Below are 57,671 nucleotides of genomic sequence, written 5' to 3' on the forward strand. Positions count from 1 at the left end.
TATGAGGTTAGGAAGGGAAGCCGATGATTTTACCTTAATAAAGAGCTGCCAATTGGAATTTGAATTGTTCCAGTTTGTGCTATTCCATTCCTGTTCTGGAATCCGGATAAATTCTTTACCCAAAAAGCTGCTTGGATGCGCTAGATCTTTTACAATACCGGCGACATTGTACAATGTACTATCATAGGATAAGGTCTGTCCTATGATTTGGTCTATTGACGTGTTTGGGAAATACAATTTAGCCCGCGATTCTGTCAGGATGACTTCATGGCTATTTTTTAGTATATTCCTTTGGTCGCCAGCTAACCAAACATAAGGTGTCATTTTGAAATAGTCTCCCGTGGTACCGATGATTTCGGGCTGATCTTCAAACTCTATTTTCTGCGCTCCGCGATTATTACTGACACGCTCGAAGTATTGTTTAAAGATGGGTACTGTCAGTTCAACATTGACAAAGTTTTCCTTGATATATGCCGGTAATGGTGCGGGAACACCATCGAAATGATCCAATTTATCCCTTTCCTCATAGGAGGTATGGACCTTGTAAATCTGCTCACTTTCCGGATGATGCTGATCAAAACTAAATTCATAATTGACGATACGGAAAATTAGCCAACAGGCACTTATTCCGATGGCAAGCCCAAATACATTTAAAAATGTGAAAAGGCGGTTGCGCCATAATTGTCTGAAAATTAATTTAATCGTGCTCATCATCTATAGGTTATTAGGATTAATATCTTGGTTATATATGAGTTGTCTTATACCGAAGTTGTTTCCATAATCACTTGTCCGTCTAGCATGCGGATTACACGGTCAGAGAATTTTGCATCGTGCTCACTGTGTGTTACCATGACGATGGTTGTGCCGGCCTCGTTCAATTCAGTCAGGAGTTGCATAACTTCGTTGCCGTTATTGGAATCGAGGTTACCCGTAGGCTCATCGGCAAGGATCAGTTTGGGATTATTGACAACCGCACGAGCGACAGCCACACGTTGCTGTTGACCTCCGGAAAGCTGTTGTGGGAAGTGATTGCGACGGTGCATGATCTGCACTTTTTCCAAAACTTCTTCTACACGTTTTTTGCGTTCTGCTGCTGGAACATTGGTATAAACCAGTGGAAGTTCCACGTTTTCAAATACGGTCAGCTCATCGATCAAATTGAAGCTCTGGAACACAAAACCAATGTTATGTTTGCGAAGATCTGAGCGACCGCGTTCTTTGAATTTGGCAACTTCAATCTCGTTGAATAGATAGCTTCCTTCATCCAAATCATCCAATAGACCAATGATATTGAGTAAAGTCGATTTCCCACAGCCCGAAGGCCCCATTACAGCAACAAACTCTCCCTCTTTGACATGGATATTGAGGTTGTTTAATGCGACGGTTTCAACTTCTTCTGTGCGGTAATACTTTTGAAGATTTGTGATTTTGATCATATTTTTTGTGCTCATGGTTTTTATGTTTTGTATCCTTGGCGAAATTGCTTTGGACAGTTACTATTTCTGTTATTAAATTCTTTTTTAGTGTTTATTGATCTCTTAAAGTCTTTGTCGGATTGGCTATCGCTGCTTTAAATGCCTGTGAACTGATGGTCAATAGGGCAATGATAATAGCTGTCAGACCACTGATGATAAAAATGGTCCAGGAAATATCGATATGATGTGCATAATTAGTTAGCCATTTGCTCATGATCATCCACGCAATAGGAAAGGCAATGATACATGATATTGCTACAAGAATGACAAATTCACGGTTGAGCATTTGGATAAGTCCCGAAACAGAGGCGCCCAAGACTTTACGAATGCTGATCTCTTTTGCGCGTTGCTCTGTTGCAAAGGCGGCTAAACCAAATAGACCTAAGCAGGATATAATGATAGACATCAGTGCAAATACACTGGATAGTTGCTGTACAAAAAGCTCCGCTTTAAACTTATTATTGAAACTATCATCTAAAAATTTATAGTCAAAAGGGAAGCCTGGGTTATTTTTGACGATGACCTTCTCGATTTGTTGAATGGCATCTGGTAAATCTACTCCAGCCTTTGTCTTGATGGTCATAATCCCATTATCTCTATTCATTGGTAGAAACAGCATCGGCTCAGGATCGGCATACACATTGTTATAAACGAAGTTCTTGACGACACCGGCGATGGTAAACTTTGCCTCACCGTAGCTGATGATGTTACCGGCCACAAGGCCATCTTTTTTGATCAGTTTTGCAAATGCTTCGTTGATGACAACCGATGTGCTGTCGCCTACAAAATTTTGATGAAAATTTCTACCGTCAAAAAGTTTTAAGTCTAAAGCTGGAATAAGGCCCTCATCAGAACGTAACATACCAATCAAAATACTGGCATTTGGATCTTTTCCCTCCCAGCTAAAACCGGACGTATTGGAGTTGATATTGAGGATACTCATGTCACTGACACCGACTTCTTGCACAACTCCAGTTGCTAATAATTGATTTTTAATGAGTGGCAGATGTTTGGCCATATCGCCTTGTAGCGCTGTAGTCAACACCTGACTCTTATCAAAACCGAGATCTCTGTTCTTGTTGTGCTGAATCTGTTGGTAGATGATAATGGTACAGATAATTAAAACAACTGAGGCTGTATATTGCAGGATGACCAACCCTTTACGGACGAGACTTCCACTACCGGCCTTCTGTTTCGCCCCTTTGATCGTTGAAAGCGGCTTGAATGCCGAAAGGAAAAATGCGGGATAGCTACCTGCAAATAATCCACATGCTAATGTTATTGTCGTTAAAAATAGCAGGTGTGAGGGGGCTAAAAGATTAACCTGAAGATCCTGGCCTATCATGGTGTTGAACGGCCTGATGAAGATATAGATTAGTAATATAGCAACAAGAGAGGAAATAATTGCCAAAACAAGGGATTCTCCCAAGAATTGCACAATGAGCGATTTGCGACTTGCACCAACCACTTTGCGCATCCCAACTTCTTTTGCTCTTTTTTCAGATCTTGCAGTTGCAAGATTCATGAAATTGATACAGGCGATCAGCAAGACAACCCATGCAATGAAGGTAAATAAACGGATATTTTTAATGCCACCTTCTTTTTCAATACCACTGTTATCAAACTGATTGTAGGTAATCCAACGTTCCATTGGATAGAGGAAATTCTGTGAAAAAGTGACTTCACCATTGGTCTTGTGTTTGACGAAATCCATCATCTGCTTGTTAATCTGATCGACGTTGGCATTCTCTTCGACCTGAACTAGGGTTTGAACACTATTGTTCCCCCAATTTTTTAGAAAATCCTGACCTGCTTCAAATTTTTTGAAAGGGATGAGCCATTGAAAATCATAGCTGCTATTTTTGGGGAGGTCCTTGATTACCCCCGCAATAATAAATGGCTCACTATTGTTTGTTTTGACGGTTTTTCCCAAGGCAGGACGGTTGCCAAATAATTTCTTCGCTGCAGTTTCTGATAATACAATGTTATTGACCTGATCAAAGGCAGTCTTTCGATCCCCTTCAAGAAATGCAAGGGATAGCACATCAGCGATGCTTCCATCGGCATATACACCATTTTGAAATATATTATTGTCTCCGACGGAAAACAGCATTGGCGAATTCCAGCTTATGCGTACTGCATGCTTGATGCCTGGGATTTCTTTCGCTATGCTTTGGGCAAAGGGTCCTGGGGTAGATTCAAATACATAGGTGGCTCCATCGTATGTCTGTTTTGATTTGACAATGTAGATATCCTTTTTGTTGGCGAAATTATCGTTGAAGCTCAACTGATTTTCAACCCATAAAAAAATCAACGATGCCGCAGCAATCCCGACCGCCAGTCCAAAAATATTGAGAAAGCTGTAACCTTTGGTTTTCCAAAGGTTACGAAGTGCGGTTTTAATAAAGTTTTTAATCATCGTATATCTTGTATTATTTATTTTATTACTCTATTCGTCTCTTAAAATTTTTGTAGGGTTGACCATTGCCGCTTTGAGCGAAACTGAACCGGCTGTAAGAACAACCAATAAAATAGTTGTTATCGCCGCTAATAAGAAAACCCAAGGATCTATTGATGTGCGGTAAACATAATTGTCAAGCCACTTGGAAATAATCAGCCAGGAAATCGGAAAAGCAATAAGGAAGGACACGATCACTGGGATCATATAATCTCTACCGATCATCATAACAATATCCTGTTTCGATGCACCTAGGGTTTTACGGATTCCAATTTCTTTCAGTTTAGATTCTGTGCTGAACAATACAAGCCCGGATAATCCGATACATGAAAGTAAAATGGTTATAGCGGCAAATAACTGAACAAGTTTTCCATGGATAATATCCTTTTTATACATTTTATCAAAAGATTCATCCATAAAGGCATAATTGAAGGTTGATTGGGGGTTGTATTTGTTCCATAGCTTTTGGACGGCAGCAAGCGCTTGTTCTTCATGTCCTGGGCTGGTCTTGATATACATTCCGCCAAGTGCATAACCCATACCGGAAAAAAAGATGCAAGGTTTTATAGCTGTTTTTAGGTCATTAAAATTAAAATCCTTCATGACGCCCACAATGGTCAGTCTTTTTCCCTGAAAAGTAATGGTTTTACCAATGGGATTTTTTAAGCCCATTTGTTTAATTGCAGTTTCATTCAGTAGTGCATGACTGCTATCGGAAGGAGTTTTTGTAAAACCAGCTCCTTCGGCTAATTTAATGTCTAAAACAGAAGTGAAGTTTGGATCAATAGCAACGCGTCTAATGAAAAAATTAGACTGCAGTTGGTCTTTCCCATCCCAATTAATATCGGCGGTTTCAGATCCGATGTTACTGATGTCGTTGCTGGCGGCGGTAACTCCTAAAATACCCTGTTGACGCTGCAGTTCGTCTCGGATTGCTTCGTAATGCGTCAAGAAGTTTTTCTGTTCAAATAAAAAGATATTTTCTTTGTTGTATCCTAAATCCTTGTGGCGCATATAGCGCAACTGTTTCTCAAAAATAAAAGTAGTGATAATCAGTATGACCGTGCAGCAGAATTGTAGGACAACAAGTCCTTTTCGTAGATTATTTTTGTTGCCAAATAATGTGCTGTTATTTTTTAGCTGGCTCAACACCTTGTTGCTTGAGAAAAGTATAGCAGGGTAGATTCCTGCAATTAATACGGTTGTTATAAAGGTGAGTAGAAAGATAAACCACAGTTCGGACGAAAGAAGGCTGAATTGAATGTTTTTTTCAGCGAGCACATTAAAAAATGGAATGGCTAGATAAGCGAGTAGGGTAGCAATACCTAATGAAATCAAAAACAGCACCGCAGACTCGGTCAGATATTGAAGAAAAAGATGACTTCTCTTAGCGCCAATAATTTTACGAATACTGATTTCCCTTATTCTTTTTGTAACTCGGGCCGTAACCAAATTGACGTAATTAATACAGGCAACGAGTAAGATAACAAAGGCAATGACTGCAAATATATAAACGGACTGCATACCGCTATCCTCACCTTTAGGGGTATATAGATTTGTTTGTGTTATTTTCTGTAGGAAGAATGCAAATTTGGTATACAGCGGATTTCCTTGAAAATTGTCTTTTTGAATGGCGGTAAGCTGCTGTGCCACCTGATCCGGATCGGCCCCTGGCTTTAGCAAAAAATAAATGTAATATTGAAAATTGCCCCATTTTTCATCCAGAGGCTCTTTGGATAGACTGGCCAGTAGTTCAAATGGTAATAGATAATCAGCCTTAATGGAACTATTGCTAGGGAAGTCTTTGATGACTGCTGTAATTAGAAAAGGCTGTTTACCAGTTTTCAGAATAGGGTCAACTTCTAAAGAGAGCGTTTGTCCTAATGGGTTTTCATTTTTAAAATATTTATTGGCAATCTTTTCTGTAATAACGATCGATTGTTTTCCTTGGAATAACTTTTCGGGAGTCAATGATTCTGTACTAGCATCGAATACGCTGTTAAAGGTACTGTCAACATACACCCCATGTTCGCTGGCCATCAGTTCATCTTTATTGAACTGTATGTCCTGCCCAGCACTTATGCGGCAAGCCTCTTGTATTGCGGGAATTTTTAATTTTCCATATAGTGCAATTGGCGGTGGTGCAGCATGAACGAATTGGTCATTTTCCTTATCGAAGTTTGTTGACAGTTCATAGACTCGATTCGCATTATTGAAGACTTTATTAAAGGACAATTCGTCCGTAATCCAAAGGGCAATGACAATAACCACTGCTAGACTAATACTTAGTCCAGCAATATTCAGAAGTGTAAACTTCTTGTTTGTAAGCAAGGAACGAATTCCAGTTTTGATCACGTTCTTTATCATTGTCCTTCTGTTATTTGCATAGTGGCTATTGAAAGGACTGCATGCATTGTCTTTTCAATAGCCGCTATGCGATTTTTATTTTTTAATATTCAGCTCCTGTACCTTGTCATACGTTTCGTAGCTTGATACAATAACTTTATCTCCAGGTTGTAGACCTTTGATGACCTCATAATATTCCGGATTCTGTCTTCCTAGTTGGATATCCACACGATACGCTGTGCTTCCATTTTTATCCAATTTGAAGATCCAATTACCACCGGTCTGTTGATAGAATCCTCCTTTTGCCAGTAATAATGCTTTTGTCTCGTCACTTAACGCTAAACGTATCTGCAAAGTTTGTCCACGACGAATCCCTTTTGGAACATCATTGATAAATTCCATGTCAACCTGGAAGCGTCCATTGGTAACTTGTGTATAGACTTTCTTGATACGGAGTTTGTAGGTTTTTTCACCGATAGAAAATTCACCTTGTAGATCTGGGAAAATACGGTTGATATAATGTTCGTCAATATCAGCACGCACTTTGAATCCTGTCAAAACATCGATTTGTCCCAATCGTTCTCCTGCATTTTTGTTTTGTCCGATTTCTGCATCGAAAGCTGTCAATTGTCCGTCAACAGGCGCTCTAACGATCAGATCACCAATTTTTCTTTTCATCAGTTCCAATGCACTCTGTGTACGTTGATAAGTTTGCTTATCCTGATTAGTTTTTTGCGCATTGGAGATTTCGTCCTGTTTTAGGATCTGTTTGGTCAAGTTGACCCGCTCTTTTTGATAGTTGTATTCGTTCTTTGATTTTTCGAACTCTTGTGTGCCAATGGCTTTCTCAGCGAGTAATTTTTTATTGAGGTTATAGACACGTTCTGCTTCTCTATAGGCTTGTTCTACATCAGCCATTTGGTTGCGGTTGTTAATCGATGCTTGTTGTGCATTGGTCTGCGCTATTTGGGACTGTGTCAATAGATTCAGCACTTGTGTTTCTTGTTGTACCAAGGTAAGCTCCTGATCGGTATTGGAAAGACGCATGATTGCATCCCCTTTTTTTAAGATAGCGCCATCTTCTACAAACTTTTCTTCTACACGTCCACCGACAGAAGCGTCGAGGTATATGCTGCTAATAGGAAGCACAGTGCCATTTATAGGGATAAATTCCTGAAAGTTTCCATTTTTTATTTCGACGATAGAGATGCGGTCAGCTTCAACATTCAGTTTGCTTTTGCCGGAGGTAAAATAGAAACTGGCGCTGATCAATCCAACTAAGCCAGCAACCCCCACAATAGTCATGATACGTTTGCTATTCCACTTCTTCTTTTCTAAAGGTCTGTCCATAATTTAATATCAATTTTGTATGTAACTATGAAAGCTGTGCCAAGAATGTAAATTATTGATTGATAGGTTCTTGTTTTGTTTAGTTTTAAGCTTGGTGTTCGATAGCGGACACTTCTTGTACGAAGGCGTACAACTGGAAGTTTTTTGCTGTTTTGGGCGTCAACTGAAGCACTTTTAGCAAATATAAGCTAACTGCCGTGAAGCACATTAGTTCCGGTGGGGCAAAGGTTACTCTGTTGGGGTAACTTAGGTAAGAGGTAGGTCGCTATATTGACCGATCGGTCCTAAAGGTTGGTAAAAATGGTCTGTTAAAATTTAGGATTTAACTATATTACTTTCGTTATTTACTCGACCCTTGTTCGGTGCTTAGTCGGAGCTTGTTCGGTACTTCTTCGGTGCTTCTTCGGTTGTGACCGAAAAAAGTCCGAACAAGCTCCGACTGATATCCATTGAATGGAAGAATAACTATCGAACTTGATTTGAATTATTCTGCTATTTATACAGTTTGTCTTTGCTATTGTCCAACTACGCACACCGACTGTTCATTAATGAACATTTTTGAAAATATGTTTTTTGTATCTATTTGATAGTTAGTGTTTTTGTTGTTTGGCATGGCGATGGTCAGCAAGAAAATAAAAAATGGATATGAAGAGAGTCTATATATATAGTACATTATGCTTTTTATTGAGTTATGCCAAGGCAGGGGCGCAACAGACGGAGCAGCGACTAACGGAAAGAGTGGCTGGCACAGCAACAATTGCAGCGGTCGACGATAAACAAATTACCAAGCGGAGCTTAGCTGAGTGTATTCAGTTGGCAATAAAGGCCAATCCAACCTTATTGCAGAATGAACTCGATGTGAGACGTGCGGAGGTGAATTTAGCACAGGCTAAAGCGAATAGACTTCCCGATGTTGATGCAAGCCTACAACATAGCCTAACATCAGGAAGATCTCAGGATAATTCGACCCTTCAATATATTTCATCCAACAACTCAACAGGAAATTTTTCTTTGGGCGCAAGCCTTCCAATATTTAGAGGGTTCCGTTTATTTCACGATATCCGGATGCGTGCTGATGCAAAGACTGCCGGTAAATTGACTTTTGATACGCAGATTAATGCGTTAAAACTGGACGTTATTACCGCTTATATCCAAAGCTTAACTGCTCAGGATATATTGCGGCAATCAGAAATGCAGACTGAAGTAACCCGAGAACAGGTCAGACGTGCGGAGAGTATGCATAAGGAAGGTGCAATTAATCCTGGGGATTACTTTGATCTGAAAGGACAACTGGCAAATGATGTCAACACGATTGAAAATAATCGTCAGTTACTATACAGTAGCCGCGTGAAGCTTGCTGCCTTACTAAATATGGATGAAAATCAATTGGGCGAATTGGATAACCTCGGAATAAAAGAAAGCGGGCAACGACTGGATGCGAAACAGCTCTATGAAATGGCCGTTGATCAATTGCCCGATATACAGGCGCTGGATTATCGGATCAAAGTGGCGGAGCGGGATATTAAGATTGCAAAATCATACTATTATCCGTCATTGAGTCTGAGCGCTGGTTTAGGGTCAAATTATTCTAAATTGGGAATTCAGGGAACGTATTGGTCACAAATGCGTAATAACGTAGGAAAGTATATTTCTCTCAATCTTTCTGTTCCGATTTTTAATCATTTGCAAGTTTATAACAACGTCCGCTTGGCAAAATTAGATCTGCAGACGGCTAGATTTCAAAAAGAGATCCAACAAAATGTTTTGCGGTCGGCGACGTCCAATGCGGTTTTTAACTTGCAGAATGCAAGTAACATGATTACACAATTACGTAGTCAAAATGAAAACTACGCGGAATCTTTTCGTATTGCCAAGGTAGTTTTCGAATTGGGAAACAGTAATTCAGTGATTTTTTTGACCGCAAAAAATAAATTCGATAACAGCCAGATTCAATTGGTCGTCAAACAGTATGAATGGCTGCTGCAAAAATATATCAATGATTATTACGCAGGCTCGTTGAATTTATAGTTATCTTAGTATCTTCAATGAAGTCAGGAAGTATGAAAAAAGCATCTATTTTAGTCGTTGATGATGACCAGGACTTATTAACTGCGGCAAGAATCTTGCTTAAACCTAAAGTTAGTCATATTCAAGTTGAACCCAATCCGGAGAATCTAATAGCACATCTGGAGAAGACACCTTATGATCTGGTGCTTTTAGATATGAATTTTAAAAGTACGATTAATACCGGTAATGAGGGATTATATTGGTTGTCCCGGATCAAAGAAAAGTTTCCACAGGTACATGTCATTATGATTACCGCTTATGGAGCTGTTGATCTCGCTGTAAAATCGCTGAAACAGGGAGCATCGGATTTTGTCGTGAAACCTTGGGAAAATGAGCAATTATTGGCAACGATAGAAAGCGCTCTTGCCGAATCAAAAAATAAAGAAAAGAAAAGTAAAAGTTCCTTGCTCAGTAGTGGGAGCAGTCCTGATTTGATTGGTAATTCCATTGTTATGGACGAATTGCAATATAAATTGGAGAAAATTGCCCCCACAGATGCGAATATATTAATATTAGGTGAAAATGGGACCGGGAAAGACCTGATTGCTCAAGCCATTCAGCGAAGATCCTTACGTTCAGATCGGACTTATGTTAAGGTTGATGTCGGGGCGCTGACAGAAACGTTATTTGAAAGTGAGCTTTTCGGTTATAAGAAGGGCGCATTTACAGATGCACGTGAAGACCGCCAAGGTCGATTCGAAGCTGCAAATGGGGGAACATTGTTCCTCGATGAAATTGGTAATATCTCTTTGCAGCAACAAGCCAAACTGTTAACCGTACTGCAGAATAGACAGGTTACACCGTTGGGTTCCTATCAACCAATATCGGTGGATATACGCTTGATCTCAGCAACCAATGTGCCATTGAAACAGCTTGCAGATGAAAGCCGTTTTCGAAAAGACTTAATTTATCGGATCAATACCGTTGAAATTCAGGTACCGCCCTTACGTGAACGAGGAGAGGATATCAAGCTATTGGCTAATCATTTTCTCGATATTTATTCGAAGAAATACAATAAGCGGATTGAAGGCTTTGAACCAGATGCGGTAAAAAAAATGTGCGCATATCATTTTCCCGGCAACGTCCGAGAACTCCAATACAGCATCGAGCGTGCTGTTATTATGGCTGATCAGCTCAGTATAGCTGGAAATGATCTTTTTTTCTCGCCAATAGAACAACAAATAGATAACCGCGTTGTCGAATCCAGTCCCAGCAGTCAAAATCTGGAAGAATTGGAACGTAAAGCAATCAAATCGGCGATTGAACGTTATAACGGAAATATCAGTAAAGCTGCAAAAGAATTAGGGCTTACCAGGGCGGCACTTTATAGACGTTTGGAGAAATATGATATTTAGTCGATGAGGCACGGAAAAATCTTAAATGCAATCAAGGTTATCTTACTGCTGGTAGCAGCACTTGTGAGCGCTTATTTGCTACTTAAAAGAGAATATGTACAGGCGGCTTTGATCTTTTGTATGATGCTATACCTGGGTTTTAACCTATATGCACAGTATAATTTTTTGGCCAGGCAGCTGATTGAATTTTCCGAAGCGGTCAAATACCGCGACTTTACCAGACGTTTCTTGGTGAAAAATACAAAGTCAGTGGAAGGGCAGCTTTTTATGGCCTTTAATCAAATCAATGAGACTTATAAGGAGATCAGCATCAAGCAGGAGATTCAGCACCAATACCTGGATCGTGTGATCAATATGCTGAATTCGGCGATTATCTTTTATGAGATGGATAGTGGTAAGGTCATGTGGGTAAATGAGGCTTTCAAACAGCTATTTCATTTGCCCCATCTCGGAAACATCGCAGGGCTGAAGAAAAAGAACAACGATCTTTATGAAAAAACCATGTTGCTTGAAAATGGACAGCAGCAGATGGAGTCCGTTCAGTCAAGTAAAGGAAAAATAAAATTATTGATTCAGAGCTCAAGCTTTGAGACACAGGACGCTTTGTTTCGCATTGTGGTGTACCAAAATATCAACGAAGCAATTGATGAGACTGAGACAAAGGCATGGCATAAATTATTACGTGTACTGACACATGAAATCATGAATTCCATCGCTCCGATCAGCTCACTTGCTGAAACCTTAAACGGTCGTTTGGACCATTTTAAAGGAGCTGAAGATATTGATGATCTAAAAACAGGTATTTCCACCATCAAACGTCGTAGCGAAGGACTTTTACATTTTGCGAAGAGTTATCGTATGATCAATAAAGTCGATCAGCCTCAGCTAGCGCCGATCCAAATTTCGCAGTTATTTGAGCATATCTATCAGCTGCTTGAACCAACCTTGATCCAGAAAAATATTGATGTCGATATTATTCTGAAAAATACACGGCTAATCTTATCTGCCGATGTCAATTTGATCGAGCAGGTTATTATCAACTTAATGTTGAATGCAATAGATGCGGTTAAAAATAGGGAAGAAGCCTATATTAGTTTATCTGCTCTTGAAGTAGACGGAAAGGTGCAGATTCGGATTGAAGATAACGGGGCAGGAATTCCTGCTGATCTTCAGGAGCAGATCTTTACACCATTTTTTACAACGAAGAAGACGGGTACAGGGGTCGGCCTTACCCTGAGCAAACAGATTATGCTTTTGCACAAGGGAACTATTTTCCTCAATAGTACAGAAGGCGAGGGGAGTGTTTTTGTGCTTCAGTTTTAGGAGGGCATTCCTGCAAACTAAAACCTAATGTTCCATGTGAAAAATCATAAAATTTAGCGATGTTTGCAGCGAAATGAACTACATGCTTAAGTATTGGCGACATTATTTTGTATCCCATAGTCGCCATGGGACCCATTCTCCTTTTGTTTATAAATTGGTAGACGAAGTAATTTATCAAAAGACATCCAAAGCGAGCGTTTCAGAATTACCACAAACTATTCAAAACGAGAGCAAGGTAGAACAGAAAAAGTATGCATTAATCGATCGATTATTAAGGACATTTGCTTACGACAATTTTAGCTACTGGGCCGATCATCCGCGCGAAAGTTATAGGAGTCTTTTGCACGACCAATGTGGACGTTATGCGTACCGACATATTTATTATATTGACCAGGACGATCTTGACCTGAATTTTTTGGAAAATATTGGGGATCGAGATCTATTAATTATAAACGAGCCCCATTTATCAGTGAAAAGGGAAGTCTATTGGAATAAGCTGAAGGAGGATGATCATAGTGTAGTTACGATAGATCTATACCGAATTGGGTTGGTTTACTTTAGAAAAGGACAGCGAAAAGAGAATTTTCTGATTCGATTTTAGCCTTCTGTTCCGATCTAGCCTTCTGTTCCGACCTCTTTTTGAATGTCGATGGTCAGTCATCTACAGCGTTCCGTTGGGCATCAACTATTTTAGCTGAAGTTGAGGGAATTGGAGAGGAGGGGAAAAAGGAAAAGGTGGATGTCATTAGGCAAGAATAAACAAGAGCATCCATGCCTATATGGATGCTCTTGTTTATTAAAAAGCTTCACTTAGGGACAGATAGAAACCCGACTGTCGTTTTTCTCCGGGTCTTTGTTCACCAAAAGAATAATCAAAGCGTATGCTGCTATTGTGTTCGAGACTAAAGAAGTAGCGTAAACCACCACCATAACTTGCGACATATCGACTGCTATTTTCCTTGGAAAAGGTCGATCCGAGTCCTGAAAATCCAACGATGCCAAAGCGTGGATGAAAGCGATAACGCAGTTCAGCCTGTGAGGCAAGATAATTCTTGTCCCGGTAACGTCCGAGGTAATAACCGCGCATCATCATGTCTCCACCGAGCTCACGGTAGTTGTAAAATGGGACGGTTTTTCCAAATGTGGAACGAAAGATTCCTTGCAGGGCCAGCGTGACTTGGTTGTGCAGGGGAATAAAGCCACGGAGATCTACATCGAGGTTTGCCCCCGTAAAATCAGTACTTGTCCATAACTTTGGAGCATAGGCCAGCCGCAATTTAGCATAATACCCCTTTGTTGTATAAGAAACGTTGTCCCTATTGTCAAACAATTGCGAAAGACCTATGAGTAGCTGTTGTCCGCCATGCTTTCCAATAAGATCGGAATGATTGAAAATGCGATCGGCACTGTCGCTACGAATGGTGAAGTTATCGTATTGAATGTTGATACCCGAATACAGGTTGTTGCTGATTTTTTTCTCGGCTTCGAGTTTGACGCGAAATAATTTTTGATCAATGCGTTCTTCATCGGCTTTCCAAGTGTCCATACCGACGCCATAATAGTTAAAGGGCCAATTACGGTAGCGTATTTCACTAATCAGATGGTAGTCGTTGTTTTTAGTCCAAAGATCGGTCTGTAGTTTGAAGTTGGACTGACTATTGGATGTAAAGGTTCCCATGACCGTGACGGTGGAGGTGCGGATTTTGGGATCAGATTTGTCCAGATAAAAATTATACGCGCTCGCCAGGCCGTATTCAACTCCCGTTTCCTGCGCATAACCAACGGCCGGTAAAATCATAAAACTACCGGAACGTGTCGAATCTCTTTCAGCGGAAAGAAATTTTTTACTCAATTTTTGAATAATATTTTGAGCTTTCAATTCGGCCGATCCCATTAAAAGTACCGTAAATAGTACGGAGTATCGGGTAAGTTTTGAAAGTGATTGCGGTAAAATTTGCATGCCCAAAGATAGTATATTAGCCAAATAACCAAAACAGGTAAATATGGAACCAAAAATTATTGTGCTGCATATCAGTATAATTGCCAAAAACTGTCTTTTTTTTTTGACAAATATTTTTGTAAAGTGAGTTTTGTGTCTATCTTTGCATCAGCAAACAAGGGAACAACGGTTCAAAACAACAAAAGTTTGCTTAGTTCTTTAAATGAAAAAAAATAAAAAATAAACTTGCAGAAATCAAAAGTAAATTCGATATTTGCACTCGCTGAAAAGGTAGAAATGCTTGGTCAGACGTTGATAGATTGTAAGTTTAAATAAAGATATTAGAAGCCTCTTTAGCTCAGCTGGTAGAGCAACTGACTTGTAATCAGTAGGTCATTGGTTCGATTCCGATAAGAGGCTCTAAATGTAACGAAAGTTACAGGTCTGGAGGGGTTCCAGAGCGGTCAAATGGGACGGACTGTAAATCCGTTGCTTCGGCTTCGAAGGTTCGAATCCTTCTCCCTCCACACTTTATTTTAATTAGGGTGTTAGATTTACTCTAGTTTCTAATTATTAAGCGGAAGTAGCTCAGTTGGTAGAGCGATAGCCTTCCAAGCTATAGGTCGCGAGTTCGAACCTCGTCTTCCGCTCAAATTTTTCAAGTATTAAATTTAGTCTCTATCTTCTTTGATAATAATGTATCTAAAGGTGGGGGCATTAATACGTAAATAAGGTTTTTTAGTAAGCCGAAGTAGCTCAGGGGTAGAGCACTTCCTTGGTAAGGAAGAGGTCGTGGGTTCAAATCCCATCTTTGGCTCGTACTTGTGTAAAAGTTAAGCAAGAGTATATAACAAATAGAAATAATTTATAATTACTAATTCGCATAAACATGGCAAAAGAGAAATTTGACCGTAGTAAACCACACTTAAACATTGGTACTATCGGTCACGTTGACCACGGTAAAACTACAACTACAGCTGCTATCACTAAAGTATTGGCTGATAAAGGTTTGTCAGAAGCTCGTTCATTTGATTCAATTGACTCTGCTCCTGAAGAAAAAGAGCGTGGTATCACAATCAATACTGCACACGTAGAATATTCTACAGCTAACCGTCACTATGCACACGTTGACTGTCCAGGTCACGCTGACTACGTTAAGAACATGGTAACTGGTGCTGCTCAAATGGACGGTGCTATCATCGTAGTTGCTGCGACTGATGGTCCTATGCCTCAAACTCGTGAGCACATCTTGTTGGCTCGCCAAGTAGGTGTTCCTGCGTTAGTAGTATTCATGAACAAAACTGACTTAGTTGATGACCCTGAGTTGTTAGACTTAGTTGAAATGGAAGTTCGTGAGTTATTATCATTCTACGAATTCCCTGGTGATGATATCCCTGTAATCAAAGGTTCTGCTTTAGGTGCATTGAACGGTGAGCCTGAGTGGGTTGAGAAAATCATGGAATTAATGGATGCTGTAGATAACTACATTCCAATTCCTCCACGTTTGACTGACTTACCTTTCTTGATGCCAGTAGAAGACGTATTCTCGATCACAGGTCGTGGTACAGTTGCTACAGGTCGTATCGAAAGAGGTGTAATCAACTCTGGTGATCCAGTTGAGATCTTAGGTATGGGTGCTGAGAACTTGAAATCTACAGTAACAGGTGTTGAGATGTTCCGTAAAATCTTAGATTACGGTGAGGCTGGTGATAACGTAGGTTTATTGTTACGTGGTATTGAGAAAACTGATATCAAACGTGGTATGGTTATCTGTAAACCAGGTTCAGTAACTCCTCACGATCATTTCAAAGCTGAGGTTTACGTATTGTCAAAAGCTGAAGGTGGTCGTCACACTCCATTCTTCAACAAATACCGTCCTCAATTCTATTTCCGTACAACTGACGTAACTGGAGAGATCTCTTTACCAGAAGGTACTGAAATGGTTATGCCAGGTGATAACGTTACAATCAGCGTGAAATTAATTTCTGCTATTGCGATGGAAAAAGGTCTACGTTTCGCTATCCGTGAGGGTGGTCGTACAGTAGGTGCTGGTCAGGTAACTGAAATTATCTAGTCTTTAATAAAGATTTAGAATCACATAGAATAAGCTAATCGACTGAGGTTGATTAGCTTATTTTTTCGATAAGCGATTTATCGGATTAGAATAAAAAAAAGTGAAAAAAGATTTGCAGAAAGTGGTTTAAAACACTATATTTGCATCACAAAATAAGAAATACACGGGCATAGTTTAAAGGTAGAACGAAGGTCTCCAAAACCTTTGGTCTGGGTTCGAGTCCTGGTGCCCGTGCTTATAAAAACAGATAAACTAAAATGGCAAAAGTACTTGATTTTTTTAAAGACTCTTATGTAGAGATCACTGAGAAAGTGACTTGGCCTACATGGTCTCAGTTACAAAGTTCAGCTGTTATTGTGCTTGTTGCGTCTCTTCTTATTGCATTGGTTGTCTTTGTAATGGATAAAGCTTCAAGCGTAGGGTTAGAATTCTTGTACGGTATTGCTTCTTAATTTTTCAATCGTATTTATTTATGGCAGATCAAGGTTTAAAGTGGTACGTAGTTCGTGCTGTAAGTGGTAAAGAAAAGAAAGTAAAGCAATATATTGATGCCGAAGTTAGCCGTTTAGGTATTGAGCACTTGATTCCTCAGGTGTTGATTCCAATGGAAAAATACTACTTGATGCGCGATGGTAAGAAAGTTGCTAAAGAACGTAACTACTATCCTGGTTATGTTTTATTAGAAGCAGCTCTTGACGGTGAGTTAGAGCACATCATCAAAAATATCAATAGTGTAATTGGTTTCTTGGGCGATAAAGCTGGTAACGCGGTTCCTTTGCGCCAAGCAGAAGTAAATCGTATCCTAGGTAAAGTGGATGAAATGGCCGAGCAAGGTGAAACCATTAACGTTCCTTACTATGTGGGTGAAACAGTGAAAGTCAACGACGGTCCTTTCAACGGATTTACCGGAGAAATCGAAGAAGTCCACGAAGATAAAAAGAAATTAATCGTGATGGTGAAAGTCTTCGGTCGTAAGACGCCACTTGAACTAAACTACATGCAAGTAGAAAAAGAGTAAGATTAGTAATTAACGATAGAGAAAAGCTTTTCATGAAAATTGGAAGGCTTTTTTTGTATCTTACTACAAATGAAAAGGCCAACTATTTATCTATTCGTATTGGTGTATGTGCTGACATTGCTGAGCTGTGCAAATGTCGAGAAGTACAATCGATTTATTGAAACTCCCCTGGCGGTGGAAGCTATGCAGCAAGACATCAACTATGTTGAGCATAACTTATGGAAAATGCATCCAGACTTGTTTCTATATGTGCGAGAAGATCAGTTAAAGGGTAAGTTCGACAGCCTTCGTAGGGCGATCCGCCAGCCATTATTGCCCAATCAGTTTCAGTTGGCATTAGCATCTGTACTGGCTCAAGTTCGGCAGGGGCATATGACGCTGAGTCCCCTTATTTCCAAATTTGACCCGAAAGGTAAGGATAAAGTCCGTTATCAAAAAAGTAAGGGTCCCTTTTCACAACTGGGATTTCATTGGCAGGAAAATACACTCTATCTCTCAAAAAATGGAACGTTAGATTCAAGTTTGGTAGCAGGCTCTAAAATTCTTTCTATTGAGGGGATACAACCACAAAATCTGTACACAAAATATCGTCCAACCTTTACGTCGGACGGCTATAATACGACATTTATCGATCAGGCTTTTGAGCGTTTATTACCGCGGTATTACCAATTGGAACTGGGGTATAAAGATTCTATTTCGGTTTTGTTTTCTCGCGCCGATAGTACATATCAGCGGACTGTGGTCAGAAGGTTTGACAGTGTCGATACAAAGGCTAAATCAGGGATAAGGGCCTCGGTTGTGAAAAAAGTGAGCCAACCTGATCAGAAGAAAAGTGATCAAAAAAAGCAGCGTAAAATCTTTGGGTATAATGCCAACCTAAAAAGAATGAGTAAACAGCTCTCTTTCCCTGTTAAAGGCGATAGTAGTGTTGCTTTATTGAAAGTGGTTGACTTTTCGTATGGACGTCCAAAAGAAGCCTATAGAAGGATTTTTGATCGGCTGGAGCTTAATTCGGTCCAATACCTGATCTTGGATCTTCGTGGCAATTTGGGTGGACGTTTGTCCGATGTCCGTGAACTATACAGTTACTTAGTGGAAGAGGATAAATTCCAATTTGTTCAGCCGGCAGTTATCACCTCAAAATTCAACTTGCCGTTTTATCAGGTAAAAGGATTGCCGGGCTGGTCTTATCCCATTTTATCACCATTTATTATTCCAAGTGCTGTAGTATCCTGGACAAAGAGCTTCTCCAAAGATGGGATAAATTATACCCACCTTACAGGGAGCAAAGTCGAGAAATCAAAAGGCAGTCGCTATCGCGGTGATTTATTTGTATTGATTGATGGCGGTACTTTTTCTGCTGCGAGTTTAATTGCTACAAATCTAAAAGTTGGGAAGCGGGCTGTGTTTGTGGGCGAGGAGACAGGTGGGGCAGCTAGTGGCACAGTTGCGGGAGTTCTTCCAGTGCTGAAACTTCCAAACTCCCATCTGCGTTGGCGTTTTGGCCTAATGGATGTCAAACCTTATTATCAAGTAAACGAAGCGGGGCGGGGTGTCATGCCGGATATTCCTGTCGTGCGGAGTGTTGATGATGTTATCAAGGGGAAAGATCCAGTATTGGATAAGGTGTTGAAGTCTATTAAAAAATAAGGAGAAGTGTAAGCGGGGGATTAGGCTTTACTTTGAGATCGTTTCCCTTGAAATAAGGCAATTATTTTCTTTAGAACAAGTTTGCTATAATGATAGATTAAGCCAAATATATTCTCTCCTGTTATATCGCTAGCCAAAGCAGGTGGTAAAAGTTCATAGATCGTGATACCAAAATAATCCGCTATTTTGTATACCTGCTCTACCTTTAGCTTCGTCTCATTGCGTTCGATTTTTGAATAGGCAGCCTGTGATATCTCCAAAACGAATGCAACAGCTTCCTGTGATATCCTGAGACTTTCTCTTTTCTGCCTAATAATTGTTCCGATTTCTTCTCTTGCCATTCTTTAAAAACCCAAATTATCGAATGGCCTAATTTAATAAATATAACTTGAAGTTGTGAAGTTTTTCGATGTTAAAACTTCTAGTTATAGTCTATAACCCTAGGTTGTGGTAGCTCAGCCTCTTTTCCATGAATTTTGATAAAAATAAATATTGAGATATCATGGAAAAGAAATTAAAAGAAATTAATGTTAGCGAGTTGGATGCAAATGAAGTGTTGGAGATTGAAGGAGGATCGGAGCGGGAGGGTGAGAAAAATACAAATTGGTTAGAATCCATATGGAATTATCTTAAACCTTAAAATGCGTCTTTCAATTCGATAGCATAGGGGCTCATAATTAGTGCTAATATGGAGCCAAGAACAAATGCGACCAAGTGTAAGGATCTATTTATTTTGGATATTTTGATGAGGGAAAGTAGTACTGATGTTAGTAAAGCATATATCCAATAGTGCGTTGAATTATGAATCCATGGAATGAATAAATGATTCATTTTTTGCAAAGGGAAAAATAGTCCAGAAAAACCGAATAGTCCAAAGGAAAGGCCAGATGAACCCACAGCGGTAAATGTGAAGTCTTTCTTTTTAAAAAGTGTTTGGATGAGATTTGGTAGGATTATAAGAAGGAGAAAAATAAATATAGTAAAGACGTAAGCAATAGTAATTCCGTGTGCTTGATTTAAGACAGCACACATATCATACCCTAATCCAAAAATTACAATACAATTAAACAAGAGGTGAATCCAGTTGCGATGAATCAAAGCCGAGGTAAGCAAAGTATGAATACGCTTACCTCTTGCTATTTCGTAGGGGTGCAGGATCAGTGCATGGAAAAACGATTTATTATAAAATCCAATGATGCTGCATACCAATATAATCGGTACGACAATATAGGAATAGGGGGATTCGGCGAAAGTTGGGAATATATCAAAGAATTTCATTAAACACTATTAATTTGCGTTGTAAGTTAATTAATAAATTTTAAAATACAACCTCAGGTTGTGGTGGATGTAATGGGTAATGCCCAAATTTGTATCGTTGATCAACAGAAGCAGTTGCCGAAAAAGCTTTAAAATAGAGTAGGATTCAATAAATAATTTCTAATTTTATGAAAACAGTGAAAAAAAATTCTCTTGCCTTATTGGCGGTAATATTTACTCTTGTAGGTATTTCTAAGATTGATTTGGTGAAAGCATCAAATGCAGGCGTGAAAGTATGTCCTGGTGATGGCAAAGGTTGCGTTCTTTGGGGTGCAATTGAAAAAGGCGACGGTAGTGGCTTTATTGAAATTGGAAAGGACGACGAATCTCAGGATACACCAGCTGAACCAGGAGCCTAACTCTATTTTATAACAAGTCTTGTAGCTAAGGGCTACAAGGCTGTATTTAATTTAAGCTATTTTTTATGAAAATTATTTTAGTGAAAACTATAAGCACATTATGTGTTATGGTATGTGTATTTTTGTCTATGCATTCCTATGCGGGTACAAACGAGAAAGACCATGCTTCTACCTCCAATGGTGTTAGAATCTGTCCAGGAAGTGGCTCTTCTTGTATTCTGTGGGGTTTGGTTTATAAAGGTTCTGATAATTCTCATGTTGAACCAATGCCAGATGAGGAATCCCAACCAACACCCTCAGACAATCAGTAAAATTTAAGTATATAAATTCATCTAATGAAAATCCAATTGTTAATACCAAGTTTAGTGTTGTTGATTTCCTGTGGTTTAAAATCACCAAGCAGCTTCAATGCACTAGAAAAGCGAAATATTGTTGTTTGTGATGCACTTCAAATTGAAGGGAAGACCATCTACGGTGATTTGCAAAATGATTTGGAGGCTGTACCTTATACTAAATCATTAAAACCTGCAGATTTCGGTGATAAACTGTATCAAATAGCAAGTTCCAGTGTGGAACGGTATTATCTCAAAGAGAGTAATCAACAAGTTCATTATTGGGATGCTGCTAATCTTGAACATCATACAATGGACGTATCTAAAAAGTATCCTTTTGGATTGGTTATAGGACAAGATGAACATAGTATATATTTCTATAATTCATCTACAAAAGGAAAAAGTTTTGGTACGTATAACTTAGTTTCTGAAAAATTGAATATTGTCAATTTTGATGGATATACTGTAATTAGTACAGCCAAGCTCAGCAAGAAACCAGATATTTTGCTATCCACAGGAGTAAAGGATGAAAGATTGGGTTTTTACCTTATTGATACCTTGCAACAAACTCAAACATTGATAAAAGCAATTGAGACTAAAGATCCCGTTAATGGAGACCCTGGTGTCTATGGTGGTAAATTTTATGTATTCCAAGATCGTATACTGTATGTGTTCGATAATCGATCAAGCTTTTATGAATTTGATCAAGACGGAAGATTTGTTCGTGAAATTACCACTATAGATACCTTTGATTTTAAGGGGAAGTCCAATAAGGCATACAATATACAGCTGGAAGGGTTGTATAAAGGTCTAGAAATCTTTGACAATATTTTGTATGTACGGACAAATATTATCAGCACTAAAAATAGTTATATACTTTATGATCGGTATGATCTCGTGGAAGGAAAATATAAAGATAGCTTTAAGCTCAATTTTGATTTTGATATCAGTCAATATTCTTATCCCATCTTCACCAATCATTTAACGGCTGATAAGTTTAGCTTAATATTTGGGGATAAATATAGGTCTGGTCGTTATGCCAAGATTACGTTATTTTTCAAAAAATAACTTTATGAAAAGATATCTTTTATATTTTATTGTATCGGTTATACAATTTGGGCTTTTTGTGTTACTCATGATTTCTGTATATCAAAAGATTAAAAATTTTGAAACTTTCATGGATACATTAGTTGGAACTAATTTGTTTTATGTAAATTCCGTGAAGTATTTTGCGATAGCTGTGATCGTTGCGGAGTTGATTGTTGCTTTCTTCTTATTGGCCTATCGAAAAATAGGATTTTATTTGACTATTCTTCTTTTTGCAGTTTATACCCTCTATATTATTATATTAGAATTATACTATTTTTATCCTTCCTGCGGCTGTGGTGGTATTATGGCGCAATTACCATTCAAGGAACATTTAACTCTTAATCTTATTTATATAATTTTGGCTGCGATTAGTATTCTATTCGTGAAAAAATCAACATATGAAAAAAATATTGTTATCGTTTAGTTTTTGTATATATGCGTTACTTTGTGTTGCGCAAAATCAATATAAGATTACCTATAAAGGAACATTGCTTTCCTCTTCTCTCAATGCGAGATTGGAGCAAGAAGTAAATGATCCAGTGTTTTTGCAAGGATATAAAGATTTGATTGAGGGTTTCGAAGTACAATATGCATTGTATGTTGATGTATCCAAGGGGAGATCAATCCTCTTGGAACAGAAAGAAATTGGATTGGATGGTCCTCCCCCATTCAAACATTTATTCTCTTTTTATGATCAGGCCGGTAACCTATATTTTGAAGATCTATTCCGCGGTAAGCAATTTAAGGTGCGAGACTCGCCGGCAGTATTACAATGGGATGTAAAACAGGAAATAATGAAAGTTGGCAATTTTAATTGCCGTAAAGCAGTCCTTAAGAATGATCCTTTCAATACCGTAGTATGGTTTTGTGAAGATTATCCGATTAGTTTTGGACCCTATATCGGAGCTAAACTTCCGGGTTTGGCAGTTTTGTTGGAGAATGATTACTATGTTATCAAAATCGATAAAATAACAAAAGAGGCATTTTCCAAGAATATCGAAAATCAAATGAATGCAGCTCAGAAAAAGACTGGTATTTCTTACGCCAAGTATAGAGAACAGGTAGCCCCTTTGCTAAAAAAGATGAAAACTGAAAATATTATTGATTAGGACAACAAATGAGGTTTTGGTCGGGTATTTTCTTCATTTTATTCTTCATTTTTTCTTGTTATTGTGCTTCAGCTCAGCTGCTTGATGGTCGTGTAGTTTCCCGAACCAGTGGAGATCCGATTTCAGGAGCAATAATTAGTCTCTATAGTGTACAGGATTCTGATCGTATGCTGCACTATATGACGACGGACGACAAAGGCAGATACCGTTTGCGTGAACATGGATTTCCGTTCATACTAAAGGTGAGATCTATGTCTTTTCAAACTTTTCGAACTAAAGTGAGTAAAGCATCTGATTTTCCTGCAGTGATCATGCTAAGCGATGAGTCTATTCGCATGGATGAAGTATTGGTAAATATGAACAAAGGCTTTGCGTCCTTTAATAATGATACGACGGTCTATAATCTTAAGGCTTTGAATCTTCAAGATAGAGACAATCTGAAAGAGATTTTATTACGGATTCCTGGATTCAAAGTCGATGAAAATTACAAAATCGTGCATGGTGGGAAAGAGATTAATAAAATTCTGATCAATGGTAAAGAAGTCTTCGAGTTTCAAAATAAAATAGCTTTGGAGAACATGGAATCTGGAATGTTAGATCACATAAGAGTGATTGCCAATTATCAGGATCCATTTCGTGTCAATCTTGGCAATGAGCATGAAGAGAAAGTGTTGGATCTAAAGGTGAAAGATAGTTTTACGAATATATTGAAAGGAAATGTGGAAGCATTTCTAGGCTATAAGAATAAGTATAAATTTAAACCCTTTCTCTTTTATTTTGGCGACAATCTTTCTTTGTTTTCGTTGACGAATATCAATAATGTCTTTGATAAGGACTGGTCGAGTGAGGATTATGCAGGCGCAATACGTTCTAACAATGTCGCTTCAAGTTATTATTCCTCTCAGAATAAGAAGGTATTTTATACGAAGGACATTACGCTAAATAATGAATCTAGCTTATTGAATGCGACAATGATTAAAAAGAACACGGAGCGATATTCATTACAAGCGGTTCTGAATTTAAATTATTTGAAGTCCATCCGACTCTCTGAAGAGAATTCCAGATTTTTAGGAAATAATCTTTATGAAAAAAATAGTACGGATAGTTTGCGCGCTAGAATGATCGGTACTATGTTGAATTTCCGATATAAATTGAGTGAAAGTAGTATTGCCAAAAATATCTTTTCCAGTTATCAAGACCGTTTGAAAGGAGAGGGAAGTTACGAATCAATATATCCTCAAACAAAGGAGCTTTTTAATCTCGGAGAGATGACGGAGCAGAGGAGCAATATTTTATCAAATCGTTTGACTTATGAGACCAAGATAAATAATGCCTTAGCCTGGAATATGGGCTGGGACTGGAAAAATGAGATTTCAAGAGATACTTGGCAACTTCAATATTTAGAGACAACGAAAGAGCAGACTAATCGGAATAAACAGAATATTAAATTTTCAAGCAATGAAAGTATATTGCATACTAATTTGAGACAGCTTTTGGGAAAAGTAAATACACTTGTCTATGAATTATCTTATAGTAATATACATAATAGCTTTATTCCTGATAATATTAACCAAGCCAAAACGCGATATATAGCTCGCACAGAAGCAAATTTTAATTTAAAACGCTTTAACCTTCGTAGTACAATAGCCTTGCAGCGTCAAAGAATCGAAGTATTTGATTCTATATCTACTTCTACTTTTTTATTGGCTAACATTAATTTGGATTACTTTTTGGATCGATTTAAGAAAAATCGTTTAATTTTTAATTGGGGAAGAACTACCCAAGCACCTGACGTCAAATCAGGGCTAAGCCAGCGCGTAATCTCTTATGATCAGACAATACTTGGAAACCATCAATTGCTGCATGATATTTATGCAATCAATACAGTAAAGCTCGGCTATTTATATGATTTTCCATTTAAAGGGCAATCTTTTAGAATAAATCTCTATAGACAGCACAGTGAAAAAGCGCTGGTACAATTTATTGATATGACTTTTCCGCTTTTAAGAAATTTGAAATTGGTTCAGGGTTATCGAAATGTAGGGCTAGATGTCTCTTATGCACAAAATCTTTTTAAAGATCAGTTTCCTATGAATGTTTCCTTGCTCTATAACTATCAGAACAACCGCTCTTATCAGTTTTCGGGTGCTGGAGAATCGCAGATTAAGCAGCGGAATCATGGTTATATGCTAAATCTAAATTCTTTTTCCTCAGGAGCGATCAACATTTCTATGACCCTCAAAAACGATTATACACGGTATGGTTATCAAGATGGACTTCTAACGGATCAGAACTCACTAATGATTTTGTTGGGGCCAAAATTTAATCATAAAAGGACGGAATGGAAGACAATGCTTAAATATAGCGTTATAAATAGTGTTGATCAACGGCGCGAGTTTATGGATATAGATCTTTCCTCGGTATATATCATTAGTAAAAAGCTAGAACTGATATTGACTTGTGAAAACATGTTGCAGAATTTAGGTTTTAAAAACAACGCTGTTTTGTCTGTTTTTAATAATCAAAATGGAATTGAAAATTTTCAATCTTTTAAGAATTTAGTTGGATATAGTGCGGTGGGTGTCAAGTACAGATTTTGATGAAAATTTAAAAATACAACCTCAGGTTGTGGTGGATTTAATCAACAATAGACAGTTTTGTATTGTTGATTAAAACCAAGATGAAAAGAACAAATATTATATACCTGCTGCTGATAGTGGCTATAATTATAGGGTTGATATTATTACCGTTTATCAAAGTGCCGATTTCAATTTCGGCACAGGGAATCGTCAGGCCTACGATGGAGAATACAAAGATGCTATCCTTGGTCAGTGGCCGTATTATTGACAACCGTATAGTAGGCAACAATCAGCAGGTAAAACAGGGGGATACACTACTAATCATTGTTTCCGAAGATCTGGAAAATAAATTGTCTCTAAATAAGGGTTTAACGGATGACTATGCGAGGCAAATCGCTGATCTAAAACTTATTCTTGATGGTAGGGCAAAAAGTCTGCAAAGTGGACAATATCAACTGGAATATCTGTCCATGGAACAACGTATGTCTGAAATACAGTCGCAGCTTACCTTAGCACGCCGTGAACTGGACCGACATAATCAGCTATTCAGCCAGGGGGTGGTTTCCCAAGCAGAACTTGATAAAACACAATACTCTTTTGAACAACTTGAACATCAGTTTTTGACGATACGGAAGCAGCAGATGGCGCAATGGAGCGCTAAGTTGGTCGAACTGAAACAGAAGGCACAGTCGCTGTCGTCCGAGAAAAAGTCTATCTTGATTGATGGTCAAAATTATATTGTTCGAGCGCCCATAACAGGTACAGTGGTTAATTTTAAAGGATATCAAAAAGGAGGACAGCTCGTGCAGGGACAGGATATTTTGGAAATTTCGCCAGAGGATCAGCTTATAGCTGAATGTATGGTGCCTGCCAAATCGATCGGCTATATCAAAAAGAATCAATCGGTCAAATTCCAGATGGACACGTATAATTATAACCAATGGGGATTTCTTTCGGGGACAGTGCATGATATTGACTACAATCTGGTAAACGATCAACAAAAAGGATCCTTTTTTAAGGTCAGGTGCCGTATGGATCAAAACTTTCTGAGCCTCCCCAATGGAAATAAGGCCTTTGTAGGAAAGGGAAATACATTTAATGCGCGGTTTTACCTCTTGGACCGTACGTTATGGCAGCTCCTGTTCGATCGGGCCGACAATCTGTTCAATCCAAATCTTGGCGCTAAAACGAGCGCATTATAAAAATTTCTTTATTAATCTGACAACAGTAAATTTGTAATGAAAAAATCTCCTGTTTGCATTAAGCAGCACGATATCCGTGACTGTGGGGCGGCCTGTCTGGCTTCTATTGCGGGCTATTATGGTACACATATTCCTATTGCCAAGATTAGACAATTCTGTCACACCGATACGCGTGGTACCAATGTGTTAGGTATGGTTCAAGGACTGCAACAAATGGGTTTTAATGCCAAAGGTGTCAAGGGCGCTATAGATGCCATTCCGCAGATACCTTTACCAGCAATTGCCCATGTTGTGCTCAAAGAGCAGCTCCAACACTATGTGGTAATCTATCAGGTGGAAAAGGATAAAATTACGGTGATGGATCCTGGTTTGGGAAAAGTAGAAAAATATACCTTTGAGGCCTTTCAGAAGATTTGGACTGGGGTGTTGATCTTAATGGAACCCAATGAATATTTTGAACAGAAAAATGAGAAGATCGATGTTTACAAGAGATTCTGGAATCTGATCCGGCCGCATCGCTCGGTGATCGTTCAGGCACTGGTGGGAGCTGCTGTGTATACGCTGCTGGGGCTTTCAACATCGTTTTACATTGAGAAAATTACCGATTATGTACTGGTCGATGGCAATGTGCGCTTATTGAACCTTCTTTCGATCGGTATGTTGGTCATTCTGATTTTTCAGTTGCTCATTGGTACATTGAAAAGTGTCATGGTCCTGCAGACGGGGCAAAGGATCGATAAATACCTGATTTTGGGTTACTATAAGCACTTGCTGAGCCTTCCGCAACGCTTCTTTGATACAATGAAAGTAGGCGAGATTATATCGCGGGTCAATGATGCAGTCAAAATTCGTGCTTTTATCAACGATGTAGCCATACAAGCGGTCGTTAATGTGTTGATCGTAGTCTTTTCCTTTGCGCTTATGTTTACCTACTTCTGGAAGCTGGCTTTGATCATGCTGCTTGTTATCCCTTTTTATCTTGGGGTCTATTGGCTTTCGAATAAACTGAACAAAAAAGTAGAGCGCCGGATGATGGAAGAAGGGGCCGAACTGGAATCTCATCTGGTCGAATCGCTCAATTCGGTCAAGACTATCAAGCAGTTTGGTATTGAAACTTATTTTAATAGTGGTACAGACAATCGGTTTTCGCATGTATTGAAAACCATTTATGCCTCGGTGATGAATGGCTTGTTTTCCAGTACCTCTGGCGAGTTATTGTCACGGTTATTTACCATTATCCTCTTATGGGTTGGCTCATACTATGTGATCGAACGTACGATCACACCGGGAGAACTACTCTCATTTTACGCCCTGATCGGTTATTTTACAGGTCCGGTGACGCAATTGATCGGCATGAACAAGACATTGCAAAATGCATTGATTGCAGCAGATCGCCTGTTTGAAATTATGGATCTGGAGCGCGAAGAATCAGAAGAAAAATTACAGCTTACTTCGGATCTGGTTGGGGATATTGTCTTTGATAATGTTCGTTTTTCTTACGGATCACGGGTAGAGGTATTCCGAAATTTTAGCTGCCGGATACAACAGAGCAAGATGACGGCTGTGATCGGAGAAAGTGGAAGCGGTAAGACTACGCTGGGAGCGCTTATTCAACAGCTGTATCCATTACAGGAGGGGAAGATTTCTATTGGGCAATACGATCTGAACTATATTTCGAAGAGCTCCCTTCGGGAACGCATTGCCATCGTGCCCCAACAGATCGATCTTTTTTCGGGTAATGTTGTCAGCAATATTGCTGTTGGTGAGGATATCCCCAATTTTCAGCGTCTCTTGCAGGTGGTCAATGAATTGGACATGATGTCTTTTATTGAAAAGTTGCCAGCCGGTTTTGAAACTCAGCTGGGTGAAAATGGATCCATGCTATCCGGTGGACAGCGGCAACGAATTGCCATTGCACGAGCATTATACCGCAATCCGGACATTCTGATTTTAGACGAAGCAACTTCAGCTTTGGATACTTCAACAGAACAGGTAATCCAGCGGGCATTCCGTCGCTTTAAAGATTCGGGTAAGACGATGATTGTGATTGCCCATCGGTTGAGTACGATTGCCGAGGCCGATACCATTATGGTGCTTAAAGATGGTGTACTTATCGAACAGGGCGAACATGAGGAATTATTAACCCAAGAGTCTGCTTATAGGGATATGTGGAAAAAGCAATCGATCGTGTTAAATTAACTGTTGTTTTTTATTCAATGATGAACAAATATCAAAGAAGCAGGATAAAGTGCTGTTTTATTTTTTTAGCGGTACTGTTATCTACGAATGTGCTGGCGCAGCGAGCCTGGACTTTACAGGATTGTATCGATTATGCGGTGGCTCATCATCTGCCGATCAAACAGCAGGACATCAAGGCTAAGATAAAAGTGCTGGATCAGGAAATGGCACTGCGGGAACGCTTGCCAAGTGTGAACGGCTATGCAAATGGTTATACGACTTTTGGATCATCGCAGGATGTGTTTGGTACGATTCGGCGCAATGACAACCTGAATAGCAACATGGGGATCAATGCGGAGCTGACCCTATACCAATATAACTATTTTCGAAACCAAGCCAAGAAAGCCGCTTCCGAGGCGGAACAGGAACGTATAGAAAAGGAGATATTGAAAAGGAATCTTACCGTTCAGCTGATGGAAGCCTATCTGCAGACTTTGCTGGTTCAGGCACTGTTGGTGTCCCAGGATTCGGCCATGCAGTTTTCACAGCAGTTATTGGATAAAGCACAGAAAAGTACGGCAGTAGGGGCAACAGCAGTGTCGGTAGTTGCCGAAGCAAAAGCCAATCTGGCACGGGAGAAACAGCAATACCAACAATATCACAAAGATAGACAACAGTCCTTGCTCAAACTAGCCCAGCTGATGAACTACCCGGACTATAATAACTTAAGCCTGGCTGTCCCAGTAGCGGAGAGTGATCTTCTGCAAGAGCATACTTTTTCGGATATATCGAACCTGCGGGAAGAAGCTTATTTGCATAATCCGGTATTTGCTAAGTTCCGAAGTCAAGCTGTTGGACTTGAGGTCGAGTCCAAGTTGGTTAAAGCAGCGTTATTTCCGACGGTAAAAGGATCCGCTGGTTTGGGGAGTACCTATTTCAATGCTTTTAAAGCGGACAATACGCGATCTTTTTTTGTACAGAGTAAAGACAACTTTGCCCAGCAGCTCGCTGTGACGGTTTCGGTGCCCATCTTCAACAAAGGAAAAACAAATCGTCAGTTGAAGCAGATCGACTTGAACCAGCAAAATATACAATTGGCGATTGATAATGAAAAGTTTGCTCAGCAGCAGATCTTAGATAAGCTATTGCTTGAATTGGATGAGAACAGAAAGCAATATGGTATTGCGGTAGAAGCGAGCACGGCAACAGCGCAATCTTTGGATTACACCTTGCGGAGTTTTGAAGCGGGCAAGGCATCGATCTATGATGTCAATACGAGTAAAAGTAATTTGATTAAAGCGGAGTCGGAAACGATCCGCAGCAAATATACTGTGGTGTTCAATCAGCTCATGCTGCGCTATCAGATTTATGGATCGATAAATTAAAATCATTATGAAGCTATTTCAATATATAGATCGGATTAATTTGTTGGACAAGTTGATCCGCCAAAGAAGGACGGGGACGCAGTCAGAACTAGCAGTCCGCCTCGGGCTTTCTGTGTCACGATTGGCCCGTATTATTGAATATCTTAGAGATATTGGTGCTCCAATTACTTTTGATAGATCGCTTAATACGTATTACTATGAAAAAGACTATTCAATCCAAATCAAGGTAGAGGTTCAGCAGGAAAATATTCATTTGCTGGATTTAAATCAGATGAGACAAGCAAATGCGGGTGATAATTTTATTTCAAATCATTTTCTGAATGCTTTTTTGTGCATTGAGCAAAAGTAATTTAGTAGTGTTGATCAATAGAGCAGGAATCCGAAAAGGCTAACAATAGAGTAGGGACTAATTTTTTATAAATCAAAAAAAATGAATACATTAGATTTAAAAGGTTTCGGTGTTCAGGAAATGGATGCGAAAGAAATGGAAGTAGTTGATGGGGGATGGTGGCAAGCTGCTTTGGGGACATTTTTATATAATGTCGTTGCTGATTGGAGACAAAACGTTGCTGCATTTGAAAGAGGAATAAATGGTGAAGCTTTATAAACTTGTAAATTTATGAACAAAATAGAACTAACAGAATTGACTAATTCTGAGATTATTGAAGTAAACGGTGGAGATGGTATGACAGAAGCTTTTTTTTGGGTTTTAGGTCGATTTTTTCAGGCTCAACAGAGAGATCTAGATGGATCCATTGGTGGCCCTACAGCAATTCATGGGTAATTTAGTGCTTTGAAAATAAAAACTATTTTACGTAAGAACCTAAGTACTTTACTACTTAGGTTCGTCCTAATTTTGATTTATTGAAACAAAAAATAAAACTTTTAATATTTGGTACTTTACAATCAAGTATTATATTGATTGTGTTTTTTCTATTGTTTGGCTTAGATATAGCCTCCAATACTATTACCATGTCTGATCAATTTAATATCTTTCTAATATGTATCTGTACAGCTTTTTTTGAAGAGATTGTCTTTCGGTATTATTTGATTCGCGGGTTGAGTAGATTTTTTAATAAGAAAAAATCAGTAATAATTTCCGCTGTGTTATTTGCTGCATGTCATCTAGGAAATTCTCATTTTACGACCACAGCATTTGCTTCCCATTTTCTAGGTGGTATAATTTATGCATATGCTTATATTCATACGAAATCTATATATTATCCTGTTGGATTACACTTCGGTTGGAATTATATTCAATGGTTATTTTCACTTCCAATGAGTGGAACAACAAAAAGTGGTTTATATAGTCTTATTTTGCCAACCAATGATTATTGGTTGGGAGGAAATTATGGGATAGAAGGAGGGTTTGCAAGTCTTCTGATTAGGAGTATCTTGTTTGGCGTTATCTTATTTACAGTTTCCAGATATGAAAGAAATGCACACGTGAATTATTAGGTTTCGGTTTTCTATTAATGTTAACATTTTATTTATATATGGGCCCAAAATAAGTAAAAAAGGGGAGAGTAGCATGATATTGAAATTATTAAAAAGTTGTGAATATAAGAATTATTCCATTGGATTGGGCTTTAAATTAAGATATTTAAATTATGTTGTTAGTAAAAAGTCATAACTTGATTATTATATTTGGCTATCGAATTTTTCTAATTTTGCTACTTATCCGTGCAATGGTTGCACATAATCAAAAAAATAAAGCCCGTATATAAATTAATACCACTAAATAATGATGAATCGCAGGCTATAAGAATAAACTATGGTATAAATTTATAGGAGAAAAACATCTTCTATAAATATAATTTGAAGACATTATTACTTTTTCTACCCTAGTTCAAAGAAAGTAATGGTGTTTTGACTTGTGCTATTGGCAATTGAAGAGTAGTTGATGAGAATAATGTGAGAAAATTAATGAATGAATTAATAGATTATCCAGGGTTTGTTGTAGAGCCGAGATTGATTAGTATGTCTAAAGCTAACATGATAGGCATGTTGTTTTTCGCTGTTTTCATTCTCTTATACGGGATACCTTTTTGTTTACTGTGGGATCTAAAGGAAGAGCTGGCGGCAATTAAAGATAGCCTATATAATAAAGCTTCGAATGCATGGTGGGTTTATGGTATTGTCATTATTATCGGTGTCGTTCTTCATGAATTGATTCATGGCATTGTATTCGCATCCTTTGCGAAGCAAGGTTTCAAATCCATAAAGTTTGGAATTATTTGGAAAATGCTCACTCCATATGCTCATTGCAAAGAACCGTTACGGGTAAGACCTTATATGTTAGGTGTAGTTATGCCTTTTCTCCTTGTTGGCTTTTTACCCGCGATTTATTCAATTTTTACTGGAAATTTACCACTTTTATTTTTTGCAATTTTCTTCTCTGGTGCGGCAGTCGGAGATTTCATGATTTTAAATTTAATTTATAAAGAGAATAAAGATAACCTGGTACTCGATCACCCTACTGAGGGAGGTTGCTTTATTTTGAAAAAGGTTACTAATCCAGCGGATTTGTGATTACAAAACGATATTTGATCTGAGAGTCTAGCCTAAATACTTGTGTGATAAATTCTTAACTTCCTTCTAATTCCTTTAGCCCCACCATTGTAATAGGAGACTCTTGGTTTTCTTCATTACTTATGTAATAAACTGTTTTGTTGCTCTTTTTTCCATAGAAAATTTATTGAAATACAACCACAGGTTGTGGTATAGATATATCCTAATGTTTATTTTTGGGACAGTAACTAAATCTAAATATTTATGGAAACTAAAACAATTTTAAAATTTGTAGTAATAATAGCTATTCTGGCATTTTGTGTTTATCTGCTATCTAATGTCGGCGAATTTATTCGAGGATTTGAAGATGGTTTTAATGCGGCCAAAAATAAATAAAAACCTTAAATTTAAACGGATGAAAAAACACTTTATTCTTCTATTACTTTTTTTTATAATCACTTTTAGTGGTTTTGCGCAGGGGAATTCGATGCTGTGGAAAATCTCGGGAAATGGACTTAAACAAGATTCCTATCTGTTTGGTACGATCCACATGTTGTGCCCTGACGATTTTGAGATCAAACAAAAATGCCTGGATGCGCTTAATTCGAGTCAGAAAGTCGTATTTGAAGTGGATCTGTCGAAACCTGAAAATATGGAGGTCCTACAGGCATTTGCCGTACCTGACCCTAGTTTTATTAAAAACTTTACCGATAGCGAAGTGCGTAAAATGGATAGCGTCTTGTTGGCACAGCAGCTTTCAATTAAATTATTGGATCATGTTTCACCGGTAACAATGGCTTCCTTATTTTCAATGAAGGGCTTTAATTGTCCTGATCCAACAAAGTTGAAATCATATGAAATTGAACTATCGGCTCTGGCCTCCGCTCAGAGTAAAACAATTGGCGAACTTGAAACAGCAGATTATCAATTCGGGTTATTGAAAGACTTGATTACGCCAAAGTTATTTATGGACTGGGTATTGCAGTTGGATAAATATCCCGCTCTAACGGCCAAAATGGTCAATGCCTATAAAAATGAAAACCTCAAAGAATTAACTGCATTGATTGAGGATCCTACATGGATGTCTGTCGAACAGAAAGAAAAGCTCTTGACAGGGCGGAATATAAACTGGACAACGATTATTCCGAATTTGATCAAAGACCAGGGTTGCTTTATTGCTGTGGGAGCTGGACACCTGTCTGGTGAAAAGGGCTTGATCTCGTTACTTAGAGCAAAAGGTTATAGCTTGACGGCAATTGATTAGGATTGTTATTTTTTGAGATAAAGGAAGTATAGTCCCTTGATAGAATACGCTTATTGTTTTTCGATGGTCTCATCGTTTTATATGGAGTGCCCTTTTATTTATTGTGGGATCTAAAGAAAGAGCTGGCGGCAATTAAAGATCGCCTATATCATAAAGTTTCGAATGCATGATGGGTTTATGGCATTGTCATTATTATCGGTGTCGTTCTTAATGAATTGATTCATGGTATTGTATTCGTATCCTTTGCGAAGCAAGGTTTCAAATCTATAAAGTTTGGAATTATTTGGAAAATGCTCACCCCATATGCTCATTGCAAAGAACCGTTACGGGTAAGACCTTATATGTTAGGTGTAGTTATGCCTTAAAGTTTTAATTTATAACTTATGAAGTCGCTTAAGATCACTATCTAAAATGAAAAACGGACAATTTACGATGTGAAAATTGTCCGTTTTAGCTGGTTAAATTATTCTTTCATAACTTACTGTTGTAAAGGTTTATCCATATAGACTTATCATACAGTTTCATCAAAAAGGAAATACATGTCAAAATATATAAATCGATTGTTGAAATTACCTGTGCTTTATTTATATACTCTTATGATAGTTTCTTATCTGAGTATTGATGTTTTGTGTCACGTAATACTTATTGATTTATTCAAGTTTGAATCGGTTTCAAATGCGGTAACTCGAGATCAAAGTATATTGAAAATATTCATATATGCACTAATTTTAGGGCCATTTTTTGAGACATTACTATTTCAATTTATACCCGTAAAACTTCTGTCTACATATGTTTTTTTTAAAAAGAAAAAAATATGGATAGTTTTAATTTCTGCCCTTCTTTTCGCTTTGACTCATTTATATAGCTCTTATTATTTCATTTATACTTTTTTGATGGGTATAAATTTAGTCTTATTCTTTTTTATTATGGAGTTTAAGAATAAAGGTTCAGGACTTTGGCATACCACATTGCTACATGCTATTATTAATCTAATGGTTTTTATCCATCAATATTTTAGATAAGAAAATTTTGGCGTGCAGTAATCGATTTCCAAAAAAATAGTCGAAATTGATGGGGGATAAGCTACATTGTACATTTTATAATGGTGTTTCTGATTGGAGCCAAAATGTTGCTATATTTGAGCGAAGTCTAAATAGTTGAGCTTTATAAAAGATGTATGCTACGAACAAAGTAAAGTTAACAGAATTCTGAATATAAACTGGATAACGATTATTCCGAATTTGATCAAAGATCAGGGTTGCTTTATTACTGTGGGAGCTGGACACCTCTCTGGTGAAAAGGGCTTGATCTGGTTACTTAGAGCAACAGGTTATAGCTTGATAGTAATTGATTTTATCTATGGATTGGGTTTACATCTATTGGTGAGCTTTATAGCCGTTCTCATGAAAATATAGGTATAAAAATAATGAGTTGCGCTACAGGCATGGCCAATATAGTAGCCTTTTAGTAGGTTGACTATGCATATGAAACTAAAATTTACATTTATTCTGATCTGTTTGTTAGCCGGGCTATTATGCAAAGCTCAGATACAGTTTGTCGGCGCTCAGAATAAGTTGCCAATTCCCTCATTAAATATTTACAATGAAAAAGGGACATTGATTGGATTTACAGATAAAACTGGTGTAACTCAGTTTCTCGATAATGGAGTGAAGAAGCAAAAACTACCATTAGCAGTTACGGTACAACATATCTCCTATGAAAACAAAACCTTTTCATTAGTATCGCTGGACGATAAACAACTATATTTTTTGGAGTCAAGACCTCAAGTCTTAAAAGAAGTCACTGTTACGGCAAAGCCAAAAGAAGTCGTGGTATTGAAAGGGTATTTCCGCTCCCTAGAGACATTTGATCATCAGTATAAGTATTTTTCGGACGGAATTGTAGAGTTTTATATTCCGTTGAAGAAGGGTAAACCTAAATATAGATTGATTGATTATCGTGTGTTTGTAGATTCTATTGTCGCTAAGGATTATAATGCAAAAATGCGATCTTTCTTCCAGATTCCTAGGATTACGGAAATAGATAATAGAAAATTAGCGGATCGATTAAATGATCTCGTTAAGGAAAACGATACGTCTAGCCGTATTCGCTTGTTGAAAAAAGGAAATGAGGTAGGGCACCTGACGACAGATGCTGATCGAAGTAATGTTCAATTGTATTTGGATAAGGTGTTGCCAGATACTGTAGTGAATGAAAAACTTTTTAGCCTAGAGGCGAAGACGTTTCACGAGGTTACAATTGAAAATTATAATGCAACCGAATTAAACAGCATGACGCCTTTCAATTTAACAGCCCTTTACCAAAATATTGTTGCGTCTTTAAAACGCAAAAAGGAATACGGCCATATCCCTTGTGAGATACTTAATGAATTTTATGTCATGGAGAATGGGTATATAACGGAAGAGGAATATAAATCTAATCAAAAGGGCTTGACGAAGAGTATTTACACAACGCTCCAAAAAAGCAATTATAAGACACGATTTTGGGAGAAGTTGGAAGACTATCATATTCCAGCGATCAACGATGGACTGGTAAAACAACTTGGTGAAAATCTCCAATTGATTAATTGATATTTAACGGTAATTTGTCGCTATATAACCACAGGTTGTGGTACAACTATATCATAATGTCTATTTTTGGGACAATAGTTAAATCTAAATAATTATGGAAATTAAGAAACTTTTAAAATTTGCAGCAGTAGTAGTGGTGCTCGCTCTCATCGTTTATGTCATCATGAATAGTAGCGCCTTTATTGATGCATTTAATGAAGGGTATAATAGGACCAGAAATAAATAAGTAGAATTATAGAAGATTATTGGATACTGTTAATCCCTAATTAATTAATAAAGGCCAAATAAAAAGGACTGAAATGAAATTTGAAATAAGAATAGGATTTGTTATCGGGATATTAACGATGATTTCTGTCTTGGCCAATGCACAAATTAAAGTCATTGATAGCCTAACACAGGAACCTATAAGTGGTGTCAATCTGTATGCGGATAACGGTAGCTTACTTGGTGCAACAAATATAGCCGGAGAAGTTGTGTTGGATTCGTTGAAACAGGAAAAAACCGTGAATCTAACTTTTCAGCATGTTGCCTATAGTAGTTTGATGGTGCCTTTTTCGGAAGTAAAGACGATGGGCAAGATCAAAATAGTTCCCCGATCAATTAAGATTGATGAGGTAGCGATAGGCGATCGGAGTAAGGCTGACTATGTTGTTTTAAAAGGGTATTTTCGGAACCTTACTTTACTTAATGATAAGATGGGATATTTTGTCGATGGCATAATTTCGTATTATATTCCACTAAAGAATAAGAAAGAAAAGGTTCGGTTTATTCTGAAGGGGTACCGCATTTTTGAAAATAAAAGTGCTACGCAAGATCTCGCAGATAAGATGGGAACTTTTTTTTCCTATAATCCAAGCGTGATCAATCTTAAAAACACTTCGATCGCCTATCAGTTGCCGAAAGGATTTCGGTTGGAGAAGGATAAAGGTCGGCGGTTTATAAAACAAGGGAGTACAAACATGGGCTTTGTACAAGTTTCCAACGAGGGAAAAGGGCAGGTATATCTAAATCGGGTAGCGCCGGGTACCTCAATTGACCGAAAGATATTTAAAATACAGGGCCGTCAACATAGTGGCGTAACGATAGAAACGTATGCGCATGTAACTCCGGATAATTTAACAATGGATCATTTGGTCAGTGTGGTTAGGTCATCTGTCGGTGGTCTTAAAAAAAAGAGCCAAACTGAATATATGCCGATAGAGTCATATGATGAATTTTATGTGCTAGAAAAGGAGTATATCACCACAGATCAATTTACTGAATACAAAAAGCAATTTGCAAAAAGTATATTTCTGAAAGGAAGCAGTGATTATCAGAGCACCTATTGGAATGATCTCGATAGGTACGGAATCCCCGCTTTGCCTAAAGGGGTTAATGGTCAACTGGGAAATATTTTAAAAATTAGAGAGTAGCCTTATCGGGGCTTACCATCGAATTATCAAAAATTGAAACCTAACCCGATGAAATACATGCTATATACGTTGGTTATTAGTGTTTTTTTTATTGTATTTGTAAATAGTTTTGATGGCTTTTATGCTCGGGGTGAATAGAGAGGTCGGTGATATATTTGAAAAATAAACGAATGGATGCCAGCTTTTTAAAAAAAGTATAAATTCCTGAAAAATTAAAAGTTAGATACTTGCAGGATTCAAATCTTCTTATTAACTTTGCACCTCGGTTGGGGTGTTACGTCCTGGCCGATGAATGTTACGTTATTTGCTTCCAACTTACTAACAGACATTTAACAAAATTAAATTCAAAACAAAATGGCAAAAGAAGTCAGTGCGTTAGTAAAATTACAAGTTAAGGGCGGAGCTGCGAATCCTTCACCTCCAGTAGGACCTGCATTGGGTGCTAAAGGTGTGAATATCATGGATTTCTGTAAGCAGTTCAACGCTCGTACGCAAGACAAACCAGGTCAAGTATTGCCTGTTGTCATTACAGTTTACGCTGATAAATCATTTGATTTTATCATCAAGACTCCACCGGTAGCAGTTCAGTTGAAAGACGCTGCGAAATTAAAAAGTGGATCTGGCGAGCCTAACCGTAAAAAAGTTGCGGCTATCACTTGGGAACAAGTTGAGACAATCGCTAAAGATAAAATGCCTGATTTAAATGCATTTACTGTAGAGGCTGCTATGAAAATGGTAGCTGGTACAGCACGTAGTATGGGTATTACTGTATCAGGTAATGCTCCTTGGAACAATTAATTAAGAAATCAATTTAAGAAAAGTGGCTAGATTAACAAAAAATCAAAAAGCGGCACTATCCAAAATTGAAGCTGGTAAAGCATACTCTTTGAAAGAAGCTTCGGCTTTAGTTAAAGAAATCTCATTGACCAAATTTGATGCTTCTGTGGATATCGACGTTCGTTTGGGCGTAGATCCTCGTAAAGCAAATCAAATGGTTCGTGGTATTGCAACATTACCTCACGGTACTGGTAAAACTGTTCGTGTTTTAGTTTTATGTACTCCTGATAAGGAAGAAGAAGCTAAAGCGGCAGGTGCAGACTACGTAGGTTTAGATGATTACATCAGCAAAATTGAAGGTGGTTGGACTGACGTTGATATCATTATTACTATGCCTAGTGTTATGGCTAAAGTTGGTAAATTGGGTCGTATTTTAGGTCCAAGAAACTTGATGCCTAACCCTAAAACTGGTACAGTTACAACAGAAGTTGGTAAAGCTGTAACAGATGTAAAAGGTGGTAAGATCGATTTCAAAGTTGACAAAACCGGTATCATCCATACTTCTATTGGTAAAGCGTCGTTCGATGCAGATAAGATATATGATAACGCACTAGAGGTATTACAAACTCTAGCTCGTTTGAAACCATCTGCAGCTAAAGGAACTTACTTTAAAAGTATTCACATTTCCTCAACTATGAGTCCTGGTATTCATATTGAGACTAAATCAGTAGCAGGTATTTAATCATGAGAAAAGAAGAAAAACAAGAAATTGTTCTAGCTTTGGCCGAACAGATTAAATCTTACGGTAACTTCTACATTACCGATACTGCTGAGTTGTCAGTTGAAAAAGTGAATAACATTCGTCGTAAATGTTTTGAACAAGGCATCGAGATTAAAGCTGTAAAAAACACTTTAATCAAGAAAGCATTAATCGAAGCTGGTGTTGATGAAGAAGAAATCTTTGGAACGCTTAAAGGAGCGTCTACAATGATGTTTTCAGAAGTCGCTAATGCGCCTGCGAAATTAATCAAAGAATTGCGTAAATCAGGTGAAAAACCGTTGTTAAAAGCGGCTTTCATTGAAGCAACTGCATTCGTTGGAGATAATCAATTAACTGCATTAGTTAATCTTAAATCTAAAAACGAACTTATTGCGGACGTTATCGCAGCCTTGGAATCTCCTGCGAAAAATGTTATTTCAGCTCTTCAATCAGGAGGAAATACTGTTGCAGGTTTAGTAAAAGCTTTAGAAGAAAGAGGTTAACGAATCCTCTAGAACAGAAACATTCGTTACAATTTAATTAACAATTTTTATAAAGTACATTCAAAAATTCAAAATAAAATGGCAGATTTAAAACAACTTGCTGAACAGTTAGTTAACTTAACAGTAAAAGAAGTTAAAGAATTAGCTGATATCTTAAAAGACGAGTATGGCATCGAGCCTGCTGCTGCTGCTGTTGCTGTAGCTGCTGCTCCAGCTGAAGGTGGTGCTGCTGCTGCAGAAGAGAAAACTTCATTTGACGTTATCTTGAAAGAAGCTGGTGGTCAAAAATTAGCTGTAGTTAAATTGGTTAAAGATTTAGCTGGATTAGGCTTGAAAGAAGCTAAAGATTTAGTTGACGGAGCACCTAAAGAATTAAAAGCTGGTGTATCTAAAGACGAAGCAGAAGCTTTGAAAAAACAATTAGAAGAAGCTGGTGCTGTTGTTGAGATTAAATAATCTCAACTAATTAGCCCGAAAAGGTTTAGACTCTGACGATTTTTCGTCAGAGTCTATTCCTATTTATATCAATACGCCACTATGCTGTGTATATGCTGGGCACAGTGGAAAGGTGGTTTACAGCATAAGTGTAAGCGCAGTTTTTTTAAAACTAAAATTCATATTCCCTTGGCAAACAATAATATTCAACAAGAAAGAATAAACTTTGCGACAAGTAAGAAAGTATTGGAATATCCAGATTTCTTAGATGTGCAATTGGAATCTTTCAAGGAGTTTTTTCAATTAGAAACTACTTCTGACAACCGCCATCAGGAAGGGCTGTTCAAGGTATTCTCGGAAAACTTCCCTATTTCTGATTCAAGAAACATTTTTGTGCTAGAGTTTTTGGATTATTTCATTGATCCACCACGTTATGATATCCAAGAGTGTATCGAGCGCGGCTTGACTTATAGCGTTCCTTTAAAGGCTAAGTTAAAGTTATCTTGTAATGATGAAGAACACGAAGATTTCGAAACTATTGTTCAGGATGTATATTTAGGGACTATCCCTTATATGACTCCTAAAGGTACTTTCGTGGTAAATGGTGCAGAGCGTGTCATCGTATCGCAATTACACCGTTCACCAGGCGTTTTCTTTGGTCAAAGTAGACACACAAATGGTACTAAACTTTATTCTGCAAGGGTAATTCCTTTCAAAGGATCTTGGATCGAATTTGCAACTGACGTAAATAACGTCATGTATGCGTACATCGACCGTAAAAAGAAATTCCCAGTTACGACCTTATTGCGTGCTATCGGTTACGATTCGGATAAAGATATCTTAGAATTGTTCGATTTAGCGGATGAAGTAAAAGTTAGTAAATCTGGTCTTAAAAAATATGTTGGTCGTCGTCTTGCGGCTAGGGTATTGAAAAAATGGGTAGAAGATTTCGTGGATGAGGATACAGGTGAAGTTGTATCTATCGACCGTAACGAAATTATCCTTGAGCGTGAAACTGTTCTAGAAGAAGATCACATTGATTTGATTATCGAAGCTGGCGTTAAGTCTATTATCCTAGCGAAAGATGATGAATCAAACAATGCGGACTATTCTATTATATATAACACTTTACAAAAAGATACGTCCAACTCAGAAAAAGAAGCGGTAGAACATATCTATCGTCAATTGCGTAACGCTGAACCACCAGATGAGGAAACTGCTCGTGGTATCATCGATCGTTTATTCTTCTCTGACAAACGTTACGATTTAGGTGATGTAGGTCGTTACCGTATCAATCGTAAGTTGAAGTTGGGAACTCCGGATGATACGAAAGTATTAACCCGTGAGGATATCATTGCGATTGTGAAGTATTTGATCAATTTGATCAACTCTAAAGCTGAAGTAGATGATATTGACCACTTGTCAAACCGTCGTGTACGTACTGTAGGTGAACAATTATATGCTCAATTTGGTGTAGGTCTATCTCGTATGGCCCGTACAATCCGTGAGCGTATGAACATTCGTGATAATGAGGTGTTTACGCCAACCGATTTGATTAATGCTCGTACACTTTCGTCCGTAATCAATTCGTTCTTTGGTACAAACCAGTTGTCTCAGTTCATGGACCAAACTAATCCTCTTGCTGAAATTACGCACAAGCGTCGTTTGTCAGCTTTAGGTCCAGGTGGTCTTTCTCGTGAGCGTGCAGGTTTCGAGGTTCGTGACGTTCACTATACACACTACGGTCGTCTTTGTACAATTGAAACTCCTGAGGGTCCAAACATCGGTTTGATCTCCTCATTGGCTGTACATGCGAAAATTAACCACTTAGGATTTATCGAGACTCCTTACCGTAAGGTAAAAGATGGGGTTGTTGTGGTTGACGAGCCAGTCGTATATTTATCTGCTGAGGATGAAGATGGTAAAACAATCGCACAAGCGAATGCTTTGTATGATGACAAAGGTAATTTCGAAGATGCGAAAGTGAAAGCCAGATATGAGGGTGACTTCCCAATTATCGAGCCTAATATGCTTGATTATATGGACGTTGCTCCAAACCAAATTACATCTATTGCGGCTTCATTAATTCCTTTCTTGGAACATGATGATGCCAACCGTGCATTGATGGGATCGAACATGCAACGTCAGGCCGTGCCTGTATTGCGTCCACAAGCTCCTATCGTAGGTACTGGTCTTGAAGGTCGTGTAGCGAAAGATTCACGTACATTGATCAATGCGGAAGGTCATGGTGTAGTAGAATATGTAGATGCTGATGAAATCAAAATCCGTTACGACAGAAACGACGATGATCGTCTTGTATCATTCGATGATGATGTCAAAACGTATAAATTGATCAAATTCAAGAAAACCAACCAAAATACATGTATGAACTTGAAGCCTATCGTTAAGAAAGGTCAACGAGTTGAACCAGGACAGGTATTATGTGAAGGTTATGCAACTGAAAATGGTGAATTGGCATTAGGTCGTAACTTGAAAGTAGCGTTCATGCCTTGGCAAGGATATAACTTTGAGGATGCGATCGTAATTTCTGAGCGTGTAGCGAAAGAAGACTGGTTTACTTCTCTTCACATTGAAGAATTCGAACTTGAAGTTCGTGATACAAAACGTGGTGAGGAAGAGTTAACAGCTGATATTCCTAACGTATCTGAAGAAGCGACAAAAGACTTAGACGAAAACGGTATCATCCGTATCGGTGCTGAAGTTGGTGGTGGTGATATCTTAATTGGTAAAATCACACCTAAAGGTGAGTCAGATCCTTCTCCAGAAGAGAAATTATTGCGTGCAATCTTTGGTGACAAAGCTGGTGACGTGAAAGATGCTTCATTGAAAACTCCACCGTCATTAAAAGGTGTTGTTATCGATACGAAGTTATTCTCGCGTGCGAAGAAAATGTCTAAAGAGGTTGAGCGTAAAACTTTAGAGAAACTAGAGGTTGCTCACGATAGAGCAGTTAAATCATTGAAAGATCGTTTGGTTGAAAAATTATTCACTGTCGTGAATGGTAAAACAAGCCAAGGGGTATACAATGTCTATAAAGAGTTGTTGGTTGCTAAGGGAGCTAAGTTTACGCAAAAAATCCTGGCTGAATTAGATTACAACAACATCAACCCAATGGGATGGACAACTGACGAAGATAAAAACGAGTTGATCAAAATGGCCCTTCATAATTACAATATCAAAATTAATGAAGAGCTAGGTTCATTCAAACGTGATAAATTCGCAGTATCTGTCGGTGATGAACTTCCATCAGGAATTGTGCAGATGGCTAAAGTTTACGTTGCTAAAAAACGTAAGTTGAAAGTAGGGGATAAGATGGCCGGTCGTCACGGTAACAAAGGTATCGTTGCACGTATCGTACGTGATGAGGATATGCCATTCTTAGAAGATGGAACACCGGTTGATATCGTGTTGAACCCACTAGGGGTACCTTCACGGATGAACTTGGGACAGATCTACGAAACCGTATTGGGTTGGGCAGGTCAAAAATTGGGTGTGAAATTTGCTACACCTATCTTTGATGGTGCTGAAATGGATCAAGTACAAGATTGGGTTGCGAAAGCTGGCCTACCAAAATCTGGACGTACATATTTGTACAACGGATTGACAGGTGACCGTTTCGATCAACCGACGACAGTGGGTGTAATCTACATGTTGAAATTAGGTCACATGGTTGATGATAAAATGCACGCACGTTCAATCGGTCCGTACTCATTGATCACACAACAACCTCTGGGTGGTAAAGCGCAATTCGGTGGTCAACGTTTCGGTGAGATGGAGGTTTGGGCATTGGAAGCATTCGGTGCGTCTAACATCCTTCAAGAAATCTTGACTGTGAAATCGGATGACGTGGTTGGTCGTGCCAAAACTTACGAGGCAATCGTAAAAGGTAACAACCTTCCGACACCATCGGTACCAGAATCGTTCAACGTATTGGTACACGAGTTACGTGGATTGGGTCTAGATATCACATTGGATTAATTAAGCAAATAGGGCTTTGAAGGGCTCAGTCCTTCAAAGCTTCTTTATAAAGCTTTAACTTTTGAATAAGTATGTCTTACAAAAAAGATAATAAAATTAAAAGCAACTTCACTTCGATTACGATCAGCTTGGCTTCTCCAGAAACTATTTTGGAACGCTCAAGTGGTGAAGTTACAAAACCGGAAACGATTAACTATCGTACCTACAAACCAGAACGTGACGGTTTATTCTGTGAGCGCATTTTTGGTCCTGTGAAGGACTACGAATGTCACTGTGGTAAATACAAACGTATCCGTTATAAAGGTATCGTATGTGACCGTTGTGGTGTTGAAGTAACTGAGAAAAAAGTACGTCGTGAGCGTATGGGACACATCAATTTGGTTGTTCCTGTTGCACACATCTGGTACTTCCGTTCTCTTCCTAATAAAATTGGTTATTTATTGGGGCTTCCTACCAAGAAATTGGATATGATCATTTACTACGAACGTTATGTGGTTATCCAAGCTGGTATTAAGGAAGAAGATGGTATCAACTTTATGGACTTCTTGACTGAAGAAGAATATTTAGATATTTTAGATACCTTACCAAAAGAAAATCAATATTTAGACGATAACGATCCTCAAAAATTCGTTGCCAAGATGGGTGCTGAGGCGTTAGAAGATTTGTTGAAACGTATTGATTTGGATCAATTGTCATACGATTTACGTCACCAAGCTGCTAACGAAACTTCTCAACAACGTAAAAATGAAGCGTTAAAACGCCTTCATGTGGTTGAGGCTTTCCGTAGTTCACGTGAAAATATCGAGAATCGTCCAGAATGGATGATTGTGAAAATCGTTCCAATCATTCCACCTGAATTACGTCCTTTAGTGCCTTTGGATGGTGGTCGTTTTGCGACTTCGGATTTGAATGACTTATATCGTCGTGTGATTATCCGTAACAACCGTCTAAAACGTTTGATCGAAATCAAGGCTCCTGAAGTAATCTTACGTAACGAAAAACGTATGCTTCAAGAAGCGGTAGACTCTTTGTTTGACAACTCACGTAAAGTGAACGCTGTTAAGACAGAAGGTAACCGTGCATTGAAGTCTTTATCTGATATTTTGAAAGGTAAACAAGGTCGTTTCCGTCAAAACTTGTTAGGTAAGCGTGTGGATTATTCGGCTCGTTCGGTAATTGTTGTAGGTCCTCACTTGAAATTACACGAGTGTGGTCTTCCTAAAGATATGGCTGCAGAACTTTACAAACCGTTTATCATTCGTAAGATGATCGAGCGTGGTATTGTAAAAACAGTAAAATCAGCTAAAAAAATCGTTGATCGTAAAGATCCTGTGGTATGGGATATCCTTGAAAATGTATTGAAAGGTCACCCTGTATTGCTAAACCGTGCACCTACGCTTCACCGTTTGGGTATTCAGGCTTTCCAACCTACATTAGTAGAGGGTAAAGCTATTCAATTACACCCATTAGTGTGTACAGCGTTCAACGCCGATTTTGACGGTGACCAGATGGCAGTCCACTTACCGCTTGGTAATGCTGCAGTTTTGGAAGCCCAAATCTTAATGTTAGGTGCGCACAATATCTTAAACCCTGCGAATGGTTCTCCAATCACAGTACCATCTCAAGACATGGTATTGGGTCTTTACTATATTACTAAAGGCCGTAGAACTGCTGGCGATCACATCGTAAGAGGTCAAGATATGACTTTCTATTCGGCTGAAGAGGTTATCATCGCTTTAAATGAGAAGCAAATTGACCTTCACGCTTGGATTAAAGTAAAAACAAAAGTTAGACAAAAAGATGGTAGCATCGTTGATACCTTATTAGAAACAACTGTAGGTCGTGTGATCTTCAACCAAGTTGTTCCTGACGAAATGGGATTTGTCAATGAATTGCTTACGAAAAAATCTTTGCGTAATATCATCGGTGAAATTGTGAAGACTACGGGTATGGCCCGTGCAGCACAGTTCTTGGATGATATGAAAGAATTGGGATATCAAACGGCCTTCAAAGGTGGTCTTTCGTTCAACTTGGAAGATTTGAACATTCCTGCTGCGAAAGCTGAATTGATTCAACAAGCAACTAACGAGGTTGAAGAAGTAATGAATAACTATAACATGGGTTTCATTACAAACAACGAACGTTACAACCAAATCATCGATATCTGGACGCGTATCAACAACAGATTGACGGCACACGTTATGGATATTCTTTCGAATGATAACCAAGGATTCAACTCAGTTTACATGATGTTGGATTCTGGAGCCCGTGGTTCGAAAGAGCAGATCCGTCAGTTATGTGGTATGCGTGGTTTGATGGCGAAACCTCAAAAATCAGGTACTTCTGGTGGTGAGATTATCGAAAACCCGATCTTGTCAAACTTTAAAGAAGGTTTGTCCGTATTGGAGTACTTTATCTCTACCCACGGTGCGCGTAAAGGTCTTGCCGATACGGCATTGAAAACAGCGGATGCGGGTTACTTGACACGTCGTTTACATGACGTAGCGCAAGATATGATCGTTGTGGAACAAGATTGTGGTGGTTTACGTGGTATTTATACAACAGCATTGAAAGATAATGATGATGTTGTTGAACCATTGTTCGATCGTATTTTGGGTCGTACACCATTGCATGATGTTCTTCATCCGGATACTGACGAATTGATCGTTTCTGCAAATGAAGATATCACTGAGGAAATTGCCGAAACTATCGAAAAAGCAGGTATCGAAGGAATTGAGATTCGTACGGTATTAACTTGTGAGTCTAAGCGTGGTGTTTGTGCTTGTTGTTACGGACGTAACTTGGCGTCAGGTAAGCGTGTTCAGTTAGGTGAAGCTGTGGGTGTTATCGCCGCTCAATCAATTGGTGAGCCAGGTACACAGTTGACACTTCGTACATTCCACGTGGGTGGTACGGCATCGAACATTGCTGCTGATTCAAGTATCATTTCTAAATACGATGGTAAAATCGAATTTGAAAACGTACGTACTGTTTCGCAAACAAACGATAATGGCACACATCAGGTAGTCTTAGGACGTTCTGGTGAGGTTAAGATCATTGATGCACATAATAAAATCGTATTCCAACAAAATATCCCTTATGGTTCACAGTTGTTCGTTGAGGATGGCGGTACAGTAGCTAAAGGCGATAAATTGGTCGAATGGGATCCATATAATGCAGTAATTATTTCTGAATTTGCTGGTAAAGTTGAATTTGACGCAATTATCGAAGGTGTTACCTTCCGTGAAGAGTCAGATGAGCAAACTGGTCACAAAGAGAAGGTAATTATTGAAACACGTGATAAAACGAAAAACCCATCCATCAAGATTCTTGATAAATCGGGAGAGGTTATTCGTACCTACAATATCCCGGTAGGCGCCCACGTTGCAGTTGCTAATGGTGTAACAGTGAAAGAAGGTGGTATCCTCGTTAAAATCCCTCGTTCTACAGGTAAAACGCGAGATATCACAGGTGGTCTACCACGTGTAACGGAGTTATTCGAAGCACGTAACCCTTCTAACCCTGCTGTAGTAACAGAAATCGACGGTGTGGTAACATTGGGTGGTGTGAAACGTGGTAACCGTGAGATGTCTATCGAGTCTCGTGATGGTCAAATCAAGAAATACTTGGTACCTCTTTCTAAACATATCCTTGTTCAGGATAATGACTTTGTGAAAGCTGGTATGCCATTATCAGATGGTTCGATCTCTCCTGCGGATATCTTGTCGATCAAAGGTCCATCAGCGGTGCAACATTACATTGTGAATGGTATCCAAGAGGTATACCGTCTGCAAGGTGTGAAGATCAACGATAAACACTTCGAGACGATCGTTCACCAAATGATGCAAAAAGTTAACATCGAAGATCCAGGAGATACTCGTTTCTTAGAAAAAGAAGCCGTTAACAAATGGGATTTCATGGAGGAAAATGATTCCTTGTTTGACAAGAAAGTTGTTGTTGATGCAGGAGACTCCAATAATTTACGTCCAGGACAGATTGTTTCTTTACGTAAGTTGAGAGAGGAAAACTCAAGCTTGAAACGTCGTGACTTAAAACTTGTTGAAGTTCGTGAAGCAATTCCGGCGACTTCAAGTCCATTGTTGCAAGGTATTACCAGAGCTTCATTGGGTACAAAATCGTTCATCTCTGCTGCCTCTTTCCAAGAGACTACAAAAGTGTTGAACGAGGCTGCTATCGCAGGTAAACGTGATAACTTATTAGGTTTGAAAGAAAACGTAATTGTTGGTCACTTGATCCCTTCTGGTACAGGTATCCGTCAATACAGCAATTTAATCGTGGGCTCTCGCGAGGAGTACGATCAATTGTTGGCTTCGAAAGAAGAAGATTAATCTATCATAGATTATTTTATATAGAAAGGTCCAGGCAATATGTCTGGACCTTTTTTGTTTCTATAGCGACTTTATATGGTATAGAAGAACGTCGTAAAATATATTTAGCTTGCTCTTTTAGCGGTGAAATTGTTTGTTAAGGGAAGGGGCGAACTGAAATTTATAGCAAGCAGCTTGGCCGTTTAATTGGTTAATTTTACCTGATAGGACGGTTTAAAGCATAGCTATCTTAAATGAATCGTTCAATGTTACAGTTAGTTAACTTTAATATTAAAAAATAATAAACAAAAGGCTTGGAAGTTTGTTAGTAAACTTCCTATCTTTGCACCACTCCGCAAGGGAGGGACGGTTACCTCGAAAGAGGGAATCATGAAAAAAGAAGGGTTTAAGAGAAGCCTGGCAGGATTTAAAATCCCGCCCGGTTTAAGTTTAAACGCGGAAATCGAAAAAAGGGAAAAGAAAAAAAACTTCAAAAAGTTTTTGGAAGTTCAGAAAAGATTTCTACCTTTGCAGTCCCAACGGAAACGAAGGGAAAAACAAAACGATAAAGAGGGGCGCAATGCCTATCGGAATAAAGCAGATACGGAAGTTGAAGCGACAAAGTTCTTTAAGAAAACACAATCATGTAAGCGTGACGAGTAGACAAACGAAAGTCATGAACAAATTCAAGTAATTCGTTCAATTCGATCCAAGATCAGAGATATAAAAAAAGAATTCTGATTATGTAAATAGTTGGAATCAAAAACTTCATTTTACAATGGAGAGTTTGATCCTGGCTCAGGATGAACGCTAGCGGCAGGCCTAATACATGCAAGTCGGACGGGATCCATCGGAGAGCTTGCTCGAAGATGGTGAGAGTGGCGCACGGGTGCGTAACGCGTGAGCAACCTACCTCTATCAGGGGGATAGCCTCTCGAAAGAGAGATTAACACCGCATAATATAATTTCCCGGCATCGAGGAATTATTAAATATTTATAGGATAGAGATGGGCTCGCGTGACATTAGCTAGTTGGTAGGGTAACGGCTTACCAAGGCGACGATGTCTAGGGGCTCTGAGAGGAGAATCCCCCACACTGGTACTGAGACACGGACCAGACTCCTACGGGAGGCAGCAGTAAGGAATATTGGTCAATGGGCGGAAGCCTGAACCAGCCATGCCGCGTGCAGGAAGACTGCCCTATGGGTTGTAAACTGCTTTTGTCCAGGAATAAACCTAGATACGTGTATCTAGCTGAATGTACTGGAAGAATAAGGATCGGCTAACTCCGTGCCAGCAGCCGCGGTAATACGGAGGATCCGAGCGTTATCCGGATTTATTGGGTTTAAAGGGTGCGTAGGCGGCCTATTAAGTCAGGGGTGAAATACGGTGGCTCAACCATCGCAGTGCCTTTGATACTGATGGGCTTGAATCCATTTGAAGTGGGCGGAATAAGACAAGTAGCGGTGAAATGCATAGATATGTCTTAGAACTCCGATTGCGAAGGCAGCTCACTAAGCTGGTATTGACGCTGATGCACGAAAGCGTGGGGATCGAACAGGATTAGATACCCTGGTAGTCCACGCCCTAAACGATGATAACTCGATGTTGGCGATAGACAGCCAGCGTCCCAGCGAAAGCGTTAAGTTATCCACCTGGGGAGTACGCCCGCAAGGGTGAAACTCAAAGGAATTGACGGGGGCCCGCACAAGCGGAGGAGCATGTGGTTTAATTCGATGATACGCGAGGAACCTTACCCGGGCTTGAAAGTTAGTGAAGAGTGCAGAGACGCACTCGTCCTTCGGGACACGAAACTAGGTGCTGCATGGCTGTCGTCAGCTCGTGCCGTGAGGTGTTGGGTTAAGTCCCGCAACGAGCGCAACCCCTATGTTTAGTTGCCAGCATTTAAGGTGGGGACTCTAAACAGACTGCCTGTGCAAACAGAGAGGAAGGTGGGGACGACGTCAAGTCATCATGGCCCTTACGTCCGGGGCTACACACGTGCTACAATGGATGGTACAGCGGGCAGCTACATAGCAATATGATGCTAATCTCTAAAAGCCATTCACAGTTCGGATTGGGGTCTGCAACTCGACCCCATGAAGTTGGATTCGCTAGTAATCGCGTATCAGCAATGACGCGGTGAATACGTTCCCGGGCCTTGTACACACCGCCCGTCAAGCCATGAAAGTTGGGGGTACCTAAAGCATGTTACCGAAAGGAGCGTGTTAGGGTAAAACCGATAATTGGGGCTAAGTCGTAACAAGGTAGCCGTACCGGAAGGTGCGGCTGGAATACCTCCTTTCTAGAGTATCGAAGATCGGTGCTCGTCACGTTACATATGATTGCAAGAAGAAAAAACATCAGAAGAAAGTGCCCGCCCCGAAAGGAGCAGGACCGAGAGAAAGAGATGAACAAGATAAGCTAGTCCCGTAGCTCAGTTGGTTAGAGCACTACACTGATAATGTAGGGGTCAGCAGTTCAAATCTGCTCGGGACTACGAAAAAAAGAGGGGAATTAGCTCAGCTGGCTAGAGCACCTGCCTTGCACGCAGGGGGTCAACGGTTCGAATCCGTTATTCTCCACATCACCGGTGAAGTGTATAGCGATATACTTCAGGATACCGGAAAAAGAGTTCTTTGACATATTGAAAGAGAAAAAAAATTACAAGAGAAGACAACAGTATAGAGACAATACGTGTATGTGTTTGAAGTAAGGGAGAGGCCCTCGGTGAATGCCGAACGATCCCGAACCTAGCATACGGGTATATATATCAAAAGCAGCCGCATAGTAGCAAAAGGCTATGCCGGTGAAGAAAGTAAATAAGGGCACACGGGGGATGCCTAGGCTCTCAGAGGCGAAGAAGGACGTGATAAGCTGCGATAAGCTTTGGGGATTGGCAAATGCGACTTGATCCAGAGATTTCCGAATGGGGCAACCTGACTATTTGAAGAATAGTCGTATAAAACGCGAACGCGCTGAACTGAAACATCTAAGTAGGCGTAGGAGAAGAAAATAACAATGATTTCCCAAGTAGTGGCGAGCGAACGGGAAAGAGCCCAAACCGATCATGTTACGGCATGGTCGGGGTTGTAGGACCACGAGATTGTACAGCGCTATGAACTGGAAGCAGGTGGGAAACTGCGCGACAAGGGTGAGAGCCCCGTACAGGTAAAGAATGTTGACATAGTGGTATCCTGAGTACCGCGGGACCGGAGAAATCCTGTGGGAATCCACCAGCACCATCTGGTAAGGCTAAATACTCCTGAGAGACCGATAGTGAACCAGTACCGTGAGGGAAAGGTGAAAAGAACCCCGAACAGGGGAGTGAAAAGAACCTGAAACCGTGTGCTTACAAGCGGTTGGAGCAGGCAGGTCCTGTGACAGCGTGCCTTTTGCATAATGAGCCTACGAGTTACTCTTGTCTGGCAAGGTTAAGTCCTTCAGGGACGCAGCCGAAGCGAAAGCGAGTCTTAATAGGGCGCATAGTCAGATGAGGTAGACGCGAAACCTTGTGATCTACCCTTGGGCAGGTTGAAGTTGCAGTAACATGTAATGGAGGACCGAACCGATAAACGTTGAAAAGTTTCCGGATGACCTGAGGGTAGGGGTGAAAGGCCAATCAAACTGGGAAATAGCTCGTACTCCCCGAAATGTTTTTAGGAACAGCGTCGGCGTAGAGTTTGATAGAGGTAGAGCTACCGATTGGGTGCGGGGGAGTCAAATCCTACCAAATCCAGACGAACTCCGAATGCTATCAAATATAGCCGGCAGTGAGGCTTTGGGTGCTAAGGTCCAAGGCCGAGAGGGAAAGAACCCAGACCATCAGCTAAGGTCCCCAAATTCGTTCTAAGTTGAACTAACGAGGTCCGGTTGCCCAGACAGCTAGGATGTTGGCTTGGAAGCAGCCATTCATTTAAAGAGTGCGTAACAGCTCACTAGTCGAGCGGCCGGGCGTGGATAATAAACGGGCATCAAGAACGGTACCGAAGCTATGGATTTGCATTGAAAGATATGCATCTGGTAGGGGAGCATTCCATCGCCGGGGAAGCAGTTTGGCAATGAACTGTGGAGGTTATGGAAAAGCAAATGTAGGCATAAGTAACGATAAGGCGGGTGAGAAACCCGCCCACCGAAAGACCAAGGTTTCCTGATCAACGTTAATCGGATCAGGGTCAGTCGGGACCTAAGGCGCACCCGAAGGGGGCAAGCCGATGGACAACTGGTTAATATTCCAGTACTCTTCATAACTGCGATGTGGTGACGGAGTAGTGACACTGCCGCGAACTGACGGAATAGTTCGTTGAAAGGCGTAGGTATAGGGACGGTAGGCAAATCCGCCGACCCTGCTGAAACCCAATAGTACAGCAAAGCTCCGGTGGCGCTGATAGAGCAGGTAAACAGACTTCCAAGAAAACCCGCTAAGCTTCAGGTTATGAAGACCCGTACCGCAAACCGACACAGGTGGTCGAGGAGAGAATCCTAAGGTGCTCGAGTGAGTCATGGCTAAGGAACTCGGCAAAATGGCCCTGTAACTTCGGGAGAAGGGGCGCTGTCTCGTAAGAGCAGCCGCAGTGAAAAGGCCCAGGCGACTGTTTAACAAAAACATATGGCTTTGCAAAATCGCAAGATGAAGTATAAGGCCTGACACCTGCCCGGTGCTGGAAGGTTAAGAGGGGATGTCATCGCAAGAGAAGCATTGAATCGAAGCCCCAGTAAACGGCGGCCGTAACTATAACGGTCCTAAGGTAGCGAAATTCCTTGTCGGGTAAGTTCCGACCTGCACGAATGGTGTAACGATCTGGGCGCTGTCTCAGCCATGAGCTCGGTGAAATTGTGGTATCGGTGAAGACGCCGATTACCCGCAACGGGACGGAAAGACCCCATGCACCTTCACTATAGCTTAACATTGAGATTGGGTACAGGATGTGTAGGATAGGCGGGAGATGTTGAAGTGGCTTCGCCAGGAGTCATGGAATCAACCTTGAAATACCGCCCTTTCTGTATTCGGTTTCTAACTCCCTTATGGGGAGGACATTGTTTGGTGGGTAGTTTGACTGGGGTGGTCGCCTCCAAAAAGGTAACGGAGGCTTTCAAAGGTAAGCTCAGTACGCTTGGTAACCGTACGTGGAGTGCAATGGCATAAGCTTGCTTGACTGTGAGACCGACAAGTCGAACAGGGTCGAAAGACGGACATAGTGATCCGGTGGTTCTGTATGGAAGGGCCATCGCTCAAAGGATAAAAGGTACGCTGGGGATAACAGGCTGATCTCCCCCAAGAGCTCATATCGACGGGGAGGTTTGGCACCTCGATGTCGGCTCGTCACATCCTGGGGCTGGAGAAGGTCCCAAGGGTTGGGCTGTTCGCCCATTAAAGTGGCACGCGAGCTGGGTTCAGAACGTCGCGAGACAGTTCGGTCCCTATCTGTTGTGGGCGTTGGAAGTTTGAGTGGATCTGACCTTAGTACGAGAGGACCGGGTTGGACAGACCTCTGGTGAACCTGTTATGCCGCCAGGTGTACGGCAGGGTAGCTACGTCTGGAATAGATAAGCGCTGAAAGCATCTAAGTGCGAAACTAGCCACGAGATGAGACTTCCTTATAGGGTCGTAGAAGATGACTACGTTGATAGGCCATAGGTGTAAAGGTTGAGAGACCAAAGCCAAGTGGTACTAATAGCCCGAAGCTTTCTCAAGCAGACAGACACTGTTGTCTTCCTCTTTAATTTTTAAGAAACAAACAGGAAACGAACCTCTTTCAATACATATGTCATTTGGCATGAATCACATGATAAGAATATCATAGATCATCCAATAAAGATTTTTAGGTGCCTATATCGGCGGTGTCTACCTCTTCCCATTCCGAACAGAGCAGTCAAGCCCGCCAGAGCCGATGGTATTGCCGTAACAGGTGGGAGAGTAGGTCGGTGCCTTTTTTTACACGGAAGCCCTTGCTGGAAACAGTCAAGGGCTTCTTTCGTTTAGATACTTCCGTATTTCCCTGTACAGGCTATGGCAAATCCTCCGCCTATCGGTTATCGCAGCACAGGACCGTCGGTGAGCCGGTCCATCGGCAGCTGTTCCGCAAACGGTAGCAGTCCTGCAGCCTGCACTGACCGTGTCAAATCCTATTACTTTTTACCTGTATCCTATAGCTGCATATCGGCAAGTACAACAAGGGCTACTCCTGCTACTAGCCTTGTCAAGCTATATTGTTTTTCGTCTGTATCGTATTGCTGCATATCAATTGGCCTTGCAGTAGCTACTTGTAATACTATATATGCGATCCGACTGTTGGGAAGTATATAGGTAGTGGTTACAGATATAGCTATCAGAATTACATGTTATACAGCTATTTTCCACTATTATTAAGCTTTATGGGCAAATATCCCTGTCTCAGCTGTGCTGTCTCGATAACTTACAGATGGGAGAAAATCTCCCTTTCTAGGTATATCATTCGTATTTTTACGAGATATTATCTAATTTAGTTGTTATTGCATTATATGATGATAAAAGTAAAACAGGTATTGGTTTTTGGTTTTTTAATCGTATTCTTTTTGAAGAATAATCGATTAAATGCGCAAAATAAATCTTTAGATGATGGTGTGCTACGAATATTGGCCATCGGTAATAGTTTCTCGGAAGATGCTATTGAACAGAATTTATATGAATTGGCGAAAGCCGGGAAGAAAAAGATAGTGATCGGCAATCTCTATATTGGGGGAGCTCCTCTAAGTTTACATGTAAGTAACGCAAAAGAAGATAAGCCGGCTTATCGCTACCGCAAAATAAATCTTGACGGGCAAATGTCCGAGAAAACAAATGAGCGCTTATCTGAAGCGCTTATCGATGAGGCTTGGGATTATATTAGCTTTCAGCAAGCAAGTCCGCTATCAGGAGATTATGATTCGTATGCGAAGGACCTGCCGCCTTTATATGATTATGTAACAAAACATATTCTATTTCCTGAAACTAAGTATATATTGCATCAAACTTGGGCATATCAGAACGGTTCATCGCATGAAGGTTTTGTTCGTTATAACCGTAACCAAGATAGTATGTATAGCGCTATTGCCAATACTTCGCAAGAGGTGTTTAACTGGGGTAATTTCGATCTGTTGATTCCTTCGGGTACAGCTGTTCAGAATGCACGTTCGAGTTTTGTGGGGGATAATTTTACACGTGATGGTTATCACCTAAATCTGAACTATGGACGTTTCGTTGCTGCCTGTACCTGGTATGAGGCGTTATTCCATGAAAATGTACTGAACAATACATTTTTACCGCTAAAGGTAACCTATGTAGAGGGAGCAATTGCGCGAGCAGCAGCACATAAGGCAGTGGAATTCCCCTATGCTGTTACCGTATTAAAAGATTTTCAATTAATGAATTAGTATTTATATATCAAAAAGAGCTATTTGATCGAATTGGATCACGAAACAAAAAATACCAAACGTATTCTAGAACGGATACCGGACGATAAATTGGATCGGCGTCCACACGAAAAATTGATGAGTTTGGGCGAATTTCGCCGAACCGGATTGGTTTAATGAATGGGTACTTAAAGCTGGGGAACATGAGATTGCCCGTTTGCCACGAGCGGGAGCGATACGTTTTATTGTCAATAATCATATCGTTCATCATCGTGGTCAGTTGACTGTTTATTTGCGATTATTGGATATTGCTGTACCAGGCTTATATGGACCATCGGCAGACGAAGCAATGTCTAGTTAATGTTGTCATCTAATTATTAGGTATAAAAAAAAGGGAATCAAATTTGATTCCCTTTTTTTATATGCTCGATGGTCTAATTATTTAGCCAATTCTTCTGCGATTGCTTTTCCAATTTCAGCTGGAGATTCAACAACACGAATACCACACTCACGCATGATTTTCATTTTTGCAGCAGCAGTGTCATCTGCACCACCTACAATTGCACCAGCGTGTCCCATACGACGTCCTGGAGGCGCTGTTTGACCTGCGATAAATCCAACAACAGGTTTAGTACCGTGTTCTTTGATCCAACGAGCAGCTTCAGCTTCCATTCCACCACCAATTTCACCGATCATGATGATCGCTTCAGTTTCAGGGTCATTCATTAATAATTCAACAGCTTCTTTGGTTGTTGTACCAATGATAGGGTCACCACCAATTCCGATTGCTGTTGTGATACCTAATCCTGCTTTTACAGTTTGATCTACGGCTTCGTAAGTTAAAGTTCCTGATTTAGAAACAACACCTACATTACCTTTTTTGAAGATAAATCCTGGCATGATACCGATTTTAGCTTCGCCTGCAGTGATGATACCTGGGCAGTTAGGACCGATCAAACGAGAGTTTTTGTCGCTCAAGTAAGATTTTACTTGGATCATATCTTTTGTTGGGATACCTTCTGTAATACAAACAATCACTTCGATACCAGCAGCGGCAGCTTCCATGATCGCATCTGCAGCAAATGCTGGAGGTACAAAAATAATAGAAACATTAGC

General features: G+C 39.6%; 48 protein-coding genes, 7 tRNA genes and 3 rRNA genes (2 of these 58 only partly in view). 49 read left to right on the plus strand and 9 right to left on the minus strand.

Going from position 1 to position 57,671, the window contains the following annotated elements; translation table 11 throughout:
• The 5 genes from K2F45_RS04690 to K2F45_RS04710 form a co-directional block, all read right to left on the minus strand.
• On the minus strand, positions 1-714 hold the start of the coding sequence (locus tag K2F45_RS04690) for an ABC transporter permease (protein WP_083663489.1). Its footprint begins 1,692 nt before the window's first position; 714 of the gene's 2,406 nt are visible here — the first part of the coding sequence; its start codon is at positions 712-714; its stop codon lies beyond the left edge, outside the window.
• A gap of 44 nt (positions 715-758) precedes the next feature.
• A complete protein-coding gene (locus K2F45_RS04695) occupies positions 759-1,436 on the minus strand; it encodes an ABC transporter ATP-binding protein (RefSeq protein ID WP_046672289.1) in 678 nt (225 codons plus the stop codon).
• A gap of 91 nt (positions 1,437-1,527) precedes the next feature.
• The gene (locus K2F45_RS04700; RefSeq protein WP_075991168.1) at positions 1,528-3,894 is read right to left on the minus strand and encodes an ABC transporter permease; all 2,367 of its coding nucleotides are present in this window, start codon (positions 3,892-3,894) and stop codon (positions 1,528-1,530) included.
• Positions 3,895-3,924: 30 nt separating this feature from the next.
• The gene (locus K2F45_RS04705; RefSeq protein WP_075991169.1) at positions 3,925-6,300 is read right to left on the minus strand and encodes an ABC transporter permease; all 2,376 of its coding nucleotides are present in this window, start codon (positions 6,298-6,300) and stop codon (positions 3,925-3,927) included.
• Positions 6,301-6,375: 75 nt separating this feature from the next.
• Positions 6,376-7,629, minus strand: a complete 1,254-nt coding sequence (locus K2F45_RS04710) for an efflux RND transporter periplasmic adaptor subunit (protein ID WP_075991170.1) — start codon at positions 7,627-7,629, stop codon at positions 6,376-6,378.
• A gap of 645 nt (positions 7,630-8,274) precedes the next feature.
• Here K2F45_RS04710 and K2F45_RS04715 point away from each other — a divergent pair.
• The 4 genes from K2F45_RS04715 (at position 8,275) to K2F45_RS04730 (ending at position 12,975) form a co-directional block, all read left to right on the plus strand.
• Positions 8,275-9,657, plus strand: a complete 1,383-nt coding sequence (locus K2F45_RS04715) for a TolC family protein (protein WP_158638948.1) — start codon at positions 8,275-8,277, stop codon at positions 9,655-9,657.
• Positions 9,658-9,689: 32 nt separating this feature from the next.
• On the plus strand, positions 9,690-11,051 hold the full coding sequence (locus K2F45_RS04720; RefSeq protein ID WP_070566332.1) for a sigma-54-dependent transcriptional regulator: 1,362 nt from the start codon (positions 9,690-9,692) through the stop codon (positions 11,049-11,051).
• Between the two features lie 3 nt (positions 11,052-11,054).
• Positions 11,055-12,374, plus strand: coding sequence for a sensor histidine kinase (locus K2F45_RS04725; protein WP_075991171.1), 1,320 nt, complete (start codon positions 11,055-11,057; stop codon positions 12,372-12,374).
• An 82-nt stretch (positions 12,375-12,456) separates the two neighbouring features.
• The gene (locus tag K2F45_RS04730; protein ID WP_075991172.1) at positions 12,457-12,975 is read left to right on the plus strand and encodes a hypothetical protein; all 519 of its coding nucleotides are present in this window, start codon (positions 12,457-12,459) and stop codon (positions 12,973-12,975) included.
• Positions 12,976-13,170: 195 nt separating this feature from the next.
• Here the strand turns inward: K2F45_RS04730 and K2F45_RS04735 are convergent, their stop codons facing one another.
• Positions 13,171-14,334 (minus strand): BamA/TamA family outer membrane protein, encoded by a 1,164-nt coding sequence (locus K2F45_RS04735; protein WP_075991173.1) that lies wholly within the window; start codon positions 14,332-14,334, stop codon positions 13,171-13,173.
• A gap of 326 nt (positions 14,335-14,660) precedes the next feature.
• On the opposite strand from K2F45_RS04735, the gene K2F45_RS04740 reads away from it, so the two are divergent.
• The 9 genes from K2F45_RS04740 (at position 14,661) to K2F45_RS04780 (ending at position 19,055) form a co-directional block, all read left to right on the plus strand.
• Positions 14,661-14,733: transfer RNA gene (locus tag K2F45_RS04740), tRNA-Thr, on the plus strand.
• A 26-nt stretch (positions 14,734-14,759) separates the two neighbouring features.
• A tRNA-Tyr gene (locus K2F45_RS04745) sits at positions 14,760-14,840 on the plus strand.
• Positions 14,841-14,890: 50 nt separating this feature from the next.
• Positions 14,891-14,963, plus strand: a tRNA-Gly gene (locus K2F45_RS04750).
• Positions 14,964-15,058: 95 nt separating this feature from the next.
• Positions 15,059-15,130: transfer RNA gene (locus K2F45_RS04755), tRNA-Thr, on the plus strand.
• Between the two features lie 72 nt (positions 15,131-15,202).
• Entirely contained in the window at positions 15,203-16,387 is a 1,185-nt protein-coding gene (gene tuf, locus K2F45_RS04760; RefSeq protein ID WP_075991174.1) for an elongation factor Tu, read from the plus strand.
• A 163-nt stretch (positions 16,388-16,550) separates the two neighbouring features.
• Positions 16,551-16,621 (plus strand) — tRNA-Trp (locus K2F45_RS04765).
• Positions 16,622-16,644: 23 nt separating this feature from the next.
• Positions 16,645-16,839 (plus strand): preprotein translocase subunit SecE, encoded by a 195-nt coding sequence (secE, locus tag K2F45_RS04770; RefSeq protein WP_028072657.1) that lies wholly within the window; start codon positions 16,645-16,647, stop codon positions 16,837-16,839.
• 20 nt (positions 16,840-16,859) lie between these two features.
• Positions 16,860-17,405 (plus strand): transcription termination/antitermination protein NusG, encoded by a 546-nt coding sequence (nusG, locus tag K2F45_RS04775; protein ID WP_046672242.1) that lies wholly within the window; start codon positions 16,860-16,862, stop codon positions 17,403-17,405.
• A gap of 69 nt (positions 17,406-17,474) precedes the next feature.
• Positions 17,475-19,055 (plus strand): S41 family peptidase, encoded by a 1,581-nt coding sequence (locus K2F45_RS04780; protein WP_075991175.1) that lies wholly within the window; start codon positions 17,475-17,477, stop codon positions 19,053-19,055.
• Positions 19,056-19,075: 20 nt separating this feature from the next.
• On the opposite strand, the gene K2F45_RS04785 is transcribed toward K2F45_RS04780, so the two are convergent.
• Positions 19,076-19,396 (minus strand): helix-turn-helix domain-containing protein, encoded by a 321-nt coding sequence (locus K2F45_RS04785; RefSeq protein ID WP_075991176.1) that lies wholly within the window; start codon positions 19,394-19,396, stop codon positions 19,076-19,078.
• Between the two features lie 161 nt (positions 19,397-19,557).
• On the opposite strand from K2F45_RS04785, the gene K2F45_RS04790 reads away from it, so the two are divergent.
• Positions 19,558-19,695, plus strand: a complete 138-nt coding sequence (locus K2F45_RS04790; RefSeq protein WP_157625900.1) for a hypothetical protein — start codon at positions 19,558-19,560, stop codon at positions 19,693-19,695.
• Here K2F45_RS04790 and K2F45_RS04795 read toward each other — a convergent pair.
• Complete coding sequence (locus K2F45_RS04795; protein WP_075991177.1) at positions 19,692-20,333, minus strand: rhomboid family intramembrane serine protease; 642 nt, start codon at positions 20,331-20,333, stop codon at positions 19,692-19,694. The genes K2F45_RS04790 and K2F45_RS04795 overlap by 4 nt on opposite strands.
• Positions 20,334-20,500: 167 nt before the next feature.
• Between K2F45_RS04795 and K2F45_RS04800 the strand changes: the two genes are divergently transcribed.
• The 35 genes from K2F45_RS04800 to K2F45_RS04950 all read left to right on the plus strand — a co-directional run bounded on the left by K2F45_RS04800 (position 20,501) and on the right by K2F45_RS04950 (position 56,916).
• The gene (locus K2F45_RS04800) at positions 20,501-20,731 is read left to right on the plus strand and encodes a hypothetical protein (RefSeq protein ID WP_075991178.1); all 231 of its coding nucleotides are present in this window, start codon (positions 20,501-20,503) and stop codon (positions 20,729-20,731) included.
• 80 nt (positions 20,732-20,811) lie between these two features.
• Positions 20,812-21,042 carry a hypothetical protein gene (locus K2F45_RS04805; RefSeq protein ID WP_145329971.1) on the plus strand — a complete coding sequence of 77 codons (231 nt, stop codon included), beginning with the start codon at positions 20,812-20,814 and terminating at the stop codon, positions 21,040-21,042.
• Positions 21,043-21,066: 24 nt separating this feature from the next.
• Entirely contained in the window at positions 21,067-22,131 is a 1,065-nt protein-coding gene (locus tag K2F45_RS04810; RefSeq protein ID WP_075991180.1) for a hypothetical protein, read from the plus strand.
• A 4-nt stretch (positions 22,132-22,135) separates the two neighbouring features.
• Positions 22,136-22,576: a MauE/DoxX family redox-associated membrane protein gene (locus K2F45_RS04815; protein ID WP_157625902.1), complete on the plus strand. Its 441-nt coding sequence runs from the start codon at positions 22,136-22,138 to the stop codon at positions 22,574-22,576.
• Entirely contained in the window at positions 22,551-23,261 is a 711-nt protein-coding gene (locus K2F45_RS04820) for a GLPGLI family protein (RefSeq protein ID WP_070566299.1), read from the plus strand. Before K2F45_RS04815 ends, K2F45_RS04820 begins: the two co-directional genes overlap by 26 nt.
• An 8-nt stretch (positions 23,262-23,269) precedes the next feature.
• On the plus strand, positions 23,270-25,861 hold the full coding sequence (locus tag K2F45_RS04825) for a peptidase associated/transthyretin-like domain-containing protein (RefSeq protein WP_075991182.1): 2,592 nt from the start codon (positions 23,270-23,272) through the stop codon (positions 25,859-25,861).
• Positions 25,862-25,941: 80 nt separating this feature from the next.
• A complete protein-coding gene (locus tag K2F45_RS04830) occupies positions 25,942-27,042 on the plus strand; it encodes an HlyD family secretion protein (protein ID WP_075991183.1) in 1,101 nt (366 codons plus the stop codon).
• A gap of 36 nt (positions 27,043-27,078) precedes the next feature.
• Positions 27,079-29,241, plus strand: coding sequence for a peptidase domain-containing ABC transporter (locus K2F45_RS04835; protein WP_075991184.1), 2,163 nt, complete (start codon positions 27,079-27,081; stop codon positions 29,239-29,241).
• Positions 29,242-29,258: 17 nt separating this feature from the next.
• Positions 29,259-30,605: a TolC family protein gene (locus K2F45_RS04840; RefSeq protein ID WP_157625904.1), complete on the plus strand. Its 1,347-nt coding sequence runs from the start codon at positions 29,259-29,261 to the stop codon at positions 30,603-30,605.
• Positions 30,606-30,612: 7 nt separating this feature from the next.
• Positions 30,613-30,954: a hypothetical protein gene (locus K2F45_RS04845; protein WP_248933038.1), complete on the plus strand. Its 342-nt coding sequence runs from the start codon at positions 30,613-30,615 to the stop codon at positions 30,952-30,954.
• 81 nt (positions 30,955-31,035) lie between these two features.
• Positions 31,036-31,212: a hypothetical protein gene (locus tag K2F45_RS04850; RefSeq protein WP_157625906.1), complete on the plus strand. Its 177-nt coding sequence runs from the start codon at positions 31,036-31,038 to the stop codon at positions 31,210-31,212.
• Positions 31,213-31,224: 12 nt separating this feature from the next.
• Positions 31,225-31,389 carry a hypothetical protein gene (locus K2F45_RS04855; protein ID WP_157625908.1) on the plus strand — a complete coding sequence of 55 codons (165 nt, stop codon included), beginning with the start codon at positions 31,225-31,227 and terminating at the stop codon, positions 31,387-31,389.
• A gap of 80 nt (positions 31,390-31,469) precedes the next feature.
• The gene (locus tag K2F45_RS04860) at positions 31,470-32,063 is read left to right on the plus strand and encodes a CPBP family intramembrane glutamic endopeptidase (protein ID WP_070566311.1); all 594 of its coding nucleotides are present in this window, start codon (positions 31,470-31,472) and stop codon (positions 32,061-32,063) included.
• Positions 32,064-32,531: 468 nt separating this feature from the next.
• A complete protein-coding gene (locus tag K2F45_RS04865) occupies positions 32,532-33,137 on the plus strand; it encodes a DUF3267 domain-containing protein (protein ID WP_070566313.1) in 606 nt (201 codons plus the stop codon).
• Positions 33,138-33,380: 243 nt separating this feature from the next.
• Positions 33,381-33,512: a hypothetical protein gene (locus K2F45_RS27335; RefSeq protein WP_257787016.1), complete on the plus strand. Its 132-nt coding sequence runs from the start codon at positions 33,381-33,383 to the stop codon at positions 33,510-33,512.
• A 19-nt stretch (positions 33,513-33,531) separates the two neighbouring features.
• Positions 33,532-34,380, plus strand: coding sequence for a TraB/GumN family protein (locus tag K2F45_RS04870; protein ID WP_172840648.1), 849 nt, complete (start codon positions 33,532-33,534; stop codon positions 34,378-34,380).
• A 194-nt stretch (positions 34,381-34,574) separates the two neighbouring features.
• Positions 34,575-34,745: a DUF3267 domain-containing protein gene (locus K2F45_RS27410; RefSeq protein ID WP_368072491.1), complete on the plus strand. Its 171-nt coding sequence runs from the start codon at positions 34,575-34,577 to the stop codon at positions 34,743-34,745.
• 231 nt (positions 34,746-34,976) lie between these two features.
• Positions 34,977-35,402 carry a CPBP family intramembrane glutamic endopeptidase gene (locus K2F45_RS27415; protein ID WP_075991187.1) on the plus strand — a complete coding sequence of 142 codons (426 nt, stop codon included), beginning with the start codon at positions 34,977-34,979 and terminating at the stop codon, positions 35,400-35,402.
• A 135-nt stretch (positions 35,403-35,537) separates the two neighbouring features.
• The gene (locus K2F45_RS27420) at positions 35,538-35,795 is read left to right on the plus strand and encodes a TraB/GumN family protein (RefSeq protein WP_075991188.1); all 258 of its coding nucleotides are present in this window, start codon (positions 35,538-35,540) and stop codon (positions 35,793-35,795) included.
• Between the two features lie 69 nt (positions 35,796-35,864).
• Positions 35,865-36,971 (plus strand): hypothetical protein, encoded by a 1,107-nt coding sequence (locus K2F45_RS04875; RefSeq protein WP_145329983.1) that lies wholly within the window; start codon positions 35,865-35,867, stop codon positions 36,969-36,971.
• A gap of 299 nt (positions 36,972-37,270) precedes the next feature.
• Positions 37,271-38,383: a hypothetical protein gene (locus K2F45_RS04880; RefSeq protein ID WP_157625910.1), complete on the plus strand. Its 1,113-nt coding sequence runs from the start codon at positions 37,271-37,273 to the stop codon at positions 38,381-38,383.
• Between the two features lie 354 nt (positions 38,384-38,737).
• A complete protein-coding gene (gene rplK, locus K2F45_RS04885; RefSeq protein ID WP_070566323.1) occupies positions 38,738-39,181 on the plus strand; it encodes a 50S ribosomal protein L11 in 444 nt (147 codons plus the stop codon).
• A 22-nt stretch (positions 39,182-39,203) separates the two neighbouring features.
• Positions 39,204-39,902: a 50S ribosomal protein L1 gene (gene rplA / locus K2F45_RS04890; RefSeq protein ID WP_046672240.1), complete on the plus strand. Its 699-nt coding sequence runs from the start codon at positions 39,204-39,206 to the stop codon at positions 39,900-39,902.
• Positions 39,903-39,904: 2 nt separating this feature from the next.
• Positions 39,905-40,423, plus strand: coding sequence for a 50S ribosomal protein L10 (rplJ, locus tag K2F45_RS04895; protein ID WP_046672239.1), 519 nt, complete (start codon positions 39,905-39,907; stop codon positions 40,421-40,423).
• 78 nt (positions 40,424-40,501) lie between these two features.
• Complete coding sequence (gene rplL / locus K2F45_RS04900) at positions 40,502-40,879, plus strand: 50S ribosomal protein L7/L12 (protein ID WP_002992785.1); 378 nt, start codon at positions 40,502-40,504, stop codon at positions 40,877-40,879.
• 168 nt (positions 40,880-41,047) lie between these two features.
• Positions 41,048-44,857, plus strand: coding sequence for a DNA-directed RNA polymerase subunit beta (rpoB, locus tag K2F45_RS04905; protein WP_046672286.1), 3,810 nt, complete (start codon positions 41,048-41,050; stop codon positions 44,855-44,857).
• A 71-nt stretch (positions 44,858-44,928) separates the two neighbouring features.
• Positions 44,929-49,206, plus strand: coding sequence for a DNA-directed RNA polymerase subunit beta' (gene rpoC / locus K2F45_RS04910; RefSeq protein ID WP_070566328.1), 4,278 nt, complete (start codon positions 44,929-44,931; stop codon positions 49,204-49,206).
• Positions 49,207-49,575: 369 nt separating this feature from the next.
• Positions 49,576-49,848 carry a hypothetical protein gene (locus K2F45_RS04915; RefSeq protein ID WP_248933039.1) on the plus strand — a complete coding sequence of 91 codons (273 nt, stop codon included), beginning with the start codon at positions 49,576-49,578 and terminating at the stop codon, positions 49,846-49,848.
• 112 nt (positions 49,849-49,960) lie between these two features.
• Positions 49,961-51,489: ribosomal RNA gene (locus K2F45_RS04920) — 16S ribosomal RNA — on the plus strand.
• Positions 51,490-51,610: 121 nt separating this feature from the next.
• Positions 51,611-51,684: transfer RNA gene (locus tag K2F45_RS04925), tRNA-Ile, on the plus strand.
• Between the two features lie 11 nt (positions 51,685-51,695).
• A tRNA-Ala gene (locus tag K2F45_RS04930) sits at positions 51,696-51,769 on the plus strand.
• A 227-nt stretch (positions 51,770-51,996) separates the two neighbouring features.
• Positions 51,997-54,878 (plus strand): 23S ribosomal RNA (locus tag K2F45_RS04935).
• Between the two features lie 128 nt (positions 54,879-55,006).
• A 5S ribosomal RNA gene (rrf, locus tag K2F45_RS04940) occupies positions 55,007-55,118 on the plus strand.
• The 16S, 23S and 5S rRNA genes sit together here with 2 tRNA genes alongside, the layout of an rRNA operon.
• A gap of 567 nt (positions 55,119-55,685) precedes the next feature.
• Entirely contained in the window at positions 55,686-56,576 is an 891-nt protein-coding gene (locus K2F45_RS04945; RefSeq protein ID WP_248933040.1) for a DUF4886 domain-containing protein, read from the plus strand.
• Between the two features lie 259 nt (positions 56,577-56,835).
• Positions 56,836-56,916: a hypothetical protein gene (locus tag K2F45_RS04950; protein ID WP_335682273.1), complete on the plus strand. Its 81-nt coding sequence runs from the start codon at positions 56,836-56,838 to the stop codon at positions 56,914-56,916.
• A gap of 77 nt (positions 56,917-56,993) precedes the next feature.
• On the opposite strand, the gene sucD is transcribed toward K2F45_RS04950, so the two are convergent.
• Positions 56,994-57,671: the 3' portion of a succinate--CoA ligase subunit alpha gene (sucD, locus tag K2F45_RS04955; RefSeq protein WP_070564656.1), read on the minus strand. It continues 195 nt past the right edge of the window; the window shows 678 of its 873 coding nt (coding positions 196-873); its start codon lies beyond the right edge, outside the window; the stop codon is at positions 56,994-56,996.

The sequence above is a fragment of the Sphingobacterium siyangense genome (assembly GCF_023277505.1).
GTDB classification, from domain to species: domain Bacteria; phylum Bacteroidota; class Bacteroidia; order Sphingobacteriales; family Sphingobacteriaceae; genus Sphingobacterium; species Sphingobacterium siyangense.

Excerpts from the sequence above, each read along its gene's own strand:
- rpoC (WP_070566328.1), top strand. The coding sequence starts at position 44,929 with ATGTCTTACAAAAAAGATAATAAAATTAAAAGCAACTTCACTTCGATT.
- K2F45_RS04800 (WP_075991178.1), top strand. The coding sequence starts at position 20,501 with ATGAAAACAGTGAAAAAAAATTCTCTTGCCTTATTGGCGGTAATATTT.
- tuf (WP_075991174.1), top strand. The coding sequence starts at position 15,203 with ATGGCAAAAGAGAAATTTGACCGTAGTAAACCACACTTAAACATTGGT.
- K2F45_RS04945 (WP_248933040.1), top strand. The coding sequence starts at position 55,686 with ATGATGATAAAAGTAAAACAGGTATTGGTTTTTGGTTTTTTAATCGTA.
- K2F45_RS04695 (WP_046672289.1), bottom strand. The coding sequence starts at position 1,436 with ATGATCAAAATCACAAATCTTCAAAAGTATTACCGCACAGAAGAAGTT.
- K2F45_RS04820 (WP_070566299.1), top strand. The coding sequence starts at position 22,551 with ATGAAAAAAATATTGTTATCGTTTAGTTTTTGTATATATGCGTTACTT.
- K2F45_RS04850 (WP_157625906.1), top strand. The coding sequence starts at position 31,036 with ATGAATACATTAGATTTAAAAGGTTTCGGTGTTCAGGAAATGGATGCG.
- K2F45_RS04700 (WP_075991168.1), bottom strand. The coding sequence starts at position 3,894 with ATGATTAAAAACTTTATTAAAACCGCACTTCGTAACCTTTGGAAAACC.
- K2F45_RS04715 (WP_158638948.1), top strand. The coding sequence starts at position 8,275 with ATGAAGAGAGTCTATATATATAGTACATTATGCTTTTTATTGAGTTAT.
- K2F45_RS04705 (WP_075991169.1), bottom strand. The coding sequence starts at position 6,300 with ATGATAAAGAACGTGATCAAAACTGGAATTCGTTCCTTGCTTACAAAC.
- K2F45_RS04865 (WP_070566313.1), top strand. The coding sequence starts at position 32,532 with ATGAATGAATTAATAGATTATCCAGGGTTTGTTGTAGAGCCGAGATTG.
- K2F45_RS04710 (WP_075991170.1), bottom strand. The coding sequence starts at position 7,629 with ATGGACAGACCTTTAGAAAAGAAGAAGTGGAATAGCAAACGTATCATG.
- K2F45_RS04795 (WP_075991177.1), bottom strand. The coding sequence starts at position 20,333 with ATGAAATTCTTTGATATATTCCCAACTTTCGCCGAATCCCCCTATTCC.
- K2F45_RS04845 (WP_248933038.1), top strand. The coding sequence starts at position 30,613 with ATGAAGCTATTTCAATATATAGATCGGATTAATTTGTTGGACAAGTTG.
- K2F45_RS04875 (WP_145329983.1), top strand. The coding sequence starts at position 35,865 with ATGAAACTAAAATTTACATTTATTCTGATCTGTTTGTTAGCCGGGCTA.
- K2F45_RS04780 (WP_075991175.1), top strand. The coding sequence starts at position 17,475 with ATGAAAAGGCCAACTATTTATCTATTCGTATTGGTGTATGTGCTGACA.
- K2F45_RS04915 (WP_248933039.1), top strand. The coding sequence starts at position 49,576 with ATGAAAAAAGAAGGGTTTAAGAGAAGCCTGGCAGGATTTAAAATCCCG.
- K2F45_RS04880 (WP_157625910.1), top strand. The coding sequence starts at position 37,271 with ATGAAATTTGAAATAAGAATAGGATTTGTTATCGGGATATTAACGATG.
- K2F45_RS27415 (WP_075991187.1), top strand. The coding sequence starts at position 34,977 with ATGATAGTTTCTTATCTGAGTATTGATGTTTTGTGTCACGTAATACTT.
- K2F45_RS04840 (WP_157625904.1), top strand. The coding sequence starts at position 29,259 with ATGATGAACAAATATCAAAGAAGCAGGATAAAGTGCTGTTTTATTTTT.
- K2F45_RS04830 (WP_075991183.1), top strand. The coding sequence starts at position 25,942 with ATGAAAAGAACAAATATTATATACCTGCTGCTGATAGTGGCTATAATT.
- K2F45_RS27335 (WP_257787016.1), top strand. The coding sequence starts at position 33,381 with ATGGAAACTAAAACAATTTTAAAATTTGTAGTAATAATAGCTATTCTG.
- K2F45_RS04790 (WP_157625900.1), top strand. The coding sequence starts at position 19,558 with ATGGAAAAGAAATTAAAAGAAATTAATGTTAGCGAGTTGGATGCAAAT.
- K2F45_RS04815 (WP_157625902.1), top strand. The coding sequence starts at position 22,136 with ATGAAAAGATATCTTTTATATTTTATTGTATCGGTTATACAATTTGGG.
- K2F45_RS04730 (WP_075991172.1), top strand. The coding sequence starts at position 12,457 with ATGCTTAAGTATTGGCGACATTATTTTGTATCCCATAGTCGCCATGGG.
- K2F45_RS04825 (WP_075991182.1), top strand. The coding sequence starts at position 23,270 with ATGAGGTTTTGGTCGGGTATTTTCTTCATTTTATTCTTCATTTTTTCT.
- K2F45_RS04785 (WP_075991176.1), bottom strand. The coding sequence starts at position 19,396 with ATGGCAAGAGAAGAAATCGGAACAATTATTAGGCAGAAAAGAGAAAGT.
- K2F45_RS04870 (WP_172840648.1), top strand. The coding sequence starts at position 33,532 with ATGAAAAAACACTTTATTCTTCTATTACTTTTTTTTATAATCACTTTT.
- nusG (WP_046672242.1), top strand. The coding sequence starts at position 16,860 with ATGGCAGATCAAGGTTTAAAGTGGTACGTAGTTCGTGCTGTAAGTGGT.
- K2F45_RS04720 (WP_070566332.1), top strand. The coding sequence starts at position 9,690 with ATGAAAAAAGCATCTATTTTAGTCGTTGATGATGACCAGGACTTATTA.
- K2F45_RS04855 (WP_157625908.1), top strand. The coding sequence starts at position 31,225 with ATGAACAAAATAGAACTAACAGAATTGACTAATTCTGAGATTATTGAA.
- K2F45_RS04725 (WP_075991171.1), top strand. The coding sequence starts at position 11,055 with ATGAGGCACGGAAAAATCTTAAATGCAATCAAGGTTATCTTACTGCTG.
- K2F45_RS04835 (WP_075991184.1), top strand. The coding sequence starts at position 27,079 with ATGAAAAAATCTCCTGTTTGCATTAAGCAGCACGATATCCGTGACTGT.
- rplL (WP_002992785.1), top strand. The coding sequence starts at position 40,502 with ATGGCAGATTTAAAACAACTTGCTGAACAGTTAGTTAACTTAACAGTA.
- K2F45_RS04810 (WP_075991180.1), top strand. The coding sequence starts at position 21,067 with ATGAAAATCCAATTGTTAATACCAAGTTTAGTGTTGTTGATTTCCTGT.
- secE (WP_028072657.1), top strand. The coding sequence starts at position 16,645 with ATGGCAAAAGTACTTGATTTTTTTAAAGACTCTTATGTAGAGATCACT.
- rplJ (WP_046672239.1), top strand. The coding sequence starts at position 39,905 with ATGAGAAAAGAAGAAAAACAAGAAATTGTTCTAGCTTTGGCCGAACAG.
- rplK (WP_070566323.1), top strand. The coding sequence starts at position 38,738 with ATGGCAAAAGAAGTCAGTGCGTTAGTAAAATTACAAGTTAAGGGCGGA.
- K2F45_RS04735 (WP_075991173.1), bottom strand. The coding sequence starts at position 14,334 with ATGCAAATTTTACCGCAATCACTTTCAAAACTTACCCGATACTCCGTA.